Genomic DNA, 54,908 nt, shown 5'->3' with positions numbered 1-54,908 from the left:
GCCGAGCCATGCTCGGCAGAGGCCTTCCCGGGAAAGCCCATGCCGAGCATGGCTCGGCACTACAGAAGACGCTGCGATCCTTCTTGAGCAACGCCCCCTTGAGTCAAGGGGGCGTGCCGAAGATCGGGGGTCTTACTGCAGCAGCGAACGCAGCATCCAGGCGTACTTTTCATGGATCTGCAGGCGCTGGGTCAGCAGGTCCTCGCTGGGGGCGTCGTCGGCGTCATCGGCCTGGTCCAGCACCTTGCGTGCGGTGCGGCAGACCGCTTCGTTGCCGACCACCAGCTGGCGCACCATTTCACGCCAATCGGCGCTGTCGTTCAGGCCCGGCTCTTCCGGGATCGAGGTCAGCGCTGCGAACTCGCGGTACGAACCGGGGGCGTTGAAGCCCAGGGCGCGGATACGCTCGGCAATCTCATCCAGGGCGTTCCACTGCTCGGTGTACTGGTCCATGAACATGTTGTGCAGCGAGTTGAACATCGACCCGGTGACGTTCCAATGGAAGTTATGGGTCTTCAGGTACAGCGTGTAGGCATCGGCCAGGAAGTGTGAAAGCCCATCGGCGACCTTCTTGCGATCCGTGTCCTTGATCCCGATATCAACACCGGGCGCTGAAGGCGCGGCGGCGGCCAGTTTCTTCTTCCCCATTTCCGTCTTGCTGGCGGTTGCTGTGGCTGCCAGCTTCTTCTTTCCGGCTTCTGGTTTGTTGCTGTTCTTGGCTTTGGCCATGACGCTTTCCTCCGTGGCGGGTTGAATGGCTTCACAATAGCGCTATGGGCACCTTACCTGCATTTCAAGTTTTCACGTTGAACGATTGATGAGCACTATCGAAAAAGATCCATCGGCGCGCCTGCGCGCTGCCCGCGCGGCGGTTGACGGGGCGATGAGCCGTGACCGCGGCCGCCTGCTTGGGCTGCTGTCGCGCTGGCAGGGCAAACCGGCCGATGCCGCCGCCGAGCAGGCCTTCCAGCAGCTGCTGGACCGTTCGCGGGCGCAGCGGCAGCAGCGCGCTGCGCGGCCGATAGCGATCAGCATGGACGAAGCGCTGCCCATCGCGCGCGAGGCCGAGCAGATCAGCGCGCTGATCCGGGCCCACCAGGTGGTGGTCATCGCCGGCGAAACCGGCTCCGGCAAGACTACCCAGCTGCCCAAGTTGTGCCTGGCCGCAGGCCGTGGTGAAGCCGGCATGATCGGCTGCACCCAGCCACGTCGTATCGCCGCCCGCGCGGTGGCCACGCGCGTGGCCGAGGAGCTGCAGACCGAGCTGGGAACGGTGGTCGGTTACCAGGTGCGTTTCACCGACAAGGTCGGCGAAGACAGCCGCATCAAGTTCATGACCGACGGCATCCTGCTGGCCGAGATCGCCTCGGATCGCTGGTTGTCGCGCTATGACACCTTGATCATCGACGAGGCGCACGAACGCAGCCTCAACATCGACTTCCTGCTCGGCTACCTGAAGCAACTGCTGCGCAAACGCCCCGATCTGAAACTGATCGTGACCTCGGCCACCATCGATACCGAACGGTTCTCGCGCCACTTCGACAATGCGCCGGTGGTCAATGTCGAAGGCCGCACCTATCCGGTGGAAGTGCGGTACCGGCCGCTGGATGAGATGGGGAAGAGCGCGGAAAGCGCCGCTGCACCGGCACGTGGCAAGCGCGTGGAAGCGGACAGCGAATCGGCGATGGATCCGGTTTCGGCCATTGTTGCCGCCGTTGATGAAATCACCCGCAGCGATGCGCGCGGCGACGTGCTGATCTTCCTGCCCGGTGAACGCGAGATCCGCGATACCCACCAAGCGCTCGAACGCCGCAAATACCGCGAAACCGAGGTGCTGCCGCTGTATGCGCGGCTGTCGGCCAAGGACCAGGACCGGGTATTCAACCCCGGCCCGAAACGCCGCATCGTGCTGACCACCAACGTCGCCGAAACCTCGCTGACCGTGCCGCGTATCCGCTACGTGGTGGATCCCGGTTATGCGCGGGTCAAGCGTTACAGCCCGCGGCAGAAGCTCGACCGCCTGCATATCGAGCCGGTATCGCAGGCCAGCGCCAACCAGCGCAAGGGCCGTTGCGGCCGTATTTCCGAGGGCGTGTGTTATCGGCTGTATTCGGAGGCGGACTTCCTGAGCCGGCCGGAATTCACCGATCCGGAAATCCGCCGTTCTTCGCTGTCTGGCGTGATCCTGCGCATGTTGCAGCTTGGGCTGGGCAGCATCGACGACTTCCCGTTCCTGGAAGCACCGGACGAGCGTGCCGTGGCCGACGGCTGGCAGCAGCTGGTCGAGCTCGGCGCGATTGACGAGCAGCGCAAGCTCACCGCCATCGGCAAGCAGATGGCGCGTTTGCCGGTGGATGTGAAGCTGGCGCGCATGCTGGTGGCCGCGCAGAAGAGCGGTTGCCTGCGCGAAATGCTGGTGATCGCTTCTTTCCTTGGCATCCAGGATCCGCGCGAGCGGCCACCGGAGGCGCGCGAGGCGGCTGACAACGCACACACCTTGTTTGCCGATGCGCGCTCCGAATTCATCGGCATCCTGCGGCTGTGGAATGCCTACCGCGACGCCCACGAAGAACTCACCCAGTCCAAGCTGCGCGACTGGTGCGGGCGGCACTTCCTTGGCTTCCTGCGCATGCGCGAATGGCGCGAGCTGCATCGCCAGCTGCGGCTGCTGTGCGAAGAGCTGGGCTGGGCAATGGGCGAGGACGAGAATTTCGGCAAGGCGCTGTTGTCGGCACCGCCAGCCCTGCCGGCGGGCGGCGACAGCGAAGCCAAGCGCAAGGCCACGCGTGGCGAACAGCACAAGGCGGCGCGGTTGGCCCGCGAGGGCGCAACGCCGGCGGCGGTCGCTGCCGCCGCGCCACCGCCTGCTGGCAAAAACGCGCGCAAACCCGACGCTGCTCCGGCAGCCAATGCCATTCCCGACAAGGTACGCATCGCCGCTTACCAGACATTGCATCGGGCGGTGCTGGCCGGCTTGCCCACCCAGGTTGGCCATCGCACCGAGAAAGGCGATTTCCAGGCCCCGCGCCAGCGTCGCTTCCATCTGTTCCCGGGCTCGGCACTGGCCAAGCGGCCGCCGCCGTGGGTGCTCAGCGCCACCTTGCTGGATACCCAGCGCGTCTGGGGCATGACCAATGCATCGATCGAGCCGGACTGGGTGATTGCCGAGCTGGAGCATCTGCTGGCGCGCAAGCACTTCGACCCGCATTGGTCGCGTGCGCAGGGCCAGGTGCTGGCTTCGGAGCAGATCAGCCTGTTCGGGCTGGTGCTGGCGCCGAAGAAGCCGGTGCATTACGGCCGCATCAATCCGGGCGAGGCCCACGACATCTTCGTGCGGCAGGCCTTGGTGACCGGCGAGATCAATACCCGTGCCGGCTTTGTCGCCGACAACATCAAACTGCTGGAACAGGCGCGCGAAGAGGAAGCCAAGCTGCGCCGCGCCGGTATCGTGGCCGACGAGGATTGGCAGGCGCGCTGGTACCTGGACCGGGTGCCGCCGCATATCCATTCGGCCAATCTGCTTGATGGCTGGTGGAAGGCCTTGCCGCCGGAACAACGGCGCAGCCTGCAGTGGTCGTTGACCGATCTGCTGCCGGGCGAGGGCAGCGAGCAGGATCGTTATCCGAAGTATTTCCCGCTGGGCGATGCACGGCTTGCCATGCACTACCGCTTCGAACCGGGCAGCGAGGAGGACGGCGTCACCCTCGATGTGCCGCTGCATCTGCTCAATGCGCTGGATCCGGCGCGGCTGTCGTGGCTGGCACCGGGTTTTGTCGCCGACAAGGCCTCGGCGCTGATCCGCAGCCTGCCCAAGGCGATGCGCCGCAACTATGTGCCGGCCCCGGATTTCGGGCGCGCGTTTGCCGAAGCCTGGCTGCAGCCTTCGGCCGATGACATCCGCGGCGAGCTGGCGCGGTTCCTGTCCAAGGCCACCGGTGCGGTGGTCGCGGCCACGGATTTCGACGTGGACGCGCTGGAGCCGCACCTGCGCATGAACCTGCGTCTGTTCGAAGTGACACAGGCGGCGCGGCGCGACAAGGAAACTGCCACCAGCGAAAAGGCTGGCATGAAGCTGCTGGCGATGTCGCGCGATCTGGACGCCTTGCGCGCCCGCTTTGGCGAGCGCGCCGGCAGTGCGTTCGCCGCGCGGGCGGGTGCAGCGCTGGCGGCCGAGGGGCTGCGGGAGTTTCCGGCCATTGCCATTCCCGAGCAGGTGCCGGGTGAGGCGGGCGTACCGGCCTATCCGGCGCTGGTGGATACCGGCGATGCCGCCGCGTTGCGCATCTTCGCCGACCGCAACGAAGCCGCGCTTGCACACCCACAGGGCGTGCGCCGGCTGCTGGAAATCGCCCTGGCCGACAAACTCAAACATGCGCGTAAGCAGCTGCCCGTGTCGCCCAAGACCGGCCTGCTGTACGCAGCCATCGAGTCACAGGAGCGGCTGCGTGGCGATCTTGTCGATGCCGCGCTGAACGCGGTGCTGGCCGATGGCCTGGACGCGATCCGCACACCGGAAGCATTCCAGCAACGCTGCGCCGATGCCGGCAAACGCTTGTTTGGCGAGGCGATGGAGCGGCTCAAACTGGCTGAAAGCATCCTCGGTCTGGTTGGCGAACTGAAGCCGCAGCTGGAGTCGCCGCTGATGGGCTGGGCGCGCGGCAATCTGGACGATATGCAGGCGCAGTTGGCCGGTCTGGTGCATGCCGGCTTCCTGCGTGAGACACCGGCCGACGCACTGGCACAGTTCCCGCGCTACCTGAAGGCGATGATCCTGCGTGCCGAACGGGCCAAGCGTGATCCGCCGCGTGACCAGGCGCGCATGCTCGAACTCAAACCCTTCGTCGATGCCTTGCAGGAAGCGCGCGTGCAGGGCCTGGCCGAGCGCCCGCAATGGGCGGCGCTGCGCTGGGATATTGAAGAACTGCGGGTATCGCTGTTCGCCCAGGAGCTGGGCTTCCGTTCCGGCATTTCGGCCAAGAAGCTGTCCCAGCGGGTGGCGGCACTGCGCAGCTGAGGGCTGCGCTCAGCGGGTAATCGCCGCCTCCGGGCGGTGTTGCTGGATGCAGGCGCGGCGGGCGGTGTTCATCTGCGTATGCGCCGAGGCGTGTTCGCGGCTGATGGCCTGGCGGAAGGTTGCCATCCGCTGCCGCAGTGCCTGGCTGCGTTCGGCGTCCGTAGCCTGGGCCAGTTGTTCGCTGAGCGAGCTCATCTGCTGCTGCAGGGTGCCGACGCGGTCATTGGAAGAACCGTAGATGGATGCGGTAGCCGTGCTGATGCAGCTGCGTTCGGCTTCAAGCGCTTCAGCCGGGCTGCCGCTGGCTGCTGGAGCCGCAGCCGTTGCCGGTTGGCCTTCTGCGCTGCTGGCCGCGCTTGCGGGAGTGGCGGCGGCCTGCTCGCGCAGCTTCATCGGTTCGGCGCGGGCATCGCAGGGATGTTCGGAATACATGGTTTCGCCGGACTTGCCCTTGCACTTGTAGACCTGTGCGGCAGCGCTGGCCGGGAGTAACAGCAACAACAGGGGCAGGACGATTACACGCATGGGGCAGCAGGCTCGCAAGTTCGATGGCGGGAGGCAACCGCCCCGGCGCTCATGACCGGGGCAGGGCAGGCGCGGTGGTGCGCGCTTACTTGGTACGGCGAACCTTGGCGCGGGTATTGAGCCCGTCCACCTGCAGGTACCACACGTTCATCAGGCCGGGGGTGATGCGCACGCTGGGGGCCTGCTTGCGCACGCCGCCGACGCTGGTGTCATCGGTCTGTTCCCAGATCTGGCCGTTGCCCAGCGTGTACTGGCGGCCCTTGCTGAAGCCACGGAACTCGCCTTCCAGGGTGGCTTCGATCGGATCCTTGGAGCCGAAGTCGGAGAAGCCGCGGTTCTTGACGATCACTTCCTGGCGGCCTTCTTCGCGCGCCTGTTCCACGGCAACACTGGCGGCCTGCGCCACCTTGCCCTGCAGCCAGTTGTTGAGGGTGACCAGTTCTTCCGGGCTGAGCTTGTTCAGCCCGGCTGCGTTGAACTCGGCGGCGGACATCTGCTGCTGCAGATCGCCCTGCACCACGCGCTGGGCGTGTGCATCGATGAAGGGGTACGACGACAAAGCGGTGACGGCAAGCAGGACAGCAAGGCGAGGCAGCTTCATGAATATTGTTCCCAGAGAGGGTGGGCGCTAGTGTAGGGGCATCTGCCTGTAATTGAATGCTGTGAACAGTTCCCCCACCCCCGGCCTGGATGCGCTGCTGCAGCGCTCCTCAACCCGTGCCCTGTCCGCGCCGCTGCGTCAGGCCCTGCTGGCCTGCTGGCAGCAGCCGGACATGGATGTGTCACCGCGCCTGCCCTGGCCGGTGCTTGCCGATACCCTGGATTCGCTGGCGCTGCTGTCGGCGGACGAAAGCGTGATCGTCGCCGCCCTGCTGTTTGACCTGCCCGGCCTGCGGGCCCACATCGCTGCGTTGCCGCTGGGTGCGGCCGCGGTGGCGGTGAATGGGTTACTGGACGGCCAGGAGGCTGCCGACCAGGTGTGGGCGCTGCATGCCGGGCGTGATGCCGGGCGCAACAGTGAAGGCCTGCGCCGCTTGCTGCTGGCGATCATCCACGACCTGCGGGTGGTGCCGATCCTGCTGTCACGGCAGCTGGCCTGCATGCGGGCGGCCGACAGACTGGTGGACGAAGAGCGTCGCGCGCTGGCCCAGCTGACCCGTGACATCCACGCGCCGCTGGCCAACCGGCTCGGCATCTGGCAGCTGAAGTGGGAGCTGGAAGATCTGGCGTTCCGCTTTCTGGAACCGGAGACCTACCGCCATATCGCCCGCGAGGTGGACGAAACCCGCATTGCCCGCGAACGCTATGTCGAGGCGGTGAAGAAGAAGCTGTCGGCGGCATTGGCCGAACAGGGCATCCGTGGCGAAGTCAGCGGCCGGCCCAAGCACATCTACAGCATCTGGCGGAAAATGCAGAAAAAACAGCTGGCCTTCGAGCAGCTGTATGACCTGCGCGCGGTGCGGGTGATGGTCGACGATGTGGGCGCCTGCTACGCCACGCTGGGCGTGGTGCATGCGCTGTGGACGCCGATTCCCAGCGAGTTCGACGATTACATCGCACGGCCCAAGGCCAATGACTACCGCTCGCTGCATACGGCGGTGATCGGCCCGGAAGGGCGCACCATCGAGGTACAGATCCGTACCCACGAAATGCATGCCCAGGCCGAGTTGGGCGTGGCCGCGCACTGGAAGTACAAGGAAGGCGGCAAGGGCGGTGAGAAGGCCTTCGATCGCAAGATCACCTGGATGCGGCAACTGCTGGAGCAGGCCCAGGACCCGGGTAGCCCGGACGACCTGGCCGGTGCGCTGGATGCCGAGCTGGTCGAAGACCGGGTGTATGCACTGAGCCCAAAAGGCGAGGTGATGGACCTGCCTGCCGGTGCCACGCCGCTGGATTTCGCCTACCACGTGCACACCATGGTCGGACACCGCTGCCGTGGCGCAAAGATCAACGGCCGCATCGTGCCGCTGACCTACCGCCTGCGCAGCGGCGACCGCGTCGAGATCCTCACCGGCAAGGAAGCTGATCCCCGCCGCGACTGGTTGTTGCTGTCCAATGGCTTCCTGGCCAGCGGCCGCTCGCGCGAAAAGGTGCGCAACTGGTTCCACAAGCTGGACCGGGCACGCAATGTGCAGGCGGGCCGCGAGCTGCTGGATCGCGAACTGAAGCGCTTGGGCCTGCAGCAGTCCGATCTGATGGTGGCCGCGCGCAAATTCCACGCCGACAGCGTGGACGATCTGTACATCCAGGTGGCGCTGGGCGATACCGGGCCCAACCAGGTCAGCCGGGCTCTGCTGGAGGCGGAAAAAGCCGCATCGCAGCCGGCAACGCCGGTGTTGCCGCGGCCGACCGCCCGCCGCGGCAGCATCGGCAAATCCGATTTCACCGTGCAGGGCGTGGGCAACCTGCTGGTGCAGCTTGCGCGCTGCTGCCAGCCGGTGGCGGGCGAGCCGATCACCGGCTATCTCACCCGCACCCGTGGCGTCACCGTGCATCGCATGGATTGCGCGGCGCTGGCGCGTTTGTCGGCGGCGCACCCGGAGCGGGTATTGCCGGTGGAGTGGGGCCGTACCGGTTCCGGCTATGAGGTGGATGTGATGGTGCGCGCGGTGGACCGGCGCTGGTTGTTGAAGGACATCACCAACCTGATCGCGCAGGAAGATGCCTATGTGCTGGAGATCAACAGCGACAACCTGCGTGAGAGCGGGCGCGTGCAGTTGCGCCTGCGTTTGAAGGTCAGTGACTACGGCCAGCTGTCCACCCTGCTTGGAAAACTTGATGCATTGCCCGGCGTAGACGATGCGCGAAGGCTGGGATAGGTAAGCTTGGCGCATGGAGAACTGGCGTCAGCGCGGCCAACAGGGATTGGAAACATTCGGCGACAAGCTGCGGCTGTACGGGCGCTGGTGGGTGGCGCGTGGCTGGAACAGCCCGCGCGCCTGGCGTTCGATCGCCATCGGTGTGGCTGCTTTGGCGCTGGTATTGGCCTTGTTCCGGCAGCCGCTGGCCGATTGGTTGTGGCCGGAGACCAAGATCCAACAATTGCTCGATGATGGCCGTTCGGCGCTGCGCGACGGGCGTTTGAGTGCCGCCGATGGTCGCGGCGCACGCGAGTTGTTCGAGGCAGCCGCCGCGCTGGATCCGGATCGCAGTGACATCCGCAACGCCTTGGCGCAAACCGCGCAGGCGGCATTGGCGCAGGCGCGCAGGCAGTTGGCGGCCGGTGATCGTGAGGCTGCCACGCGCAGTCTGGCGCTGGCCCGGCAGCTGCAGGCGCCGTCGGCCGATATCGACCCGCTCGCCGCCAAACTGCAGCAGGCGGTACGCGGACCGGACGGTATCGAACAGCTGCTGCAGCAGGCCGAGGCGGCGCAGGCGCAGGGTCGGCTGGACGATGCGGCGGACGCGGCCTTGCCGTTGTATCAGCGTGTGCTGGCGCTGCAGCCGGACAAGATGCAGGCCCTGGAAGGACGCGACGAGGTGTTGTCGGACCTGCTGACCCAGGCGACGCGGGCAGCGGACCGGGGCGACCTGGCCGCCGCGGCGGCCTTGTTGCAGCGGGTTGAGCGCTATGACGCCGGCCACGCCAACCTGCCGGCGGTCAAGGCGGTGATGAACGCCGCATTGGAGCAGCGCCGGCAACAGGGTGAGCGCGATCTTGCGCGTGGTCGCCTGCAACGCGCAGCCGACGCGTTCGAGCAGGTGCTGGCGGCGGGCGAGGACCCGGCGGCCCGCCAGGGCCTGCAGCGCATCGCCCTTGCGCAGGTGCAGGAAGCGCTGCGGTTGACCGCGGATTTTCAGTTTGAACCGGCCGAACGCGCCCTGCAGCACGCGCGCGAACTTGCCCCGGACAGTGCCGAAGTCAGTGCGGCCGAACAGGTACTGCAACGCACCCGTCAGGCCCGCCAGGCGATGGAAGCACCGGGCACCGGCGTTGAGCGCGAGCGACGCCTCAAGGCCCTGCTCAAACAACTGGACGAGGCCGAAGCGCGGCAGGAATGGCTGTTGCCACCGGGCAGCAGCGCCTATGACCGCTTCAAGGCAGCGCAGGCACTGGCGCCGCAGGACGCGCGGGTCAAGCGTGCGGCCGCACGGATTCTTCCGGCGGCCCGCAGTTGCCTGGACGACAACCTGCGCGGCAACCGGCTGCGCGCGGCACGCACCTGCCTGGATGCCTGGCAGGCACTGGCCTCGACCGATCCGGCGCTGGCCCCGGCGCGGCGCCGGCTGGCCCAGCGTTGGCTCGCCGTTGGCAGCGAACGCCTGGGTGGCGGCGATACCACCTTTGCCCAACAGGCCCTGGCACAGGCACGGCAGATAGATCCGGCCACACCGGAAATCGCCAGTTTCAATGAGCGCGTGCGCAACGCCCTGCGCTGACCGCGCCGCCGGCCAGATCGGCCCCGGCATGATCGACCGGCCTGCACGGCTCCTGTAGTGCCGAGCCATGCTCGGCAGGAGCTTTCCCGGCAAAGCCCAGCGCCCTACGCCGACGCTATGACTTAAGCGCACTGCGGCAACGTATTAGATGCGGCAGACATGGGCCTTCAGGGCGCCAATCCCCGCAGCACCTGGGCGAGCTTTTTCACCGCGACCTCGAGCTCAGCCGGCGCATGCGCTGCGAATCCCATCAGGAAGCCGGCGTTCGCCTGTTTGCTGCGAGCGTGCAGGCCGCTCAGCCCGAGCAGCTCGATGCCAGCCCGGCGCGCGGCTTCGATAGCTGCCTGCTCGGGAATGTCGCGGATGAAAACGCAGGGCATCTGCATGCCGCCGTCGGGCACGCGTGGTTCGACGAAATCCTTCAGATGCCTGCGCACCAGCGTTGCCAATACATCGCGGCGTTCGCAATAGATCGCCCGCATCGCACGCACGTATGCGCCGAAATGCCCGCCCTCCATGAAGCGGGCCAGGGTCAACTGCGGAATGGGAGCGCTATGCCCATCCAGCAACGTGCGCGCGGTGGTCATTGGCGCGAGCAGTTGCGCCGGCAACAGCATGAAGCCGATGCGTAGGCCGGGAAACAGGGATTTGGTGAAAGTGCCGATGTAGATCGTGCGTTGGTGGGGATCCAGTCCCTGCACGCAGGCGGTCGGCCGGCCGGCGTAGTGGAACTCGCTGTCGTAGTCGTCTTCGATGATCCAGGCTTGGTTCTGCCGGGCCCACTCGATGATTTCCAGCCGCCGCTGCAGGGCCAGGGTTGCGCCGCTGGGGAACTGGTGCGAAGGCGTGAGATATACCGCCCGTGCCGATGGAGTAGCGTTGCGTAGCAGGTCCACACGCATGCCTTCGGCGTCTACCGGAACCGGCACGCATTCCAGGCCGGCGGCCTCGAACGCCTTGCGCGCGCCATGGTAGGCAGGGTCTTCCACGAAGATGCGTTCGCCGGCATCAAGCAACACGTGCGCGCACAGGTACAAGGCCTGCTGCGAACTTGTCAGCACCAGCACGCGCTCGGCGCTGGCGTGGGCGCCGCGCTCCAGGTTGACGTAGTCGGCAATCGCGCTGCGCAGCGGCGCCACGCCCTGCGCCGGGCTGTGCAGCAGGGCGGCGCTGCCCCATTCCTTCAATACCTGGCGCTGCAGTCGTTCCCAGGTGGCCAGCGGGAAGTTGCGCGTTTCCGGTACCCCGGGGACAAACGGGCGCGGCGCCGGGAAATCACGTATCCCGCCGTTGCGGTACAGGCTGGCGCCGCGCTGGCTCAGCCGTAGCGGCTGCGGCGCGGCAGGGGAACGGCGTGTGGTGCCGCGCCCGCCCAGCCGTCGGGCGCCCGCTGCAACGAAGCTGCCACTGCCACTCCTGCGGTCGATGAAGCCCTCGGCATGCAGCTGGCCGTAGGCCGCCTCCACTGTGTCGCGGGACACGCCCAGCGACGTCGCCAGTGCTCGCGAAGCCGGCAACGCGCTGCCGGCATCCAGCGCCCCGTCGAGGATCAGCTGGCGCACGGCGCGCTGGATGCGGACGTGCAAGGGCAGCCCGCGCTGCGCCGGGTCCAGGATCCAGGCTTTCACCGACTCAAGTTGGGCGTGCTTGAACAATTGGTCTGCCAGATGTCGAAAAAGTGGATGGGAATGGCAGTCCATTCTAGACCTATAAAAACAGACTCAGCCAGCGCCCCACGCCGCGCCAGGAGTCGTGATTTCCCATGTTCTCTTCCCCTGCTTGCCTGCGCGTCGTCGTGCGGGTCGTTACTGGACCATCTGCAGCCCGGCGGCTGCAGTGTCGGCCGTGGTTGGATGTCAGTGCCGACAGCTGGGAGCAGGCCCATGTCTGAGTCATCACAAACGATGACCTCGCACGCGCGCCACGGGCGCTATCCGCAGGCGCGGACAGTGGACGATTTCCGCCACAACCTCGCTGCGGTGAGGGCACGCATGGATGCTGCCTGCCTGCGTGCGGGTCGTGACCCGGCGCAGGTGCGCCTGCTGCCGGTCAGCAAGACCAAGCCGGAGGCCAGCCTGCGCCTGGCCCATGCCGCAGGCTGTTGCCTGTTTGGCGAGAACAAGGTGCAGGAGGCGGCCGGAAAGTGGCAGGCAATGCAGGACCTGGGCGGTTTGCAATGGTCGATCATCGGCCATCTGCAGACCAACAAGGCCAAGCAGGTGGCGCGCTTGGCCAGTGAGTTCCAGGCACTGGACAGTCTGCGTGTTGCCGAAGCACTGGAGCGCAGGCTGCAGATTGAAGGCCGTTCGCTGGATGTCTATGTGCAGGTAAACACCTCCGGCGAAGCCAGTAAATATGGGTTGGCACCGGACGCTGTCCTGGCGCATCTGCGTGCGCTCGGCGCCTACCCGGCGTTGCGCGTGCGGGGGCTTATGACCTTGGCTGTGTTCTCGGCCGAGGCCGAACGCGTGCGACGCTGTTTCATCGGCTTGCGCGCGCTGCGCGACAGGCTGCGTCAGGACGCGCCAGCGGCGGTGGGTCTGGATGAATTGTCGATGGGCATGTCGGGCGATTTCGAGATCGCAATCGAAGAGGGGGCCACGGTCGTGCGTGTGGGACAGGCAATCTTCGGTGCACGACCGCTGCCGGACAGTCACTACTGGCCTGCCGACGCCACGGCGACGGAGCCGAAACGATGAAGACCGCCGTCGCCATCCGCACGGTGTATTTCGAGGGCCTGGGCAGCCTGCAGCCGCTCCTGCAGCAGCGCGGTTATCGCGTGCGCTATCTGGATGTGGCCAACGATGATCTGCGCGCGGTGGACACGGCGGATCTGCTGGTGGTGCTGGGTGGGCCCATTGCAGCCTTCGATGAGCAGGCCCATCCCCATCTGTTGGATGTGCTGGCGCTGATTGAGCGGCAGCTGCGGCAGCAGTTGCCTTTGCTTGGTATCTGTCTGGGCGCGCAGTTGATTGCCCGCGCGCTGGGCGCGCGCGTGACCAGCATGGGGGTCAAGGAAATAGGCTTCGCACCGCTGACGTTGACTGCGCAGGGCAAGGCATCACCGCTGGCCGCGCTGGGGCAGGTTGCTGTGCTGCACTGGCATGGCGATCGTTTCGACATTCCCGCCGGTGCCCGCCACTTGGCGGGAACGCCGCTATGCGCAAACCAGGCCTTCAGTCTTGGCCTGCATGTATTGGCACTGCAGTGCCATCTGGAAATGCAACCGCAGCAGATCGAACACTGGCTGCTGGGCCATGCCTGTGAGCTTGCTCAGGCCGGTATCGACCCGCGCGCAGTGCGCAGGCAGGCAGAAGCCGCCGCGTCGGTATTGCCACGGGCGGCGCAGGCGGTATTCGGGTTGGCTGGATGCGCTGCCACCGCAGCCAATGCGGCCTGCCGGATCAGCAGCGGATGCCGCCCCGCCAACAGACAATTTCAACCCAGGAGCCACCGCCATGTATGACGCATCGCCCGCACTCGTCGACTTCGATCCCGAGCTCGCCTCTGCCTTGCTGGCCGAACAACAACGCCAGCACGATCACGTTGAGCTGATCGCTTCGGAGAACTATGCCAGTCCGCTGGTGATGGCGATCCAGGATTCGGTGTTCACCAACAAATATGCCGAGAGTTACCCGGGCAAACGTTATTACAGTGGCTGCGAGAACGTTGATGTAGCCGAACGCTTGGCTATCGAGCGGGTGAAGCAGCTGTTCGATTGCGACTACGCCAACGTGCAGCCACATGCCGGTGCGCAGGCCAACGCCGCGGTGTTCCTGGCCTTGGTCGAACCGGGCGATACGGTGATGGGCATGAACCTGGCGCAGGGCGGGCATCTGACCCACGGCAATCCAGCGAATTTTTCCGGTCGCCACTATCGGATCGTGCCCTACGGACTTGATCCGCAGACTGGATTGATCGACTACGAGCAGATGGAACGTATCGCGCTTGAAACCCGGCCGAAACTGCTGATCGGCGGCTTCTCGGCGTATTCACGACACAAGGACTGGGCGCGCATGCGCGCGATCGCCGACAAGGTCGGGGCGGTGTTCTGGGTGGACATGGCACACGTGGCGGGGTTGGTCGCGGCTGGTGAATATCCGGACCCACTGCCGCACGCGCACGTGGTGACCAGTACCACCCACAAGACCCTGCGCGGGCCGCGCGGCGGCATCATCCTGAGCAAGGGGCAGGATGCGGCGTTCAACAAACGGTTGGACTCGGCGGTGTTCCCGGGTATCCAGGGCGGGCCGCTGATGCAGGTGATCGCGGCCAAGGCGATCGCGTTCAAAGAGGCGCTACAGCCGGAATTCAAACGCTACCAGCGGCAGGTGATCGACAATGCACGGGCGATGGCGACGGTGCTGCAGCAGCGTGGTTATCGCATCGTTTCCGGTGGCACCGACAACCACCTGATGCTGATCGACCTGTCCAGCAAGCCGTTCACCGGCAAGGATGCTGACGCTGCGCTTAGTCGCGCGTGGATCACCGCCAACAAGAACTCGGTGCCCAACGACCCGCGCTCGCCGTTCGTGACATCAGGGGTGCGGATCGGCACACCGGCAGTGACGACGCGGGGCTTTGGCATAGCCGAATGCGAACAGCTGGCGGGCTTGCTTGCTGATGTATTGGACGGACTGGAGGCCGGGGCGTTGGAGCAGGTCCTTGGCCAGGTGCGGGCACAGGTGTCCACGCTATGCCGCCGTCACCCGGTGTATCGCTGACAAGGGCGAGGTTTGCGCAGGCTGCCGGATCAGACGATTACGTCTGATCCGGTCATGAGCGGATGCCGTGCTGTGCATGCTTGAAGGCAGCGGCTGCTATTTGGCGAAGAACACCCGCTGCACGGCTTGGCGTGCGGCGTCCATAGAGAAATGCCTGGTGATGTTGGCCAGCCCGTTGTCGGACAAACGCTGCCAGAGTTCGGCATCGTCATACAGGCGCAGCACGGCGTCGGCGAAGGCTTGCGGGCCGTCGGCGACCAGCACGTCCTGGCCGTGCTGCAGGTGCATGCCTTCCACGCCACAGGTGGTGGCTACCACCGGCTGGCCGTGGGCCATGCTCAGGTTGACCTTGCCCTTGACCCCTGCGCCGAAACGAAGCGGGGCCACGGCAACGCGCATGCGGGTCATGAAAGGCACCACATCCGGTACATAGCCATGCACCTGTACGCCGGGCCGGGTGGCAGCCAGGGCGTGGATGCTGGCCGGTACATCGGCCCCGATGCAGTGGAAACAGATATCCGGGCGCTGCGCGTGGATGAGCGGAAACACGTCGCCGATGAACCAGGTCATCGCATCCAGATTCGGTGGGTGGCGGAAGCCGCCGACGAACACAAGATCATGCCGTTGTGCCCAGGGTTCACCTGCGCCGGCGATTTCATGCAGGTTTGAAAGCAGTTCCACCCGTACCTGCGGTGCATCCGTGGCGAGTTGTTCCTTTTCCGCTGCGCTGACCAGCAAGGTCACATCGGTTGCCGCCATCACCGCCAGTTCGCTGGCGCGGGTGCGTTCGGCGCTGCGCAGCAGGCGTTGGTCGCGGGCCAGCTCCGCGCCGCGGCGCTCACGCAGATAGTGCAGGTCGACAGTGTCAAAAACAGTGCGCGCCTGCGGTGCGAACTGCTTGAGCAAGGGCAGACATTCGTTGGCGACGTGGTAACGCACCAGCATGACGACGGCGAAACGCTTGCCGTTGTCACGCAGCCAACTGCCGACGCGGTCGAGGAAGGGCGCGTGCCAGACTTCCACGCCGATCGCCTGCAAGGCCGCAGTGGCAGGGCTGGCCGGTTCGCCGCGGGTAGGCAGAAACACCACATGGGCGCCTTCAGCCAGCAACATGCGGATCAGGTTGAACTGGCGCAGCGAGGCCGAGTCGCGGTCGGGCTGCGGCACGCATTCGTCGATGATCAGGATCTGCCGCTGCCGGCGATGCAGCAAGGCTGGCGACGGCACGCTGCCCGCTGCGGGCTGCGCGGCAAGCGCGTCCTGCCAGGCGCTGGCGAAAACAGCCTGGTTGCGCACCTGGTAGGCCTTGACCCCGCTGCTGGTATCGGTGCCGTTGCTGGTGCCTTCATCGTGCACGACGCGGCTGGCCGGCTGTACCAGCACGCGGCGCCCGGCCTCACGCACCTTGAAGGCCAGGTCGGTATCTTCGTAGTAGGCCGGTGCATAGCGGCTGTCCAACCCGCCCAATTCCTCGAACAACAGCCGCGGTATCGCCAAGGCGGCGCCGGAGCAGTAATCGGCATCGCGCAATGCGCTGTAGCGGGGATCTTCGGCCGATTCAAAGCGGCCATAGCTCCAGCAACTGCCATCGGCGAAAACCACGCCGCCGGACTCCTGCAAACGGCCATCGGGATACAACAGCTGGGCGCCGACCAGGCCGGCGTCGGGAACCTGCGCGAAGGTGGCCAGCAACGCATCCAGCCAGCCGGGCTGCGGGATGGTGTCGTTGTTCAGCAGCACCACGTGGTCGCCGCGGCTGAGCCGCAGGCCATCGTTGCAGGCGGCGATGAAGCCGCCGTTGCTTGCGCGCAGGTGGTAGCGCAGCCCATCGATCTGCTGCATCCACTCGCGGGTGCTGTCGCTGCTGCCATCGTCGATGACCAGGATCTCGCAGCTGCTGGCAGGCGGATGTGCGGCCAGGGCGCGCAGGCAGGCCAGGGTGTGGCCGCAGTGGTTGTATACGGGGATGACGATGCTGGCTGCTGGTTGCTCGCTGCGCGGCACGCTGAACGGAACGAACGGGCCGTTGTCGGGGAAATACAGCGGCTCACGCTGCGCAGGCGGCTGGCGCCGGGTATGCACACCAACCCGGTGCAGGGTGGCGCGCCAGCCGCGGGTGCGCAGGCTAGCCAGGCCACGACGGGCCAGGCCGATGATGCGATTGACGGCGTAGCGCATATCGGCCAGCGAAATCGACATTCCTTTGGAACTCCAGCTTAAGCAGGGAACAAGCAGTCAACGCCCGCCGGGATGCGGCTGCGTTAGACTCGGTGCAACTCACATTCTCGCATCCCTGTGCCACGACGCCACGATTCCGACGAGCTCGACGACGATACCGACGGCAACAGCCCTGTGTGGCGCAGCCGCTTGATCACCTGGGGATTGGCCGCAGCCGCATTGGGGCTGGGCTTCATGATCCCCTATACGCTGTACCTGAACAGTCAGGTCAGCCAGCGCTTCGGTGAGCTGCGCTGGCAGATCCCGACCCGGGTGTACGCGCGGCCGTTGGTGCTCAGCGCAGGCACGGCGATGAACGCCAATACGCTCAAGACCGAGCTGGCGGCCTCCGGCTACCGCGATGACGGTGCCGGCAGCAGCCTAGGCACCTATCGCGTGCAGGGCGGCAGTTTCACCATTTCCAGCCGCGGCTATGTCGATGTTGACGGCAACGTTGCCCCGCGCAAGGTCGATGTGGTGGTGTCTGGTGGGCAGGTGGCCTCGTTGCGCGAGGCGGGCAGCCGCAAGGCGCTGAAAGCGGCGCGGCTGGATCCGGCGCGTATCGCCACCTTGTATGGCCAGAAGCAGGAAGAACGGCGGCTGGTGCGGGTGCGCGAAGTGCCGGAACTGCTGGTCACCGGCCTGCAGGCGGTGGAGGACAAGGATTTCGCGCGCCATCACGGCATCGACCTGAGCGGCATCGCGCGGGCGGTCTGGGTGACCGTGCGCAGCGGCGGTGAAACCCGCCAGGGCGCCAGCACCTTGACCCAGCAGTTGGCCCGCAGCGGCCTGCTCGGCATCGGCAAGGAACAGACCTTCACCCGTAAATTCAACGAGGTGCTGTACGCGCTTATCATGGAGGCGCGCTACGACAAGGCCACGATCCTGGAGGCCTATCTCAACCAGGTCTATCTGGGCCAGCGCGGCAAGCAGGCCATCCATGGGGTGTCGTCCGGCGCCGAGTTCTGGTTTGGCCGTGACCTCAATTCGCTGAGCAGCGAGCAGATCGCCCTGCTGATCGGCCTGGTCAAGGGGCCGTCGTACTACGACCCCCGGCGCAATCCCGAGAACGCGCTGGACCGCCGCAATTTCGTGCTGGGCAAGCTGCTTGAAAACAAGCTGATCGACGAAGCCGAATATCAACGCGCGATCAAGGCACCCCTGGGCGTGTCCAAGACCGCCGGTATCGCCGCCGCCAATCGCTTCCCGGCCTATGTCGACCTGGTGCGTCGTCAGCTTGGCAATGATTACCCGGAAAACGTGCTGCAGGGCGCGGGCTTGAATGTGTTCACCGGCATGTCGCCCTCGGCCCAGGCCTATGCCGAGGGTGCGGTGGCGCACACCATCAAGGCGCTGGAAAACAAGCGCCGCCCGGAGCTGCAGACCGGCCTGGTGGTGACCGACGTACACAATGGTGATGTGCTGGCGGTGGTTGGCAGCCGCGATGTTTCCGAGCCGGGCTTCAACCGTGCCATCGAGGCGCACCGCCAGGTCGGCTCGCTGCTCAAGCCCTTCGTCTATCTGCTGGCGTTGGCGCAGCCGGATCGTTACTCGCTGGCCAGCTGGGTGGATGACTCGCCGGTGACGGTCAAGCTCAGCCGCGGCCGCAACTGGACGCCGGGCAATGCTGACAACCGCAGTCACGGCACGGTGCGGCTGATCGATGCCTTGGCGCGATCCTACAACCAGGCCACGGTGCGGGTTGGCATGCAGGTCGGGCCGGAACGGCTGACCCAGTTGATGAATGTGCTGGCCGGGCTCAAGGCCGAATCCAATCCGGCGGTGATCCTGGGTTCCACCGACCAGAGCCCTTATGGCATGGCCCAGCTGTATCAGTTCCTGGCCTCTGGCGGCGAAATCCAGCCCTTGCATGCGGTGCGTGGCGTGGTGGATGCGCAGGGCAAGCTGCTCAAGCGCTACGACAAGAGCCCGGCGCCGGCGCAGGAAGGCGATTCGATTGCCGCCAACCTGATCAGCGTTGGCCTGCAGCAGGTGGTGTCCAGTGGCACGGCGTCGGGGCTGAACGCCGACGGCTTGTCGCGGCTGCAGGCGGCCGGCAAGACCGGTACCTCCAACGATGGCCGCGACAGCTGGTATGCCGGCTACACCGGCGACCATCTGGCGGTGATCTGGATGGGCAACGACCAGAACGAGCAGACCGGCTTGTTTGGTGCTTCCGGTGCGATGCGGGTGTGGTCGGGCATCTTCCGCAACCTGCCCAGCAAGGCCTTGCACGTGAACAACAAGGGCCTGGACTGGCAGTACGTGGAAGCGGCAGGCAGCAATGCCACCGATGAATCCTGCCCGGGCGCGCGCCGTTTCCCGTTCGTGGTGGGCTATGCACCGCCGTACGTGCCGTGCGCACTGCCGCCGGAAGTGCCGCTACAGGATGGTGCCGAGGGTACGCAGGAGCAATCAGGCGGTGGCTGGCGTGGTTGGTTGGGCCTGGACCGCAAGGAACCTGAACCGGCTGCTGCCCCCGCTGCGCAGACGCCTGCGCGATAATCAGGGCCATGAACACCACGTCCTTGATCCGCTCCGCGCTGGTTGCTGCTGCAGCCGTTCTGTCACTTGCAGGCTGTGTCAGCTCACCACCGGCGGCGCCGCGCGCGGCCGTTGACACCACCACGCCGGCGCAGCGATTGGCGGCTGTGGATGCCATCGCCGGTGCCGATGACACCGAGCTGTCGGTGCAGCCGCTGCGCGATGCGCAGGTGGACGATCTGCGCCAGACCGCCATTGCCCAGCGCAAGGCCGGTGACCTGGCTGCCGCTGCCGAAGCCTTGAACCAGGCCCTGCTGCTGGTGAACGATGACCCGGGCATCCTGCAGGAGCGTGCCGATATCGCCTTGCTGCAGTCCGATTGGGTACGCGCCGAAACGCTGTCCAAAAAGGCTCTGGAGCTGGGCTCGCGCACCGGCCCGCTGTGCCGCCGCCATTGGGCGACCATCGAGCAATCGCGCCTGGCGCGTGCCGAAACTCAGAACGCCGTCTCCGCCCATGCACAGATCGAGGGCTGCACGGTGCCGGGGATCAAGCGTTTTTGATGTGAGCAGGGAATCGGGCGCAGGGAATCGGCAACGCGAACGCGACAACAGCGCGTGGCGTGAAGCAGGGTGGGTTGCTACCGGGCGAGCATCAGTTACGGTGATTGCCTGCCCATGCGCTTGTCCACTGTCCGTTCCCGGCCGCTGAAACATGTCCTCCCTCGTCACCGCCAGCTGCGAAGCATTGAGTGAAGGCGGCGCGCTTGCGCGCCAGCTCGATGCCTTCGTGCCGCGCCCGGCGCAGCTGCGCTTGACCGGAGCCATTGCCGAGACCTTCCAGCAGCGCGATGTGCTGCTGGCCGAGGCCGGTACCGGCACCGGCAAGACCTACGCCTATCTGGTGCCGGCGCTGCTGTCCGGCTTGAAGACGATAGTCTCCACCGGCACCCGCGCGCTGCAGGATCAGCTCTATCACCGCGATCTGCCGCGGGTGCGCGCCGCACTCGGTGTTGGCCATCGCGCCGCCTTGTTGAAGGGGCGGGCGAACTATCTGTGTCGCTATCGGCTGGACCAGGCGCGCGGCGAACCCCGCTTCACTTCGACCGAACAGGTGGCGCAGTTCCAGCGCATCCTCGCCTGGTCCGGGCGCACCCAGTACGGCGACATGGCCGAACTCGATGGCCTGGCTGATGACTCGCCGTTGCTGCCGATGGTGACCTCGACGGTAGACAACTGCCTGGGCACCGATTGCCCGTTCTGGGGCGATTGCTTCGTGGTGCAGGCGCGGCAGCGGGCGCAGGAAGCGGACCTGGTGGTGGTCAATCATCATCTGCTGCTCGCCGACCTGGCGCTGAAACAGGAAGGCTTCGGCGAGATCCTGCCGGGCGCGCAGGCCTTCGTCATCGACGAGGCCCACCAGCTGCCCGAACTTGCCGCCAATTTCTTCGGTGAAGGCTTTGGCATGCGTCCGTGGCAGGAACTGGCGCGCGATTGCTTGGCCGAATGCCGCAGCGTTGCCGGTGCGCAGGCAAGCCTGCAGCAGCCGGTGGCGACGCTTGAGATTGCCCTGCGGGAACTGCGTGAGGCGATGGAAAAACTGCCGCAGCGCGGCACCCGTTGGCGCGCGCTGGCGGTGCCGGCGGTTGCCGAAGGCTTTGATGCGGTCGCGGCGGCGATGGCGCAGCTGCGCGATGCACTCAGCCTTGTGCGCGAAACCTCGCCCGGCCTTGATGCCTGCCACGCCCGCGCGCTGGAAGGCGTGTCGCGCTTGTCGCGCTGGCTCGACGATGGCGAGGCTGGCGCCGTCGATACATGGGATATCGATGATGCGCCGGTGGCAGCGGACGATGCCGCCGCCGAGCCAGCATCAACGGCTGGCGATTCGCTGTTCCCTGCCGACGACGGCAATGATGTGCTGTGGTACGAACTGACCCCGCGCGGCTTCCGTTGCCAGCGCACGCCGATGGATGTGTCCGGCCCGCTGCGCGAGCACCGCCTGCGTTCGATGGCAGCCTGGGTGTTCACCTCGGCCACCTTGACCGTCGATGGTGGCTTCGAGCATCTGGCCAAGCGCTTGGGCCTGGATGATCCGGATACCTTGGTCCAGCCCAGTCCTTTCGACTGGCAGCAGCAGGCCTTGTGCTATCTGCCGCAGCAGTTGCCCGACCCGGCGGCGCGCGGCTACGGCGCAGCCTTGATCGCGACCCTGCGGCCGGTACTGGAGGCCTCGCAGGGCAGGGCATTCCTGTTGTTCGCCTCGCACCGTGCATTGCGCGAGGCCGCCGATGCGCTGCGTGATGGGCCGTGGCCGCTGTTCGTGCAGGGCGAGGCGCCGCGCGCCAGTCTGCTGCAGCGTTTCCGTGAGTCCGGCAATGGCGTGCTGCTGGGTGCGGCCAGCTTCCGCGAAGGTGTGGACGTGGTCGGCGATGCGCTGAGCGTGGTGGTGATCGACAAGCTGCCGTTCGCCGCCCCCGATGACCCGGTATTCGAAGCGCGGCTGGATGCGATCCGTCGCCAGGGTGGCAATCCGTTCCGCGACGAACAGCTGCCGCAGGCGGTGATCGCGCTCAAGCAGGGCGTGGGCCGGCTGATCCGCAGCGAGACCGACCGTGGCGTGCTGGTGCTGTGTGATCCGCGCCTGCTGTCGCGCAGCTATGGGCGGGTCTTCCTTGATTCACTGCCGCCATTCCGGCGTACCCGTGCGCTGGCCGATGTGCAGGCGTTCTTTGCGCGACAATGGGCACCGGAGCACGGACCGCCGCCAGCGGCTGAAGAGCCGTCCGCTGATGCGGATACCGCTGCGCCCCCCTTTTCCCTGTCGTGATTGTCGCCATGAAGCTGCTTGCCTTTGAAACCGCCACCGAAGCCTGTTCCGTTGCCCTGTATGTGGATGGGCAGGTATTGGAGCGGTTTGAAGTAGCGCCGCGCCGGCATGCCGAGTTGAGCCTGCCCTGGGCCGAGCAGTTGCTGGCCGAAGCCGGTATCGCGCGCAGCCAGCTGGACGCCATCGCGCTCAGCCGTGGGCCGGGTGCGTTCACTGGCGTGCGCCTGGCCATCGCCATCGCGCAGGGCATCGCCCTGGCGCTGGATCGGCCCTTGCTGCCGGTATCCACCCTGCAGACCTTGGCGCTGCGCGCACCGGCAGATGCAGCGCGGGTGCTGGCCTGTATCGATGCGCGGATGGGTGAGCTGTACGCAGCGCGCTACCTGCGTGACGCCAACGGCGAGCTGCAGTTGCAGGAGCGCGAGTTGCTGGTGGCACCCGATGCGGTGCAGCTGCCGGCCGATGACAGCGTCTGGGCCGGTGTTGGTACCGGCTTTGCGGCGGGCGAGGGCGTGTTGAGCACACGCCTGCAATCGCGCCTGGGCAGCGTGGATGCACAGGCATTGCCGCGCGCCGCCGACGTGCTGAAGATCGCCGTGCCGGCGATGCTGCGTGGCGAGGCCATCGCTCCGGAGCTGGTGCAGCCGGCCTACCTGCGCGACAACGTCGCCCTGACCCTGGTCGAACAACAGGCGCTGCGCGATTCCAAGCGCTGAAGCAGCGATAAGGTTCGAAGCTTTTGTGGGAGCGGTGTAAACCGCGAAGCTCGTACATTCCCAGATTGCTATCAGGCTGGTTGCTCAGACAGCACCAGATTCGCGGTTTACACCGCTCCCACAACAACACAGCAGCAACGCCACCCCCTTGTAGGAGCGGCGTCAGCCGCGAAGCTCGTACATTCCCCGATTGCGATCAGGCTGGTTGCTCAGGCAACGCCAGCTTCGCGGCCTACGCCGCTCCTACAAATGCGCAAATGTCCGGCTCAACGATCATCGTGCAGCTGCCCGCCGGGCAGGAACATCCAGGTGCGGGTGACCTGCAGGATGTCGATGTCGTCGCTGGTCTCGGGCAGGGCCGGGAATGGCTGGGCCTGTTCGATTACCCGCAGTGCGGTGGCATCCAGCAGGGGCACGCCGCTGCTGCGCAGGATGCGGCTGCTTTCCACGCTGCCGTCGCGGCGCACGCCAACGGTGATCACTACCTGGCCGCCGAGCCGGCGCTGGCGCGCTTCATCGGGGTAGTTGAGGTTGCCCACCCGCTCGGCGCGGTCAACCCAGGCGCGCAGGTAGTTGGCATAGGCGTATTCGCGGGTGCTGGCCGAGACGAACTTGCGGTTCGGGCGTTTGGCGTACTGCTCCGAGCGCAGATGCACCTCGGCCGCCAGTCGCGCCATTGCCGCATCGCGCTGCTCGCGGGCGTTCATCGGCGCATTGGTGTCGGGACGATCCGGCAAGGGCTGGGTCTGCGCGCTGGCCACCGTGTCCTTGCCCTGGCTGCTGGTGATGATGCGTGCCTGCGGTGGTGGCGGTGCTGCCGCACTCTGCGCCTGCAGCGGCACGGGGGCCAGCCCGTTCTGCAACTGCGGCACGATGCCGGCCTGCGCATCGCGCGGGCGCTGGGCGGTGTCGTGGTCGCCGCCGCCCTGCTGGTTGGCCTGGGCCAGGAAATCGGCCTGCTTGGGCGTAAGCGGCGTGCTGGTCTGGCTGAAGATCACATCCAGCGTGGGTACCAGCGGCGCGTTGTCGCTCACCGCAAAACCCACCCCGAGTATCAACAGGCCATGCACCAGCGTGGACAGCACCAGCGTGGCGGTCAGGCGTTGCTGTTCGGTAACCCGCGGGGCGGCGGGCAGGACCTCAGGCTGGGAATACATCAGGCCAGGCCAGCCTCGATGGCATCGAAAAGCTGGCCGGCGATGTTCAGGCCGAACTGCGCATCCAGCTCGCGCACGCAGGTGGGGCTGGTGACGTTGACCTCGGTGAGGTAGTCGCCAATCACGTCCAGGCCGACGAAACGCATGCCGCGGCGCTTCATCTCCGGGCCGACCTGGGCGGCGATCCAGCGATCACGCTCGCTCAGCGGGCGGCCTTCGCCACGGCCACCGGCGGCCAGGTTGCCGCGGAACTCATCGCCCTGCGGAATCCGCGCCAGGCAATAGTCCACCGGCACACCGTCGATTAGCAGGATGCGCTTGTCGCCGGCAGTGATGTCGGGGATGAAACGCTGTGCCAGCGCCAGGTGCTGGCCGCCGTCGGTCAGGGTTTCCAGGATCACGTTGAGGTTGGGGTCGCCGGTACCGCTGCGGAAGATCGAGCGCCCGCCCATGCCGTCCAGCGGCTTGAGTACGGCCTGCCCATGTTCGAGCACGAAGGCCTTCAGCTCGCGCGCGTTGCGGCTGACCAGGGTCGGCGGGCAGCATTGCGGGAACAGCAGGGCGGCCAGCTTCTCGTTGAAATCGCGCAGCCCCTGCGGATCGTTGACCACGGTGGTCCCGGCCTGCTGGGCGACGCTGAGGATGTGGGTGTCGTACAGGTACTCGCCATCGAAGGGCGGGTCCTTGCGCATCAGCACGATCTGGCCAGGGCCAAATGCCAGTGGCGCGAACTCGCCCAAGCTGAACCAGCCGGCCTTGTCGTCACGGACCTGCAGCGGGGCTACTTCGGCCTGGGCCTGGCCGCCGTGCAGCGACAGCCCGCCGGGGCGCACGTAGTGCAGCCGGTGACCACGGCGCTGGGCTTCCAGCAGCATGGCAAAGGTGGTGTCCTTGGCGATCTTGATGTTGGCGATGGGGTCCATCACCACGATGACGTCTAAAGGCATGACTTGAATCCGGCAGATCTGGAGGAGGATGTTAGCGGTTCGCGGCGGGGTCGCACAGCGCGGAAATCGGAACGCTGAGGCTGAACGGCGTGCCGCTTTTAATGTGAAGTGGCTCACATTATCTTGATGATCAGCCTAGTCCTGCAGGCATCACTTGACAGTTTGCGGCAGGACTGGGATATAGATGCGCTTTCGCGGCAGCATCGCGTTCGATGCCGGTCGCGCGTTCGGGGAACAACAAATGGTTGAAAACATGGCTGCGGGTGGGGAACTCGCAGGGCTGAAGGTGATGGTCATCGATGACTCGAAGACCATCCGACGTACAGCTGAAACACTGCTCAAGCGTGAAGGTTGTGAGGTCGTGACCGCCACTGACGGTTTCGAGGCATTGGCCAAGATTGCCGACCAGCAACCGCAGATCATCTTTGTCGACATCATGATGCCTCGTCTGGATGGCTATCAGACCTGTGCATTGATCAAGGGCAACCAGCTCTTCAAGTCGACGCCGGTGATCATGCTGTCATCCAAGGATGGCCTGTTCGATAAGGCCCGTGGCCGCATCGTCGGTTCCGAGCAATACCTCACCAAGCCATTTACCCGCGACGAACTACTAGGTGCCATCCGCACATACGTCAACGCCTGACCAGGGGGGAAAGGCAAAAATGGCTCGAATTCTTTTGATCGAGGACTCACCGACCGACAGGGCGGTGTTTACACAATGGTTGCTCAAGGCTGGGCACGAGGTGCTGTCGGCAGACAACGCCGAGGACGGCCTGCAGATTGCCCGTGAGCAAGGCCCGCAGCTGGTGCTGATGGACGTGGTGTTGCCGGGGATGAGTGGTTTCCAGGCAACCCGCGCGCTGTCGCGTGACGAGGCTACGCGTGACATCCCGGTGTTGATCGTCAGCACCAAGGGCATGGAAACCGACAAGGCTTGGGGCATGCGGCAAGGTGCCAGCGACTACATCGTCAAGCCGCCGCGCGAGGATGATCTGATCGCGCGGATCAACAAACTGGTGGGTTGATGCGTTCTCCATTCGACATCCTTGAAGCCTACGAACGTCGCAGTCTGGCGCACGCGGTACAGCTGCCGGAGCGGAGCTTTTCGCAGGATGTCTGGCGTGGCGTGGGTTACCGCGTTGGCAGCCGGCATCTGGTCTCGGATTTCCGCGAAGTGGTGGAAATCGTGCCCATGCCGCCGGTTACCCCGGTACCGGGCGCACAGCCCTGGTTGCTGGGCGTGGGCAACCTGCGCGGCAACCTGTTCCCGGTGGTGGACCTGAAGAACTTCCTGGAAGGCGAGCGCACCGCGCCGCAGGAAGGCCAGCGCGTGTTGATCATGCGCCAGAGCGGCGGCGACGTTGCGCTGGTGATTGACGAGTTGTACGGCCAGCGCAGCTTCGAGGCACCGATGCAGGTGCCTGCCGGTGACATCGCACAAGGGCGCTACGCGCATTTCGTCGAACGCGCCTTCCATGATGAAGGCCGTGACTGGGGCGTGTTCTCGCTGTCGCTGCTTTCCCGCACTCCTGAATTCCGGCAAGCGGCCGCCTGATTGGCGCGCTTGCCTCTTCGTATTGAGACCGAGGTCGAACGATGAGTACTGCTCCTGAAGCCGCCAAGGCTGGCAAGCTTGGCAACGTAAGCACCAACTTCTGGTTGGGCTTGTTGGTGCTCTCGATGGTCGTGTTCGGTGCCAACACCGGCGTGGCCACCTGGCAGGGCAGCCGTCTGGCCGGCGCCAGTACCGGCGCCGCCGACTTGCAGGTGCTGTCACAGCAGCTGGCCAACCAGGGCCGTGAAGCCGTGGCCGGTAGCCGCGAAAGCTACGCAGCGTTCAAGGACACGCGCAGCAAGGTGGAAAGTACCGTCAGCGAGTTGCAGGGCCGTTACGGCAACGAGAGCGGCGTGTCCGGTCCGTTGGGCGCACTGGTTGATACCTGGAAGCCGCTGTCCAAGAACGCCGAGCAGATCGTCGCCTCCGAGCCGGCGGTACTGGCCTTGGCCGGTAACGCTGACAGCTTCGTCGGCGCGGTGCCGCAGTTGCAGGCACAGTTGAATGAAGTGGTGCGGGCGATGACCGCCGGTGGCGCCCAGTCCTCGCAGGTCTACAACGGCCTGCAGCAGGTGGTGGTGGTTGGCACCATGGCCCGTCGCGTAACCGAAATCCGCGCCGGTGGTGCTGGCGCGAGCGGCGCCGGTGACGCGCTGGCGCGCGACATGGTGGTGTTCACCCAGGTGCTGGAAGGCCTGCGCAACGGCAACGAAGAAATGGGCATCGCCGCGGTGCGCAATGCCAATGCACAGGTTGCGCTGGAACAGTCGGCCAACCAGTGGGCAAAGATGAAGAAGGATGCCGACGCCATTCTGGCCAGCTCGCGCAACCTGTTTGCTGCACAGTCCTCGGCGGCCGCACTGGCCACCGGCTCGGACAAGATGCTGGAGCGCAGCCGCAAGCTGTTTGACGCGTTCTCGGCATTCGGCTCGGCCCGCGATACCCGCATCTTCCCGAACTTCTGGTGGAGCGTGATCTTCGGCGGCCTGTCGGTGTTTTCGATCATCGGCTTCGTCTGGAGCACGGTGCGTACCCGTTCGCGCGAGCAGGACGTGCGTTACCAGACCCAGGTGGAATTCAACAGCCGCAACCAGCAGGCAATTATGCGTCTGCTGGACGAAATCAGCTCGCTCGGTGAAGGTGACCTGACGGTAAAGGCCTCGGTGACCGAGGACATGACCGGCGCCATCGCCGACGCTATCAACTACGCCGTGGACGAACTGCGCCACCTGGTGACCACCATCAACGACATCTCCTCGAAGGTGGCGGTGTCGGCACAGGAAACCCAGGCAACGGCAATGCAGCTGGCCGAAGCCGCCGGCCACCAGGCCGACGAGATCACCAGCGCCTCGGACCGTATCGGCGAAATCGCAACCTCCATTGAACAGGTCTCGCGCAACTCCACCGAGTCGGCCGAAGTGGCACAGCGCTCGGTGGTGATCGCCACCGAAGGTGCCGGCGTGGTGCGCCAGACCATTCAGGGCATGGACCAGATCCGCGACCAGATCCAGGAAACCTCCAAGCGCATCAAGCGTCTGGGTGAGTCTTCGCAGGAAATCGGCTCGATCGTGGAACTGATCAACGACATTTCCGAGCAGACCAACATCCTGGCATTGAACGCGGCCGTGCAGGCAGCCTCGGCCGGTGAGGCCGGCCGCGGTTTCGCTGTGGTGGCCGACGAAGTGCAGCGGCTTGCAGAACGTACCTCCGGCGCGACGCGTCGAATCGAAGGTCTGGTGCAGGCCATTCAGGCCGATACCAACGAAGCGGTTACCTCGATGGAACAGACCACCGCCGAAGTGGTATCCGGTGCACGTCTGGCCGAAGACGCCGGTACCGCACTGACCGAAATCGAACGCGTGTCCAACGCGCTTAACAATTTGATTAAAAGCATCTCCATCGCCGCCAACCAGCAGGCCTCGGCAGCTACCGACATCACCCAGACGATGGGCGTGATCCGGCAGATTACCGGCCAGACCTCGCAGGGCGCCGGGCAGACCGCCGATTCGCTGGGTCAGTTGAACCAGTTGGCGGCAGAGCTGCGCCGTTCGGTGGCCGACTTCAAGTTGCCGGCCTGAACGGACTGATCGGGCGGGGATGCAAAGGAATCAGCAGATGAAGTTTCGTCACAAACCAACGCAGGGCCGCCCGGACGGCATGCAATTGATGCTGCACGGGGGAGTGCGATGAGTACCTTGCGCGATGCGATGAGCCACGCAGCTCTGGGGTGGGTAAAACCCGAGCTGGACGAGACCCTGCGCCAGGTGCGCAATGAGGTCGAGGCTTACGTCGAAGAACCCAACGACAGCAGCCGCATGCGCTTCTGTGCCGGCTACCTGCACCAGGTGCAGGGCACGCTGCGCATGGTCGAGCTGTATGCCCCGGCGATGGTGGCCGAGGAGCTGGAGCTGCTCGCCAATGCAGTGCGCGACGGTGCCATCCCGGACCGCGACGAAGCCTGCGCTACGCTGATGCGTGGCACCGTGCTGCTGCCCGATTACCTGGAGCGCCTGCAGAACGGCCACCGCGATATTCCCATCGTGCTGCTGCCGCTGCTCAATGACATCCGCGCTGCACGCGGCGCTGAAGGCATCAACGAAAGCGTCTTGTTCGCCTTCAACCCCGATGCCAGCAACGCCAGTGCCGATGAGCTGGAGCACGCCCGCGGCAGCTTGAGCGGGCGCAACCGCGAACTGCTCGACACGGTCGGCAGTGCGGTCAAGGAAGAACTGATGCGCATCAAGGATGCGCTCGATCTGCACATGCGCATGGATGGCAATCCGGCCGACCTGCAGGTACAGGTCAACGAGCTGGGCGCCGTTTCCGACACGCTGGGTGTGATGGGCCTGGGCGTTGCCCGTGGCATCGTCGCGCAGCAGCGCGATTCGCTGCGCGAAGTGGTCAACGGCACGCGTCAGATCGACGACAACCTGTTGCTGGACATCGCCGGTGCGCTGCTCTATGTGGACGCGTCGCTGGATGACCAGGTGGCGCACCTCGGCGCCAATGTCACCGGTGAAGACGATCCGGGCTCGGTGGAAACCCGCCGCACGGTGGAAGTACTGGCGCATGAAGCCATTGCCAACTTCACCGCCGCACGCGAATCCTTCGTGGCCTTCATCGAGACCAATTGGGACCACGCACGCCTGGCCGAAGTGCCGCGTCTGCTGAGCGAAGTTTCCGGTGCCCTGCGCATGCTGGAACTGCCGGCGCCGGCAGACTATCTGCAGGCCGTGCGTCAGTACATCGACGTCGAACTGATTGCGCGCCAACGCGTTCCCAGCGGGCGTCAGCTCGACACCCTGGCCGATGCGATGGCCAGCCTGGAATACTTCCTGGAAGCCCTGCGCGATCGCCGTCCCGGCCGCGAGGAAATCCTCGACATCACCCGCACCAGCCTGGAAACCCTGCGCTATTGGCCGATCCCGGCATTGCAGGCGAATACCGACGGCCGCGCGGCAACGGTCATGGGTGAAGCAGCCCCGGCAGCGCACGCCACCACTGCGGCAACACCATGGGCGGCTGCGGCAAACGAATCGCTGGCCGCCGATCCGGCGCCGGTGGCGGTCACCGCCATTGTTGAGGAAGCCGAGCATGCAGAAGACGCAGTAGCTGCCGAGGCCGCTCCGGTCGCCGAGCAGGCACCGGTCAGCGCCACGCCGGTAATGCCGCCGCCGCTGCCGCCGATTGAGCTGGAGGACAAGCCGCAGGCAGCCGCCGAATACCCGTTGGTGTTTGGTGCGGCCATCAATGCCGTGGCCACGCCGGTGCAGACGCTGCAGGTGCCGAACGTGGCCGGGCCGTTGGTCCCGACCGAGGTAGCCGCGGCGGAGATTTCCGCGTTTGATCCGGTTGCCGCCGAGGGAGCGTTGTCGAACGACAGCAGCTTCGCGCTGGCGCCGCTGGCGCTTGAAGGGCAGGAAACCAGCACTGCGTCCGAAGCTGCGCCGGCATCGTTTGCCGCAGCGTTCGATCCGGTCGCCGCCGAGGACTTCGCGGTCGCTGACGCTGGCGACACCTACCGTTTTGATGATTCCCTGCTGACCCTGGACGGTACTGACGCAGCGCCGCTGCAGTCCGCCGATCTGGCCAAGGTCGCGCTTGCCGATGGCGATGTGTTCTTCAGCGCCGAGTTGGAAGCGGTTGCGCCGGCATTTGATGCTGCTGCACCGATGGATGCGCAGGTAGCCAACAACTGGGAGCTGGACGCTGCGCCGGCAGCACTCGCAGACGCCGGCATTGCCGGCGATGCGCTGACGCTGGAAGCAACGCCGGCCGACAGCCTGGAGGCCGCCTCGATCGAGCCGGTTTCCATGTTGGTTGAACCCGTGTCCAAGCTGGATACGGAAACCGCCGCGTTCATGGCGCAGCTCGATGCCGCCGCCGAAGCGTTCGATCCGTTCGCATTGCCGGAATCCCTGCAGGCCGAGCTGGTCACCGCCGATGTGGCCGACGCTGCGATCCACGGTGCAACGCCTGCGAAGGCCGCAGCGCCGGTACACCAGCTCGAAGGTGGCTTCATCGATGGCGGCGACGTCATCGATCAGGACATCCGCGAAGTCTTCATCGAGGAGTTCGACGAAGAACTGGAAAACCTGGGCAATCTGTTGCCGGCATGGCGCGCGGCGCCGGCCAATATGGAGCGCCTGCGCCCGGTGCGTCGCGTATTCCATACGCTCAAGGGCAGCGGCCGTCTGGTTGGCGCACGCACCCTGGGTGAGTTCAGCTGGAAGATCGAGAGCCTGCTCAACCGCGTGCTTGATGGCAGCCGTCCCGCCAGCCCTGCGGTACTTGCCGCAGTGACCCAGGCCTATGACGTGTTGCCGGAACTGAATGCCGCCCTGCGTGGTGCAGGCAGCATCCATTCCGATCTGCTGGGCATACAGGACGTGGCGGACCGCGTCGCCGCAGGCGAAGAAGCGTTCTACGTTGCCGGTGTCAGCGCAGTTGCCGATGCCGCCGCAGCGCAGGATATCGCCCCGGCTGCCGAGGTCGCTGAAGCGGTTGTGCCGGTCGAAACCGAACTAGCCGCAGCAGACCAGGACAACGATGCAGGCGGCACCCCGGCCTCGGTCGATGAGGTGCTGCGCGAGATCCTGGAAGCCGAGATCGGCGCCCATCTGGACACGGTCAACACCTGGCTGGCCGGATCCGTGGCGCAGCCGCAGCCGGTTTCCGAAGACCTGTTGCGTGCCGTACACACCATGAGTGGCGCTTTCGCCATGACCGACGTGCCGGTGATCACCCAGATCACCAGCCCGGCTGAAACCTTCGTCAAGCGTTCGTTGGCCGCGGCGGTCACGCCGACCACGGCAGGCGTGGATGCGCTGGCGCAGATGGCCTCGGCCGTGCACACCACAATCACCGCGCTGCGCGCACCTTCGCCCCGCATTCCGGCATTCCCGGGTGTGGCCGAGCGCCTGCAGTCGCTGGTCGACGCCTTGCCCGATGCCAAGTGGCCGCCGATGGCCGCCGAGGATGAGCTGGCCATCGTTGATTCCATTGACGCCGATGCAGTGCAGGGTCCGCTGTCGGCAGGCAACGACGTAAGCGCTGAGCTGGTCGGTGTCGAAGACCTGTCGGCTTACTTCGACTCCAGCTTGTTGGATGAAACCCCGGGTGACGCCGTACCGGTGGCCGCCGCTGAACTGCCGGTTGCCGCGTTTGAGCCGGAAATCGTTCTGCCGACCGGCGTTGACGTGCGTGCGGATGCGGACATGCTGGCGGAAGCGCCGGAACCCGCAGAAGCTGTCGAAATTGACGCGCCGTCGATCGCGTTCGCAGCCGATGCCGCTGTTGACGCCGAGCCGGCAACGGCTGCCGTCACTGACGACGTGCACGCACAGGAAGATGTCGCAGCGCCACTGGATGGCGGCGCGGCAGACGACGCGCAGCTGGCCGTGGATGCGGTAGATGGCTACGACGCAGTCCGCGCTTCGACCTGGGGCCATGCCTCCGATGCCGCTGAGCCGACGCAGGCCATGGAAAGCACCGACGCGCCGCTGGCCGACGACGCTTCCGGGGCTGCTGCCGAGTCCTTCATTGCTGCAGATGCCGATAACGCACTTGAGGATGCAGTGGCCGCGCAGACTGAAAACACCCAGGATGACGCACAGGCAGCTGCCGAAGGTTCCGCGCACGCGGATGATCACGACAGCGTCATTGCGCGCGCCCTGGCCATCGCAACCGGTGCGGGCGCACTGGCTGCAGGCGTGGTCTACGCAGGCACGACGGCTGAAGCCGATGCCGAGGCTGACACTGAGGCAGCAGAGCTGGCTGCGCAGAGCGAACAGGACGCACAGCCGCTGACGCAGGCCGATGAGGCCGCGCAGATGGTCGAGCCTGCACAGGGCGCTGAACAGTACGAGCAAGTGCTTGCTGGCGATGCCGAGCAGGCAGCGGCAGATGCCTTGCCGGTGGATGAAGATGCAGTTGTTGCGACTGCGGATGATTCCGTGTCCGAGCTGGAATCCGTTGATCCGCTGGACGCGTCCGCAACTGTCGCAACGCAGATCGAACAGGACGAGACGGCAGACGAAGCCGCCGCAGCCGAAGAATCGGCATCGCTCGAAGACGTCGCCGGAAATGACCCGGTGGACGCTATTGAAGTCGTCGAAGTTGTCGAAGCCGTCGAAACGGTCGAGATTGCCGAGCCGGTTGAGCTCGAGTCTGTCGTCGTCGCCAAGGCCACGCTTGCCCCGTTGACCGCAGCACTGCCGGAACAGGTAGAAGCGCCGGCCGTCGCCGTGGCAGTCCACGAACTGGATGCTGGCCCGCTGGACTTCGCCGACCTGGATCGTGAGCTGGTCGATATCTTTGTCGAGGAAGGCAAGGATCTGCTCGACCATTGCGATGGTCTGGTCAATGACATGCGCGCCGCGCCGGAAGATCGCGAAGCGCTGGCGGGCCTGCAGCGTGATCTGCACACCCTCAAGGGTGGCGCGCGCATGGCCGGTATCAACGCCATCGGCGACCTCGGCCATGGCATCGAGTCGCTGCTGGAAGCCGTTGCGGCCAACCGTACCGAGATCACCCGTGCCGACGTGCAGCTGCTGGAGCGCGGTTTCGACCGTCTGCATCAGCTGTTGATCCGTACCGGCGAGCACCGTGCGGTGCAGATGCCGAGCGACCTGATCGAAGCGTTCGAAGCCCGTACCGATGGCCGTGCCGAAGCCGCACAGGCGCTGGTCGAAGCGGCGGTCACTGCAACCGACACCGTTGTGGTCGAGGTCGCGGAAGACGCGGTGCAGCCGCAGCCGCTGGCACATATCGAGCCCTTGTCTGCGCCGTTGCGCGAAGAACCGGCCGGTGCCGAAGAAGAAGGTGCACCGCGCGGACAGGAACAGGTGCGCGTGCGCGCCGACCTGCTCGACAGCCTGGTCAACCACGCCGGCGAAGTGGCGATCTACCGTTCGCGCCTGGAGCAGCAGCTCGGTGCCTTCCGTGGCGCCATGGCCGAGCTGGATCGCACCAACGCCCGTCTGCGCGACCAGCTGCGTCGTCTGGATCTGGAAACCGAAGCGCAGATCGTGGCGCGTTACCGCCGCGAACACGAACAGGCCGACCAGACCTTCGATCCGCTGGAACTGGACCGTTTCTCCACCCTGCAGCAGCTCAGCCGTGCGCTGAACGAATCGGCGGCCGACTTGGGCGGTCTGCAAGGTGTGCTGGACGATCTGTCGCGCAACTACGACACGCTGCTGCAACAGCAGTCGCGTGTCAGCTCGGAACTGCAGGACGGGCTGATGCGTGCGCGCATGGTGCCGTTCGATGGCCTGGTGCCGCGCCTGCGTCGCGTGGTGCGCCAAGCCGCGCAGGAAACCGAAAAGCAGGTGCACCTGAAGCTGGAAGGCACCCACGGCGAACTCGATCGCAACGTGCTTGATCGCATGGTCGCGCCGCTGGAGCACATGCTGCGCAACTCGGTTGCCCATGGTCTGGAGCAGCCGGCTGCACGTACTGCTGCAGGCAAGCCGGAAGAAGGCGAAATCGCACTGCGTCTGCGCCGCGAAGGTTCGGAAATCGTGCTGGAAGTCGGCGATGACGGTGCCGGCCTGGACCGCGAGGCAATCCGTCGCCGTGCCGAGCAGCGTGGTCTGCTGGGCAGCGATGAGCAGATCGACGACAACCAGCTGGACCAGATGATCTTTGCATCGGGCTTCAGCACCAGCGAGCAGGTCAGCCAGCTGTCCGGCCGTGGTGTCGGCATGGACGTGGTGCGCAATGAAGTGCGTCAGCTCGGCGGCTCGGTGGACATCCACTCGGTGCGTGGCCAGGGCGCAACCTTCACTTTGCGCCTGCCGCAGACGTTGGCGGTTACCCAGGCGGTGTTCGTGCGTATCGGCGAAACCACCTATGCGGTACCGGTGGCATCGGTCAGTGGTATCGGCCGGATCTCCCGCCAGCGTTTCGAATCAGGGCAGGGCGGTTACCACTACAACGGCGAAGACTTCAGCCTGTACAACCTGGGCAACCTGGTGGGTCAGGTGGCGGCCAAGGCCGAAGGCCAGACCGAGATTCCGTTGCTGCTGGTGCGCTCCGGCGACCTGCGTGCGGCGGTGGCGATCGACCAGGTGCTGGGCAACCGCGAAGTCGTGGTCAAGCCGGTCGGCCTGCAGATCGCGTCGGTGCCGGGTATCTACGGCGCCACCATCACCGGCGAAGGCAATGTGGTGGTGATCCTGGACGTGGCACCGCTGGTGCGTCGTCATCTGACCCAGCCGCAGCAGACGGTGGAAGTGATCGAGGCCAGCAGCCAGCGCCATGTGCCGCTGGTGATGGTGGTCGACGATTCGCTGACCATGCGCAAGGTCACCAGCCGCGTGCTGGAACGTCACAACCTGGAGGTGGTCGCCGCGCGCGACGGCGTGGAAGCGCTGGAGCAGCTGGAAGAACGCATCCCGGACCTGATGCTGCTGGATATCGAAATGCCGCGCATGGACGGCTACGAGCTGGCCACCGCGATGCGTGCCGATCCGCGTTACAAGGACATCCCGATCGTGATGATCACCTCGCGCAGTGGCGACAAGCATCGCCAGCGCGCATTCGAGATCGGCGTGCAACGCTATCTCGGCAAGCCGTACCAGGAGTTGGATTTGATGCGCAATGTCTATGACCTGCTGGGGATCGCCCGTGCACGCGACTGACGACACTGCCAAGCCCGTTGCCCTGCTGGCCCGTGCTGGCGCCGCCCGCGATCGCCTGCGCGAAGCACTGATCGCTGCCGGTGGCCGCATCGTGCTGGAGGAAGACCCCAACCAGCTGGAGCCGGCTTCGCTGGTCTCGGCTGCGCCGCAGGTGGTGCTGGTCGCGCTGGAGCCGGCGGTCGAGGACGCGCTGGAACGGCTGGAATCGGTACTGGAAACCCCGGAACTGTCCTTGTTGTTCGAGGAAGCCGAACTGGCCGCGCGTCGCGAAGGCTGGGAGGCGCAGCGTTGGATCCGTCACCTGGCCGCCAAGCTGCAGGGCCATGGCAACGTGCTGCCGCCGGGCCTTGAGCATGAAGACGCCGAGCCGGCAAACACTCTGCAACCCGGCCTGCCGCCGCGTCCGGCCGATGGCCATGTGGATGCGCCGCTGCAGTTCCATCTGGATGAGGCGCAGGTGCAGGCCTATGACCTGCCCGCCGATGAAATCTACGAGGCACCGGCAAGTGCGCGTGAACCGCATGCCGAAGTGCTGTCGTTCGAGGAACTGATTGCCGGTGCCGCACAGCCGTCGTCCGTCGAAACCCTGCCTCCGCCGCTGCCGCCGGAACCGGTTACGGCTTCGGTCGAGCCTGCGGGCAAGGCGGCCGCAGCGCCGATCGGTGATTTCAGCAGCTGGTCCTTGCTGGACGAGGATGGCTACGAGACCGCGCCCGCCGCGCCGGTAGCCGCTGAGCCGCCGCCGGCATTGGCCAGTCTGCTCAACAGCGAGCTGTCGCTGGTAGACCTCGATGAGGGCGCTGCCGAGGGCAATGGCGCGGTGTTGTTGATTGCCGGTATTGGCGGCCCGGATGCGGTGCGCCGCGTGCTGGCCGGCCTGCCGGAAGATTTTTCGCGCCCGGTGCTGGTGCAGCTGCGACTGGACGGTGGCCGTTACGCCAACCTGGTCAAGCAGATGGCACGGGCAACGCCGCTGCCGGTCAGCCTGGCCGATCCCGGCCAGAGCCTGAACCCGGGCGAGGTCTATATTCTTCCCGATGTCATTGGCGTCGAATCAGCTGCTGGCGGCCTGCGTTTCTGCGCCGACGCCAACGATCTGCTGCAGGCGCTGCAAGCGGACCGCAGCGCGGTGCTGATGCTCAGTGGTGCCGATGTGGCGATGGTCGCGCCGGTGCTGGACTTCGCCGGCAAGGGTGGCTGGGTGGCGGGGCAGATCGGTGAGGGTTGCTATGACCCGGCCGCTGCCAGCCAGCTGGCTGTTGCTGGCATGAGCGCCGGTGATCCGGAATATCTCGCCGCCGAATTGGCTGTGCATTGCGCGGCGTGACCGCAGCGCGACCCAGGAACTGACGATGAGCTACGCAAACAACGATGAAGTCCGTGGGGTACTGATACAGGCCGGTACCGAGCGCGTGCTGTTGCCCAACGCGACGGTGGCGGAAATGATGTCCCGCGTGGCGGTCGAGCCGATTGCCAATGCGCCGGCCTGGCTGGTCGGGCAGATCGCATGGCACGGCTGGAGCGTGCCGTTGCTGTCCTATGCCGGGCTCAGTGGCCACGGCCACGAAATGGTCGGCAGCAACAACAAGGTGGTGGTGCTCAAGGCCCTGGGTGGCAACCCGGACCTGCCTTATTTCGCCTTGCTGACCCAGTCCTTCCCGCAGTTGATCGCGGTACCGCGTGACGGCCTGCTGGCCGACGCCTCGGAAGAGAGCCTGCCGGTAGGCGTGCATATGCGCGTGCTGCTGGGCGAGCAGAGCGCCCTGCTGCCGGATCTGGACGCCGTTGAAAGCGCAGTGATCCTGGCCCTGGCCGAAGCCGCAGGCTGATCCACCCTGCACGGTAGAGCCGAGCCATGCCCGGCGCTACAGGCCCGCGCAGTGGCAGATGCACCGGTAGTGCCGAGCCATGCTCGGCAGAGGCCTTCCCGGCAGTCCTGAAACCGGCGGCGCTGCATGTTGTGGGAGCGGCGTCAGCCGCGAAGCCCGTAGTCCATCAGATTGCAGGCATCTTGGTGGTGCAACCATCCCCAGCCTCGCGGCTGACGCCGCTCCCCCACGGGGGGTTCTGTGGGTTCTGTGGGTTGCCGTGGTAACGCCCCAGCCAAGCATGGCTGGGCGCTATAGGTCGCCCAGGCGCGCCTGCAGGGCGGCTATGGCGGCCAGGCCTGCGGTCTCGGTGCGCAGGATGCGTGGGCCCAGCTGCAGGCCCTGGAAGCCCGCCTCGGCCAGTTGCTGGCGGTCGCGTGGTGACCAGCCGCCTTCCGGGCCAATCGCGATGACCACGCCGTTGGCAGGTGCGTCCGGCAACGAGGCCAGGCGATGTTCGCCCAATGGATCCAGGGTCAGCCGCAGGGTCTGCTCCGGCAGCGCGGCGACAGCGGCGGCCAGCGCCTGCGGGCTGCCAATCGACGGAATGCGGGCACGCCCGGATTGCCCGCAGGCCGAGCCGACGACATTGCGCCAATGGGCGATGCGCTTCTCCGCACGGGCCGCGTCCAGCTTTACTTCGGTGCGCTCGGCATTGACCGGGATGATGCGACTGACCCCCAGTTCGGTGGCTTTCTGCAGGATCAGGTCCATTTTCTCGCCGCGGGCGATGCCCTGCAGCAAGGTGATGGCCAGCGGTGATTCATTGTCGATGGCCTGCGCGCTGTCGATATGTACCTGCACCTCGCGCTTGCTGATGGCGCTGAGCGTGGCCGCATAGTCATGGCCATCGCCATTGAAAAGAACGCAGCCGTCACCCTCGCGCAGGCGCATTACCCGCACCAGGTGATTGGCCACCTCTTCGGGGAGGGACAGGGTCTGGCCGGCGGCAAGTGGCAGTTCAATCGGGCAACGGGTAAGACGCATCGGTGATCTCGCAAAGGCGGTGCCGCATGGGGGGCGGCTGGGTCTGCTAGCATTTCAACGTCATGAAAACGTATCTGCCAATGCGCATTCTATCGGTCTACCGTCCTTTTGCCCGGAGCGGCGCATGAGTCGCCGGCTTCCACAGATCCACAACGTGGTCGAAGAACATATCGGTCCGTTCCGCCAACAACAGCTGGATCTGGAGTTTTCCAACGGCGAGCGCCGGCACTTCCAGCGCCTGGTCAGCGGTGGTCACGGCGCGGTGGTGGTGGTGCCGATGCTCGACGATGAGACCGTTCTGCTGGTGCGTGAATACGCAGCCGGCCTGCATCGCTACGAGCTGGGCCTGGTCAAGGGCCGTATCGATGAGGGCGAAACGCCGATCGAAGCGGCCGACCGCGAGCTCAAGGAAGAAGCCGGTTATGGCGCGCGCAGACTGGATGCGCTGCGCAGCCTGACCTTGGCACCTACTTATATGAGTCACCAGTCGACCTTGGTGGTGGCGCGCGATCTGTATCCTCAGCGCCTGCCCGGCGATGAGCCCGAGGAGCTGGAAGTGGTGCCATGGAAGCTGGCCGCGCTGGACCAGCTGATGCTGCGCGAGGATTTCTCCGAAGGACGCTCGTTGGCGGCCCTGTTCATTGCCCGTGAGTGGCTGCGAGGTGGCGCATGAATGCTTCAATCGATGAGGCGCTGCGCGAAGGCGTGCTGCAGATCGCCCGGCAGGCTGGCGCGGCGATCATGCAGGTTTACGCCAGCGGCTTCGATATCGAACACAAGGCCGACGACAGCCCGGTGACCACCGCCGATCTGGCCGCGCATCGTTTGATCGTGCACGGCCTGACCGGGCTGACCCCGGATATCCCGGTGCTGTCCGAAGAGTCGGCGCAGTTGCCCTGGGAGACGCGGCGCAAGTGGCAGCGTTACTGGTTGGTGGATCCGCTGGATGGCACCCGCGAGTTCATCAAGCGCAATGGCGAATTCAGCGTCAACATCGCGCTGATCGAGCACGGCGTGTCGGTGTTTGGCGTAGTGCAGGCGCCGGTGACCGAGGTCATCTGGCACGCCGAGCGCGGTGGCAAGGCATGGCGTCGCACGGGCCAGCAGCAGGAAGCGATCAGCACCCGGGTGCCGCCGGCGTCGCCGTTGCGGGTGGCGGCCAGCCGCTCGCATGCCAGTGCGCGTACCGCGGCCTTGCTGGCACGCATGGGCGAGATCGAGCTGGTTGCGCAGGGCTCGTCGCTCAAGTTCTGCCGCATCGCCGAGGGCACGCTGGACGTGTACCCGCGTCTTGGGCCAACCAGTGAATGGGATACGGCTGCCGGCCAGTGTGTGCTGGAAGCGGCAGGCGGGGTGGTGCTGGCTGCCGATGACGGTGTGCCGTTTGCCTACAACCAGCGGCCGCGTCTGCTCAATGGCGACTTTGTCGCACTGGGCGATGCCTCGCTGCCGTGGCAGGACTGGGTGGCCGGGCTGTAATGGCTGCGCTCAGCCGCTGATCAACAAACCCCCAACGCCGGCGTCTGCCGGCGTCGTCATGAAGAAGGTGTGCGCATGTCCGAGTTGAACGATATCCAGACGCTGTTGCAGATCATGGCGCGGCTGCGCGATCCCCAGGGCGGTTGCCCATGGGACCTGGAGCAGGATTTCGCCAGCATTGCGCCGTATACGGTGGAGGAGGCCTACGAGGTCGCCGACGCGATCGATCGCAACGACCTGCCGGAGTTGAAGGACGAACTCGGCGACCTGCTGCTGCAGGTGGTGTTCCATGCGCAGATGGCCAGCGAGCAGGGCGCCTTCGATTTCGGCGATGTGGTGGCGTCGATCAGCAACAAGATGATCCGCCGCCATCCGCATATCTTCGGCGACACCGAGGTCAGCGATTCGGACGAAGTGCTGGCCAACTGGGATGCGATCAAGCGCAGCGAACGTGCGGCCAAGGGTGAGCAGGACGGCTCGGCATTGGCGGGTATCTCACGCGGTCTGCCGGAGTGGCTGCGTGCCACCAAGCTGCAGTCGCGCGCCGCGCGCACCGGCTTTGACTGGCCCAGCCCTGCGCCGGTACTGGCCAAGCTGCGTGAGGAAATCGACGAGCTGCAGGCCGAGTTCGAGATCGCCGCCAATGGCCAGGACAACCAGGCGCGGCTGCAGGAAGAATTGGGCGATGTGCTGTTTGTCTGCGCCAACCTGGCGCGTCACGCCAAGGTGGATGTCGGCACCGCCTTGCGCCACGCCAACCACAAGTTCGAGCGTCGCTTCCGTGCGATGGAAGCCTTGGCAGCGGCCCAGGCAACGCCGATGCCGGCGCTGGATCTGGCCGCGCAGGAAGCACTTTGGCAGGCGGTGAAGCAGCAGGAAAAGGACGCGGCGCGGTGAAAACCTTCGCCTTGTTCCTGCTTACCGCGTTGGCGGAAATCGTCGGCTGCTACCTGCCCTGGTTATGGCTGCGGCAGCAGGGCAGCCCGTGGCTGCTGCTGCCGGCCGCCGCCAGCCTGGCCTTGTTCGCATGGTTGCTGACCCTGCATCCCGCCGCCAGCGGCCGCGTCTATGCCGCTTACGGCGGCGTGTACGTGTGCATGGCGCTGTTGTGGTTGTGGCTGGTGGATTCGGTCAAACCCACCCGTTGGGACCTGCTAGGCGGCGGCCTGTGCCTGCTCGGCATGGCGGTGATCATGTTCGCCCCACGCAGCAACTGAAACACCTATGCTGTCCGCATCCGCACCAGGTTGCCGGCCATGTCGCGTTTCAGCAGCTTCCGCCAGTTCTATCCGTACTACCTGAGCGAACACAGCAACCACATCAGCCGCCGCCTGCATTTCATCGGTAGCTGGGGCGTGCTGGCCTGCGTGGCAATGGCGCTGTGGAGTGGCCACGGCCGCTGGTTGTGGCTGGCGCTGGTATGCGGTTATGGCTTTGCCTGGGTCGGGCACTTTTTCTTCGAGAAGAACCGGCCGGCCACCTTCCGACATCCCTTCTATTCATTTGCCGGCGACTGGGTGATGTTCGTCGACATTCTGCGTGGGCGGGTGCGCCTGTAGGCGCACACCTGGCCGTCTCGGGGCTGTGGCTATACTCGGCCCATCCATCATCACGAGGAGTGGGCAATGGGCAGCGGAACCGGGGTGTTGGCGCTGGTGGTGGTCATCGCTGGTGTCATCGTGTTGTTCAAGACGGTGCGGATGGTGCCGCAGGGCTACGAATGGACGGTGGAACGCTTCGGCAAGTACACGCATACGATGAGCCCGGGCCTGCATTTCCTGTTTCCGATTGTGTATGGCGTCGGCCGCAAGGTGAACATGATGGAGCAGGTGCTGGAGGTGCCCAGCCAGGATGTGATCACCAAGGACAACGCGGTCGTGCGCGTGGATGGCGTGGTGTTCTTCCAGGTACTGGACGCGGCCAAGGCGGCCTATGAAGTGGCCAACCTGGAAGTGGCGATGATCGCGCTGGTGCAGACCAATATCCGCACCGTGATCGGCTCGATGGACCTGGACGAATCACTGAGCCAGCGCGAAACCATCAACGCCAAGCTGCTCAACGTGGTCGACCACGCGACCAATCCGTGGGGGGTGAAGGTCACCCGCATCGAGATCAAGGACATCCAGCCGCCGGCCAACCTGGTGCAGTCGATGCAGCAGCAGAAAATGGCCGAGCAGAACAAGCGCGCCGCAGTGCTGGAATCCGAAGGCATCCGCCAATCGGAGATCCTGCGTGCCGAGGGCCAGAAGCAGGCGGCGGTGCTGGAAGCGGAGGGCCGCAAGGAAGCTGCGTTCCGCGATGCCGAAGCCCGTGAGCGGCTGGCCGAAGCCGAGGCCAGGGCGACCACCATGGTCTCCGATGCCATCGCCAATGGCAGCGTGCAGGCGATCAACTACTTCATCGCACAGAAGTACGTGGAAGCCTTCAGTGAGCTGGCCAACTCGCCCAACCAGAAGCTGGTGCTGATGCCGATGGAAACCAGTGCCGTGATCGGCTCCATTGCCGGCATTGCTGAATTGGCCAAGGAAGCATTTGCCAAACAAGGCGAGACCAGGCAGCCCGCACGCGGCAACCCGCCGCCACTTGGGCGCTGAGCCATGCGCTGGGAAGTAATCATCTGGGCCGCGCTGGCGGTGCTGCTGTTCGCTGCCGAGGCGCTGGTGCCGGGCGCCTTCATGTTGTGGATGGGCATCGCCGCCGCGGCGGTGTTCCTCACCGTCTGGGCCATCGATGGCATGACCCTGCTGCTGCAGGTGGTTCTGTTCGTGGTGCTGAGTTTCGTCTCAATTCAGGTCTACCGCACCTGGTTCCGTCAGCGGGCGCGGCCCAGCGATCAACCCCTGCTCAACCGCCGTGCCGAACAACTGGTGGGGCGCGTGGTGACGCTGGACCAGGCCATCAACGCCGGCATTGGCCGGGCCAAGGTGGATGATGCGTTCTGGGTGGTGGCCGGCCCGGATCTGCCGCAGGGCAGTGCGGTGCGGGTGGTCGCCGTGGACGGCATGACGCTCAAGGTGCAGCCGGTCTGAAGGCCGGCGCGGCACTGCCGTTGTGGCAGTGCCGCAGGTTTTAAAAGTGACCATCTGGGATAATGGCGGACCCCTTTGTGTGGAACGGCCATGACCCTGAAAACCCTGCTCAACGAAACCCACCGCTCACTCGGCGCCAAGATGGTCGACTTTGGCGGCTGGGACATGCCGATCCACTACGGCTCGCAGATCGATGAGCATCATCTGGTCCGCAATGCCGCCGGCATGTTCGACGTCAGCCATATGACTGTGGTCGATCTGAAGGGCGCGCGTACCCGCGAGTTCCTGCGCCAGCTGCTGGCCAACTCCATCGACAAGCTCAAGGTGAAGGGCAAGGCCCTGTACTCGTGCATGCTCAATGCGCAGGGCGGGGTGATCGACGACCTGATCGTCTACTTCCTGGCCGATGACATGTTCCGCATGGTGGTCAATGCCTCCACCCGCGAAAAAGACCTGGCCTGGATCCGTCAGCATGCCGAAGCCTTCGGCGTGGAAGTGATCGAGCGCGAAGACCTGGCCATCATCGCCGTGCAGGGTCCGCAGGCGCGTGCGCTGGTCGCCGGCCTGGTGGCGGCCGATGATCGTGCCGCGCTGGACAAGCTGGCGCGCTTTGCCGGCCTGGATGTGACCTCCACCGATGGCGTGCCACTGTTTGTTGCGCGCACCGGTTACACCGGCGAAGACGGCTACGAAGTATTGCTGCCGCAGACGGCCGTGGTCGCGTTCTGGAATGCATTGCTGGCTGCCGGTGTAAAGCCGGCGGGTCTGGGCGCGCGCGATACGCTGCGCCTGGAAGCCGGCATGAATCTTTACGGCCAGGACATGGACGAAACCATCACCCCGTACGAAGCGGCATTGGCGTGGACGGTTGCCCTGGATGATCAGGCCGATGGCACCGCGCGCGACTTCACTGGTCGCCCGGTACTGGAGGCACAGAAGGCTGCCGGCAATGCGCGGCAGATGATCGGCCTGGTGATGGACGAGAAGGGCGTGCTGCGCCACGGCCAGAAGGTGCTCACCGCCAATGGCGAGGGCGAGATCCTGTCCGGCACTTTTTCGCCGACGCTGGGCAAGGCAATCGCCTTCGCACGCGTTCCCGCCGGTGCACCGGGCGAGGTGCGCGTGGATATCCGCGGCAAGGAAGTGCCGGTGCGTATCGTGAAGTTTCCGTTTGTGCGTGACGGCCAGGCACAGGCCGGTATCAATCTTTGACCTGCTCGACCGGGCCGGAAGCGACCTCGCTTCCGGTTCGTTAAACTAGCGCTTCTTCCCGACCACCGTTTTTTTCGGAGTAGTTCCATGAGCGAGATCCCTGGCGACCTCAAGTTCCTCAAGTCCCACGAATGGGCCCGTGTCGAAGGCAATGGCCGCGTCACCGTTGGTATTTCCGACCATGCCCAAGGTTTGCTGGGTGACCTGGTCTACGTCGAACTGCCGGCTGTCGGTGACAGCGTGCAGGCTGGCGTTGGCGCAGCGGTGGTCGAGTCGGTGAAGGCTGCCTCCGACGTCTACAGCCCGGTGTCCGGCACCGTTGTCGAAGTCAACGAAGCGGTGACCGACAAGCCGGAAACCATCAACGAAGATGCCTACGGCGACGGCTGGCTGTACGTGGTGGAGCTGTCCGAACCGGAACAGTTGAACGAGCTGCTCGGCCCGGACGACTACGCCGAGATGCTGGAGAACGAGGACCACTGAGTCCTGTCGTCTTCGGAAAAACGGCCGCCATCAGCGGCCGTTTTTTTTTGTGTCGATGTCAGCATCAGGTGATGATCGGCGGTGATGAGGGACGGCATGAGAGCGGCGCGACAGTTGCTCGGCGGGTGCGAAGTGGTGTCGGTGGACATCGTTGCGAACTGCGAAACGGTTCAAAAAGTTTGCGCAAATTGATCCAACGCCGATGCAAAGCGCAGCCTTTGGCAAACTTTTTTTCGGGTGTCGGAACCGGCCGTTGGTGGTCGTCGGTCGCATGCTTTGAGATGCGCCTGGTGTAGTGCCAACACGGTGGCATGTGGCAGGCGTTGAAAAGAATAGTGCGCTTTTACCGATGTTTTTTTACTTTGTGTTTTTTTGGACGGGCGTTGCAGCTGTGTTGCCGGCGAGCAAAGACCGGCGCCGGCGGCGAGCACGCGGGTGCAGAAGCCTGAAGGCTTCCGAAAAATATTTTGGAAAGATAGTTGACAGTAAAAAAAACCGTGATTAGGTTTCGCCCAGCAGACCTTTCCTGCGGAAGCGAGTGAGCCGGATCAACATTCAGACGCGAAGCACAACTTGGACGTCCGCCAGGATTCTCTTGATGGTGGAGCAGGAGCCGCTTCCTTCCGCGAAACACCCCCCTGATTTCAATAAGGCACCCGCAGCGGGAACCGTCGCGGGTGTTTCTGTATCCGTCACGATGCGCTAGACGCGTCGTCGGTCCTCCGCCGAACACCGCGGATTTGCTTCAACTGGGCATTTCAATTCCATAGATCACTGACGAGGAACAAACCATGGCTACGAAGAAAGCTGCTAAAAAGCCGGCCGCCAAGAAGGCGGTAAAGAAAGTCGCCAAGAAGGCTGCCGTGAAGAAGGTTGCCAAGAAGGCAACCGCCAAGAAGGCAGTGAAGAAGGTCGCCAAGAAGGCCGTTGCCAAGAAGGCAACCGCCAAGAAGGCAGTGAAGAAGGTTGCAAAGAAGGCAACTGCCAAGAAGGCCGTGAAGAAGGTTGCCAAGAAGGCAACTGCCAAGAAGGCCGTGAAGAAGGTTGCCAAGAAGGCAACTGCCAAGAAGACCGTAAAGAAGGTTGCCAAGAAGGCAACTGCCAAGAAGGCCGTAAAGAAGGTTGCCAAAAAGGCAACTGCCAAGAAAGCCGCCAAGAAGGTAGTCAAGAAGGCCGTAAAGAAGGTTGCCAAGAAGGCAACTGCCAAGAAGGTCGTTAAGAAGACTGCCAAGAAGGTTGCCGCCAAGAAGCCGGCTGCCAAGAAGGTTGCTGCGAAGAAGAAGCCGGCCGCTCGTAAGAAGAAGGCCGCTCCGGTTGCGCTGCCGGCCACCCCGGCGCCGCTGATCTGATCCAGCTCCACTAGCTGTACCTGAAACTCCTTCCCCGACTGCCCAGCGGGGAGGGAGTTTTTTTATGCGCGCCCGCCGGGCGGGAAGGGCACCAATCGGGGGGGCAACCAACATGGGAGCGGCGCAAGCCGCGAAGCCGCCCACGCATCAGACCAGGCAAGCCAGCCTTTTGTGGGAGCGGCGTAAGCCGCGAAGCCAGTGGCGCATCCGACCAAACAACGCCGCCTCTTTTGTAGGAGCGGCGTAAGCCGCGAAACCAGCGGCGCATCCGACCAGGCACCGCCGCTTCTTTTGTGGGAGCGGCGTAAGCCGCGAAGCCAGTGGCGAATCAGACCAGGCGATATCTGTTCGTAGAAGGCCCTGCCTGTTCGACCCGATTCCTGCGACCAGATCATCAGGGCCGCTCAAGCATCGCGAGCTTCGCGGCTGACGCCGCTCCCACAAGGTCGGTGCTGGCGTCATGGTGGTACGGGTACTGCCCTTGCCGAGCATGGCTCGGCACTACACGGCTGCGAGACCGCCTTGTTAGGAGCGGTGCAAGCCGCGAAGCCAGTGGCGCATCCGACCAGGCACCACCGCCTTTTGTGGGAGCGGCGTAAGCCGCGAAGCCGACCAAGCATCCGACCAAACAGCGGCGCCTCTTTTGTGGGAGCGGTGTAAGCCGCGAAGCCGCCCAAGCATCCGACCAGGCAACGCCGCCTTTTGTAGGAGCGGCGTAAGCCGCGAAGCCGACCAAGCATCCGACCAGGCAACGCCGCCGCTTTTGTGGGAGCGGCGTAAGCCGCGAAGCCAATTGCTTATCCGACCAGTCGATATCTGTTTGTGGAAGGGTCCGGCCTGTTCGCCCCGATTCCCTGCGACCAGATCATCAGGGCCGCTCAAGCATCGCCAGCTTCGCGGCTGATGCCGCTCCCACAAGGTTGGTGCTGGTGGTTTGGGGTGGCGGGGACTGCCCTTGCCGAGCATGGCTCGGCACTACAGAGCTGCACGCATTACACAGCGGCCAATGCAAAAAGAAAGGCGGCCATCGGCCGCCTTTCGGGTGCTAGCGCAGAACCGCGCTGCGACTCAGTGCGGTGAGGCCACCGCGCGGTCGGAGGACGCGCCCTTCTTGCCGCCGCGCGCCGGCGCGGCATCTTCGGCCATCAGGTTGTCGCTGCCAAAATCGGTATCCACATCCAGCCAGCGCTGCGTCGGCAAACCAATCGCACGATCCAGGATGGTCGGCATCATGCCGCTGGGCAGGCTGCTCTCGCCGTTCCACATGATGGCGATGCCCAGGTCGCGTTCCGGCAGCAGCGCCACCAGGCCGCGATAGCCCTGTACCGCACCGGCGTGGAAGACCACCTGGTGGCCGGAGTAATCGAACACCCGCCAACCCAGCGCGTAGCCTGCCGAATCAAGGCGCTGGTGGCGCCAGCCCGAACGCATTTCGCCGGGGGTGTTGATCAAGGGCGCGTGCAGCGTTGCCAGCAACGGAGCAGGCAACACATCCGGACGATGGCCGGTGTGGGCCAGCAGCCATTGCGCCATGTCGCTGGCGCTGGCGTTGACGCCGGCGGCAGGCGCGACGCGGTAGTAGGTGGGCTTGGGCGTCAGCGACACCCAGCCGTTGCGGCTGCGCACATGCGGGCGCGCCCAGCGCGAGCTGGCCTGGATGCCGGCCAGGCCGAGGCTGGCGTCATTCATGCCCAGTGGTTTGAGGATGCGCTTCTCGACAGCCTGCTCATAGAAGCTGCCCGAGGCCGCGAACACCACATCGCCGACCAGGCTGAAGGCGACGTTCTGATAGGAATAGCATTCGCCCGGCGCACACTTGAGCGGCGCGCTGGCCAGCTTCTGGGTCAGCGAGTAATAGTCGGCATTGGCCTCGACATCGCGGTCATAGGCATTGCTGGTCAGGCCGACACGCTGGCTGAGTACGTCGGCGACGGTGAGTTTGTCGGTCGCTTCAGGGGTGGACAGGCGGAAGCCGGGCACGTAATCGGTGACCTTGCTGTCCCAGCGCAGCGTGCCATCGTTGACCAGCAGCCCGGCCATGGTGCCGGCAAAGGCCTTGGACAGCGAAGCAAGCCGGAACACGGTATGCGCGTCCACTTCCTGCGGGTTGCTGATGTCGGTAACGCCATAGCCACGTGCCGACAGCACCCGCCCGTTCTGGACGATGGCCATCGCCATGCCGGGCACGCGGTTGCCGTAGGTCAGCTGTTCGGCCAGTGATTCGATGGCGGCGACATTGAAGTCGGCCGGCAACGCTTGCACCTGGTCCGGGCGCAGCGCGGTGCGATAAGGCATCGGTTGCGTCGGCGACTGGCTGGGCGCGTTCTCCAGGTTCACCGGCAACGCTGCGGCGGCCGGTGCGGCAGCTGGCAGGGTGGTGTGGGTTGGAGTCTGCGCGGTAGACGACAATGCGAAGGGCATCAACACCCCCAGCAATCCCGATGCCACCGGACGAATGTACCGGCGCGTGCTCTTGTCTTTCATCGTGATCGGTGCCTGTAAGCTACTGCTGTCGGCGATTCTAGCGCCGCTTTTCATCAATGCACAAACGGGGAGAGAATGAATGGGCATCGCGTTGATATTGCTGATCTTTCTTGTGGTGGTTGTCGCAGTTGTCGCGGCGGGCGTGGGGATCTACAACGGGCTGGTACGGGCGCGCAACGGCTACAAGAACGCATTTGCGCAGATCGACGTGCAGTTGCAGCGGCGTTTTGACCTGATTCCGAACCTGGTGGAGACCGCCAAGGCCTATATGGGCCATGAGCGGCAGACGCTTGAGGCGGTGATCGCCGCGCGCAGTGCCGCGCAGTCAGGTTTGGCCGCAGCCAAGGCCGATCCGGGCGATGCGGCGGCAATGGCGCAGCTGGCTGCCTCGCAGGGGCAGTTGAATGGCGTGTTGGGCCGCTTGATGGCGGTGGCCGAGGCCTACCCGGAGCTGAAAGCCAACCAGAACATGATGCAGCTCAGCGAAGAGCTCGCCAGCACCGAGAACAAGGTGGCGTTCGCGCGGCAGGCCTACAACGATGCGGTGATGGGCTACAACAATCGCCGCGAGACCTTCCCGGCCAATGTATTTGCCGACATGTTCAACTTCTCGACCGCAGCCTTGCTGGACATCCCGGTGGAGAAGCGCGAGCAGGTGCGTGAGGCGCCCAAGGTGCAGTTCTGACTCTGACGCGGGCGTAACCGGGGGCGCGGGATGAACTTCTTCGAACACCAGGCACAGGCGCGGCGTAATTCCGCGCGGCTGGTGCTGTTGTTCGCGTTGGCGGTGACCGCCATCGTGGTGATGGTGGATGTGCTGGTGTGGTTCAGCACCGGCAGCCCGCGCATGGTGCTGTGGAGCAGCCTGCTGACGCTGGCGGTGATCGGCTTGGCGTCGCTTTACCGCATCCGTTCGCTGCGCGCTGGCGGCGAGGTGGTAGCCGTGCAGCTGGGCGGAACCGAAGTTGCCGCCGATACCCGCGACCCTGCCTTGCGACGCCTGCGCAACGTGGTGGAGGAGATCGCCATCGCCTCCGGCGTGCCTATGCCGCGCCTGTATGTATTGGAACAGGACGCCGGCATCAACGCCTTCGCTGCCGGCTATTCGCCGGCCGACGCGACCATCGCGGTGACCCGCGGCGCCTTGCAGCGGCTCAACCGCGACGAGCTGCAGGGGGTGATCGCACATGAATTCAGCCACATCCTCAATGGCGACATGCGCTTGAACATCCGCCTGATGGGCGTGCTGTTCGGCATCCTCATGCTCAGCGTGATCGGCAAGCGGATGCTGATGCATATGGGCGGCGGCAGCCGGGTGCGGCTTGGGCGCGTCGGCGCGCCGGTGTTGGTGGTGCTGGCGATGGCGCTGGCAGGCATTGCCATCGGCAGCATCGGGGTGTTCTTCGGGCGCCTGATCAAGGCGGCGGTGTCGCGTCAGCGCGAAATCCTGGCCGATGCCTCGGCGGTACAGTTCACCCGCCAGACCGAAGGCTTGGCCGGTGCGTTGAAAAAGATCGGCGGGCTGGACGAGGGCTCGCACCTGGCCGACCGTGCCGGTGCCGAGGAGGTCAGCCATATGCTGTTTGGCGAAGGGCTGCGTCTGTCCAGCTGGTTCGCCACGCATCCGCCCTTGCTGGAACGCATCCAGCGCCTGCAGCCCGGGTTCCGCGCCGAGCAGCTGCAGACACTGCGCGGTAGCTGGTTCAGTGCACCGCCGGATGGCCTGTCCGAAGATCGCGTCATGGGCCTGGCCGGGCATGACGCGGTCAGCGTGGATGCGCTGTTGCCGTCCATGCCGGGGACGCCGCGGCAGCTGCGCGTGGACCCGGCGCAGGTGGCCGCGCAGGTGGCCACGCCGGCCGACGATGACTACCAGCAGGCGGTACGCCTTGCCGGCAGTCTGCCTGCGCCGCTGCGCGCGCTGGCCGGCGACCGTGCTGCGGCACAGCCCTTGTTGCTGGCGATGCTGCTGGATGCCGATGCAACGGTTGCCGCGCAGCAGCGCGAGGCCGTGCGTATGCAGTTGGGTGAGGCGATGGCCGACAGCGTGATGCAGCTGGCGGCGGGGCCGTTGCGCGATCTGCAGGCGGCGCTGCGGCTGCCATTGGCGGCGCTGGCGTTCCCGACCCTGCGCAGCCTGCCGCGGCCGCAACTGGATGCGTTCATGCGCTGCATTGAAGCACTGACGCATGCGGACGGCCGCATCTCACTGTTCGAATATTGTCTGTCGCGGCTGTTGCTGGTGCAGGTGCAGGCGGCGTTGGATCCTTCGCGCCATCTGCACTTCGGACGCCGCAAGACCACCAGCGTGCAGAAGGAGTTCGCCACGCTGCTGGCCGTGGTTGCGCGCGCCGGCAACCCCGGCGATGAAGCCTCCGCACGCCGTGCCTACCTCGCCGGCCTGCAGCGGATCCTGCCGCAGGGCCACCTGCCTTACGCGCCGCCCGTCAACGGCGTGCTGGCTCTGGACGCGGTGTGGGGGCCACTGGATTCGATGGATCCCTTGGCCAAGCAGCTGCTGGTGGAAGCGGTGACCGCAACGGTCAGCCACAATCAACGCGTCAATGTCGCCGAGGCCGAGTTGCTGCGCACCATCTGCGCCACCTTGCATTGCCCGTTGCCAGCGATGCTGCAGGTGGCCTGAGGCCGGGGTGTTCCCGCTTTCGCCTGTTTCTCTGCGGGCAGCCCATAGCAGCGCTGCGTGTGGGGATTGATTGCTTTTCCGCCTCAGCAAGCCGGTTGTCTAGCCCAGGATCAAGCTCGCCGCACGCTCGGCGATCATGATGGTCGGTGCATTGGTGTTGCCACTGACCAAGGTGGGCATCACCGAGGCGTCGACCACCCGCAGGCCATCGATGCCGCGCAGCCGCAGCTGCGGGTCGACCACCGCAGCATCGTCACTGCCCATCCGGCAGCTGCCGATCGGGTGGTAGATGGTCTCGGCCTTGGCGCGGATGAAGGCTTCCAGACCGGCGTCGTCCAGGTGCTCATCGGCCGGGAACAGCGGTGCCTTGCGCCAGTGGGTAAATGCCGATTGCTGCAGGATGTCGCGGCTCAACCGCGCGGCCTCGACCATCATCTTCATATCGAAGCCTTCGGCATCGCTCAGGTAATTGGCGTGGATGCGCGCCGGCGCGGCCGGGTCGGCGCTGTGCAGGCCGATATGGCCGCGGCTGCGCGGATGCAGGTAGCAGGCGTGCAAGGTGTAGCCGTCGCCGGGCAGGCGGTTGCGGCCATGGTTGTCCAGCATCGCCGGGACGAAGTGGAACTGGATGTCGGCACGTTCGTCCGGCGCAAAGCGCGAGCGCGCGAAGCCACCGGCCTCGGCCACGTTGCTGCTGCCGGCGCCCTGATGGCCGCGCAGGAAGTAGTTCAGGCCGATCATCACTTCGCTGGCGCGGTCATAGCTGACGCCGGGCACGCTGCGGTACAGCGTGCAGATATCCAGATGGTCCTGCAGGTTGGCGCCGACACCGGGTTGGTCCAGCTGGACGTCGATGCCATGCGCGCGCAGCGCATCGGCCGGACCAATGCCGGACAGCATCAGCAACTGCGGTGAGTTGATCGCGCCGGCACTGAGCAGTACTTCGGCGGCGGCGCGGAACTGCTCGCGTTTGCCGCCCACGCGCAGGTGCACGCCGTTAACGCGCCCTGCGTCGATCTGCAGCCGTTCCACCAAGGCTCCGGTGAGTACCTGCAGATTGGCACGCGCGCGCACTGGGGCGAGATACGCGGCCGCTGAGGAGCAACGTGCACCATTCTTCTGCGTGACCTGGTACAGGCCGACACCTTGGTGCTGGACGCCGTTGAAGTCGCTGTTGTGGGCATGGCCGGCCTGCTGCCCGGCCTCGATGAAGGCATGGCTGAGCGGATTGACGTAACGCAGGTCGGACACCTGCAAGGGACCGGCGGCGCCGTGCAGCGCATCGGCACCGCGCGCGTTGCCTTCGCTGTGACGGAACCACGGCAGCACGCTGTCCCAGTTCCAGCCGCTGGCGCCGGCCTGCGCCCAACGGTCGTAGTCGCCGGGCACGCCACGCACGTAGCACATCGCGTTGATCGAGCTCGAACCGCCAAGCACCTTGCCGCGCGGCCACCACAGGCGCCGATTTCCCAGCGCCGGCTCGGGCTCGGTGTCGTAGCTCCAGTTGACGCGGCGGTTGTTGACCAGCCGGGCGATGCCGGCCGGCATATGGATGAAGGGGTGCCAGTCGCGTGGCCCGGCTTCGATCAGCAGCACTCGCAGTTGCGGGTCGGCACTGAGCCGGTTGGCCAGCACGCAGCCGGCCGAGCCCGCGCCGACGATGATGTAGTCAAATTCCTTCACGGCTTTCCCCTTTCCCATACTTGAGGATAGAACGGCTCGTTGTGTGGGAGTAAGCCCTGGCGCACTGGCGATGTTGCAGTGCATTAGATAACGTACGCGCTCCGCCGAACCCCCGGAGTTTCCGATGCCGCCGTCCTCTCGCCACCCGCAGTGCCGGGGTGCCGCATGACCGCTACGCGCGGATCCGGTGCACGGTCCCTGCTGCACACGCTGCGCGGCTCACCGCCGCTGTGGTGGTCGTTCCTGTACTTCTTCTGCCTGCTCAGCGGTTACTACGTGCTGCGCCCGGTGCGCGAGGCGATGGCGGCTTCGTCCAACATGGACACCTTGTTCCCGCCCGGGTTGATTGCCTGGTTCGCAGCGCACGGCATGCCGCTGAAGGACTTCACCCTGCAGTTCCTGTTTTCCTGTGTGTTCCTGATCATGCTGGTGCTGCAGCCGCTGTATGGCTGGCTGGTCAGCCGCTACCCGCGACGGGTGTTCCTGCCGCTGGTATATGGCTTCTTCATTTTCACCCTGTTGGTCTTCTACGCGATGTTCAATGCCGGCGTGCCGGGGCGGGGCATGGCGTTCTTCTTCTGGATCACCGTTTTCAACCTGTTCGCGGTAGCGGTGTTCTGGAGCTTCATGGCTGACGTGTTCTCCAATGCGCAGGCACGGGCGTACTACGGCTACATCGGTGCGGCCGGAACGGTAGGTGCATTCCTCGGGCCGATCATCACCAGCTCGCTGGTGCAACGGGTGGGCATCGCCAATCTGATGCTGGTGTCGGCCGGTTTCCTGTCGATCTGCCTGTTCTGCATCTGGCGGCTGCGGCCGTGGGCGGTGCAGCGTGAACGCGAGCAGCAACTGGTCGACGGCGAACAGCCGATGGGCGGCAGTGTGTTCGATGGGCTGAGGCTGATCGCGCGCGAACCGCTGCTGCGTTGGCTGGCGCTGATGGTGGTGTTCGGCGTGGGCATAGGCACCATGCTGTACAACGAACAGGCTGCTATCGCGCGCCGCCTGATCACCGACCCGGCCGCAAGCACCGCGTTCTATTCGCGCATCGACCTGGCAGTGAACGCGCTGACCCTGGTTATCCAGCTGGGGCTGACCCGCTGGTTGCTGTCACGCTATGGCGTGGCCCCAGCGTTGCTGATCCCGGGGTTGGCAATCATTGTCGGGTTCTCGGTATTGGCGGCGTCGCCGTTTCCGCTGATGGTGGCGGTGGTGCAGGTGCTGACGCGCGCCAGCGAGTTCTCACTAGGCAAGCCGGCACGCGAGACCATCTATACACGCGTGGACCGGCAATGGCGCTACAAGGCGGGTGCGGCCATCGATACAGTGCTTTACCGCGGCGCTGACCTGACCTTTGCATGGGTGCACAAGGGCTTGTCGCTGTTTGGGTCCAAAGCGGTGTTCGTTGGCGGTGCGGCCGTGGCGGTGCTGATGACGTTGTCGGCGCTGGGCGTATTGCGCGAAGAGAAGAAGCTGCCGCACGATCGCTGAGTTGTTCCCTGCGGCGGGTTTGCCGCTGTGCTTTCAGGAAGAGATGCCGATGAGCGTATTGGCTTTGTCTGGAGTGCTGGTGACGCTGCTGGTGGCAGCGTTGCATATGTATTTCCTGGTATTGGAAATGTTCCTGTGGACCAAGCCGCTGGGTTTGAAGACCTTCCGCAACACGCCGGAGAAGGCACAGGCCACGCGGGTGTTGGCGGCAAATCAGGGGCTTTACAACGGCTTCCTTGCCGCCGGCATCGTCGCCGGGCTGGTGCTGGGGCAGCCGGTGCTGGTGACGTTCTCGCTGGTCTGCGTGGTACTGGCCGGCGCCTATGGCGCATACAGCGTCAGCCCGCGCATTTTCTACGTCCAGGCCGTACCGGCGATGGTGGCGCTGCTGCTACGCGCGCTGTAGTGCCGAGCCATGCTCGGCAAGGGTCTTACCGGTAGATCACCCGTAGTGCCGAGCCACGCTCGGCAGAGGCATTACCGATAGATCACCTGTAGTGCCGAGCAT

At 65.3% G+C, this 54,908-nt stretch carries 41 protein-coding genes; 31 read left to right on the top strand and 10 right to left on the bottom strand.

The genetic code is table 11. The annotated features are described in order from the left end of the window. Positions 1 to 132: 132 nt before the first annotated feature. Positions 133 to 648, bottom strand: coding sequence for a Dps family protein (locus ABE493_RS13170; RefSeq protein ID WP_346499368.1), 516 nt, complete (start codon positions 646 to 648; stop codon positions 133 to 135). A gap of 169 nt (positions 649 to 817) precedes the next feature. Between ABE493_RS13170 and hrpA the strand changes: the two genes are divergently transcribed. Further along, positions 818 to 5,014, top strand: a complete 4,197-nt coding sequence (gene hrpA, locus ABE493_RS13165; RefSeq protein ID WP_346499364.1) for an ATP-dependent RNA helicase HrpA — start codon at positions 818 to 820, stop codon at positions 5,012 to 5,014. 9 nt (positions 5,015 to 5,023) lie between these two features. Here the strand turns inward: hrpA and ABE493_RS13160 are convergent, their stop codons facing one another. Together ABE493_RS13160 and ABE493_RS13155 are read right to left on the bottom strand one after the other, a co-directional pair. Continuing rightward, positions 5,024 to 5,539: a DUF4124 domain-containing protein gene (locus ABE493_RS13160; RefSeq protein WP_346499363.1), complete on the bottom strand. Its 516-nt coding sequence runs from the start codon at positions 5,537 to 5,539 to the stop codon at positions 5,024 to 5,026. 85 nt (positions 5,540 to 5,624) lie between these two features. Beyond that, positions 5,625 to 6,140 carry a hypothetical protein gene (locus ABE493_RS13155; RefSeq protein WP_346499362.1) on the bottom strand — a complete coding sequence of 172 codons (516 nt, stop codon included), beginning with the start codon at positions 6,138 to 6,140 and terminating at the stop codon, positions 5,625 to 5,627. A 61-nt stretch (positions 6,141 to 6,201) separates the two neighbouring features. Here ABE493_RS13155 and ABE493_RS13150 point away from each other — a divergent pair, with 61 nt between their 5' ends. Together ABE493_RS13150 and ABE493_RS13145 are read left to right on the top strand one after the other, a co-directional pair. Continuing rightward, complete coding sequence (locus ABE493_RS13150) at positions 6,202 to 8,358, top strand: RelA/SpoT family protein (RefSeq protein ID WP_346499361.1); 2,157 nt, start codon at positions 6,202 to 6,204, stop codon at positions 8,356 to 8,358. 13 nt (positions 8,359 to 8,371) lie between these two features. Further along, a complete protein-coding gene (locus ABE493_RS13145) occupies positions 8,372 to 9,919 on the top strand; it encodes a hypothetical protein (RefSeq protein WP_346499360.1) in 1,548 nt (515 codons plus the stop codon). A 167-nt stretch (positions 9,920 to 10,086) separates the two neighbouring features. Here the strand turns inward: ABE493_RS13145 and ABE493_RS13140 are convergent, their stop codons facing one another. Next, entirely contained in the window at positions 10,087 to 11,547 is a 1,461-nt protein-coding gene (locus tag ABE493_RS13140; protein ID WP_346499359.1) for a PLP-dependent aminotransferase family protein, read from the bottom strand. Positions 11,548 to 11,802: 255 nt separating this feature from the next. Between ABE493_RS13140 and ABE493_RS13135 the strand changes: the two genes are divergently transcribed. From ABE493_RS13135 to glyA, 3 genes are read left to right on the top strand one after another with little or no spacing between them, the layout of a single operon-like run. Next, a complete protein-coding gene (locus ABE493_RS13135; RefSeq protein WP_430980780.1) occupies positions 11,803 to 12,618 on the top strand; it encodes a YggS family pyridoxal phosphate-dependent enzyme in 816 nt (271 codons plus the stop codon). Further along, positions 12,615 to 13,385, top strand: coding sequence for a glutamine amidotransferase (locus ABE493_RS13130; protein ID WP_430980779.1), 771 nt, complete (start codon positions 12,615 to 12,617; stop codon positions 13,383 to 13,385). Before ABE493_RS13135 ends, ABE493_RS13130 begins: the two co-directional genes overlap by 4 nt. Next, positions 13,378 to 14,643: a serine hydroxymethyltransferase gene (gene glyA, locus ABE493_RS13125; protein ID WP_346499366.1), complete on the top strand. Its 1,266-nt coding sequence runs from the start codon at positions 13,378 to 13,380 to the stop codon at positions 14,641 to 14,643. Before ABE493_RS13130 ends, glyA begins: the two co-directional genes overlap by 8 nt. A gap of 96 nt (positions 14,644 to 14,739) precedes the next feature. On the opposite strand, the gene ABE493_RS13120 is transcribed toward glyA, so the two are convergent. After that, positions 14,740 to 16,842, bottom strand: coding sequence for a glycosyltransferase (locus ABE493_RS13120; RefSeq protein WP_346499358.1), 2,103 nt, complete (start codon positions 16,840 to 16,842; stop codon positions 14,740 to 14,742). A 96-nt stretch (positions 16,843 to 16,938) separates the two neighbouring features. Here ABE493_RS13120 and mrcB point away from each other — a divergent pair, with 96 nt between their 5' ends. The 4 genes from mrcB to tsaB all read left to right on the top strand — a co-directional run bounded on the left by mrcB (position 16,939) and on the right by tsaB (position 22,886). After that, a complete protein-coding gene (gene mrcB, locus ABE493_RS13115) occupies positions 16,939 to 19,365 on the top strand; it encodes a penicillin-binding protein 1B (protein WP_346499357.1) in 2,427 nt (808 codons plus the stop codon). An 8-nt stretch (positions 19,366 to 19,373) separates the two neighbouring features. Then, entirely contained in the window at positions 19,374 to 19,907 is a 534-nt protein-coding gene (locus ABE493_RS13110) for a hypothetical protein (RefSeq protein ID WP_346499356.1), read from the top strand. Between the two features lie 151 nt (positions 19,908 to 20,058). Next, positions 20,059 to 22,170, top strand: a complete 2,112-nt coding sequence (locus ABE493_RS13105) for an ATP-dependent DNA helicase (protein ID WP_346499355.1) — start codon at positions 20,059 to 20,061, stop codon at positions 22,168 to 22,170. 8 nt (positions 22,171 to 22,178) lie between these two features. Further along, complete coding sequence (tsaB, locus tag ABE493_RS13100; RefSeq protein ID WP_346499354.1) at positions 22,179 to 22,886, top strand: tRNA (adenosine(37)-N6)-threonylcarbamoyltransferase complex dimerization subunit type 1 TsaB; 708 nt, start codon at positions 22,179 to 22,181, stop codon at positions 22,884 to 22,886. 266 nt (positions 22,887 to 23,152) lie between these two features. Here the strand turns inward: tsaB and ABE493_RS13095 are convergent, their stop codons facing one another. Beyond that, on the bottom strand, positions 23,153 to 24,043 hold the full coding sequence (locus ABE493_RS13095; RefSeq protein WP_346499353.1) for an energy transducer TonB family protein: 891 nt from the start codon (positions 24,041 to 24,043) through the stop codon (positions 23,153 to 23,155). After that, entirely contained in the window at positions 24,043 to 24,990 is a 948-nt protein-coding gene (gene gshB, locus ABE493_RS13090) for a glutathione synthase (RefSeq protein WP_346499352.1), read from the bottom strand. Before gshB ends, ABE493_RS13095 begins: the two co-directional genes overlap by 1 nt. Before the next feature lie 241 nt (positions 24,991 to 25,231). On the opposite strand from gshB, the gene pilG reads away from it, so the two are divergent. The 7 genes from pilG (at position 25,232) to ABE493_RS13055 (ending at position 37,520) form a co-directional block, all read left to right on the top strand. Next, entirely contained in the window at positions 25,232 to 25,633 is a 402-nt protein-coding gene (gene pilG / locus ABE493_RS13085) for a twitching motility response regulator PilG (RefSeq protein WP_057628851.1), read from the top strand. Between the two features lie 19 nt (positions 25,634 to 25,652). Beyond that, positions 25,653 to 26,015, top strand: a complete 363-nt coding sequence (locus ABE493_RS13080) for a response regulator (RefSeq protein ID WP_057628819.1) — start codon at positions 25,653 to 25,655, stop codon at positions 26,013 to 26,015. Then, entirely contained in the window at positions 26,015 to 26,545 is a 531-nt protein-coding gene (locus tag ABE493_RS13075) for a chemotaxis protein CheW (RefSeq protein ID WP_062166655.1), read from the top strand. Before ABE493_RS13080 ends, ABE493_RS13075 begins: the two co-directional genes overlap by 1 nt. 41 nt (positions 26,546 to 26,586) lie before the next feature. Further along, a complete protein-coding gene (locus ABE493_RS13070; protein WP_346499351.1) occupies positions 26,587 to 28,623 on the top strand; it encodes a methyl-accepting chemotaxis protein in 2,037 nt (678 codons plus the stop codon). Positions 28,624 to 28,731: 108 nt separating this feature from the next. Continuing rightward, positions 28,732 to 35,691: a hybrid sensor histidine kinase/response regulator gene (locus tag ABE493_RS13065; RefSeq protein ID WP_346499350.1), complete on the top strand. Its 6,960-nt coding sequence runs from the start codon at positions 28,732 to 28,734 to the stop codon at positions 35,689 to 35,691. Then, positions 35,678 to 37,018, top strand: coding sequence for a chemotaxis protein CheB (locus ABE493_RS13060; protein ID WP_346499349.1), 1,341 nt, complete (start codon positions 35,678 to 35,680; stop codon positions 37,016 to 37,018). The genes ABE493_RS13065 and ABE493_RS13060 overlap by 14 nt, the downstream gene beginning before the upstream one ends. Before the next feature lie 25 nt (positions 37,019 to 37,043). Then, positions 37,044 to 37,520, top strand: coding sequence for a chemotaxis protein CheW (locus tag ABE493_RS13055; RefSeq protein WP_057628824.1), 477 nt, complete (start codon positions 37,044 to 37,046; stop codon positions 37,518 to 37,520). Between the two features lie 291 nt (positions 37,521 to 37,811). Here ABE493_RS13055 and ABE493_RS13050 read toward each other — a convergent pair whose 3' ends face one another. Further along, positions 37,812 to 38,546: a 16S rRNA (uracil(1498)-N(3))-methyltransferase gene (locus ABE493_RS13050; RefSeq protein WP_346499348.1), complete on the bottom strand. Its 735-nt coding sequence runs from the start codon at positions 38,544 to 38,546 to the stop codon at positions 37,812 to 37,814. A gap of 124 nt (positions 38,547 to 38,670) precedes the next feature. Between ABE493_RS13050 and nudE the strand changes: the two genes are divergently transcribed. The 10 genes from nudE to ABE493_RS13000 all read left to right on the top strand — a co-directional run bounded on the left by nudE (position 38,671) and on the right by ABE493_RS13000 (position 46,098). Further along, positions 38,671 to 39,219: an ADP compounds hydrolase NudE gene (gene nudE / locus ABE493_RS13045; protein ID WP_346499347.1), complete on the top strand. Its 549-nt coding sequence runs from the start codon at positions 38,671 to 38,673 to the stop codon at positions 39,217 to 39,219. After that, entirely contained in the window at positions 39,216 to 40,025 is an 810-nt protein-coding gene (cysQ, locus tag ABE493_RS13040; RefSeq protein WP_346499346.1) for a 3'(2'),5'-bisphosphate nucleotidase CysQ, read from the top strand. The genes nudE and cysQ overlap by 4 nt, the downstream gene beginning before the upstream one ends. 75 nt (positions 40,026 to 40,100) lie before the next feature. After that, positions 40,101 to 40,922, top strand: coding sequence for a nucleoside triphosphate pyrophosphohydrolase (gene mazG, locus ABE493_RS13035; protein ID WP_346499345.1), 822 nt, complete (start codon positions 40,101 to 40,103; stop codon positions 40,920 to 40,922). Then, on the top strand, positions 40,919 to 41,242 hold the full coding sequence (locus ABE493_RS13030; RefSeq protein ID WP_282270615.1) for a YnfA family protein: 324 nt from the start codon (positions 40,919 to 40,921) through the stop codon (positions 41,240 to 41,242). Before mazG ends, ABE493_RS13030 begins: the two co-directional genes overlap by 4 nt. 39 nt (positions 41,243 to 41,281) lie before the next feature. Further along, positions 41,282 to 41,584, top strand: coding sequence for a DUF962 domain-containing protein (locus ABE493_RS13025; RefSeq protein ID WP_346499344.1), 303 nt, complete (start codon positions 41,282 to 41,284; stop codon positions 41,582 to 41,584). A gap of 66 nt (positions 41,585 to 41,650) precedes the next feature. Continuing rightward, on the top strand, positions 41,651 to 42,619 hold the full coding sequence (locus tag ABE493_RS13020; protein WP_346499343.1) for an SPFH domain-containing protein: 969 nt from the start codon (positions 41,651 to 41,653) through the stop codon (positions 42,617 to 42,619). Between the two features lie 3 nt (positions 42,620 to 42,622). Next, the gene (locus ABE493_RS13015) at positions 42,623 to 43,054 is read left to right on the top strand and encodes an NfeD family protein (RefSeq protein WP_346499342.1); all 432 of its coding nucleotides are present in this window, start codon (positions 42,623 to 42,625) and stop codon (positions 43,052 to 43,054) included. A gap of 90 nt (positions 43,055 to 43,144) precedes the next feature. Further along, complete coding sequence (gcvT, locus tag ABE493_RS13010; protein WP_346499341.1) at positions 43,145 to 44,266, top strand: glycine cleavage system aminomethyltransferase GcvT; 1,122 nt, start codon at positions 43,145 to 43,147, stop codon at positions 44,264 to 44,266. An 87-nt stretch (positions 44,267 to 44,353) separates the two neighbouring features. Next, positions 44,354 to 44,749 carry a glycine cleavage system protein GcvH gene (gene gcvH / locus ABE493_RS13005; protein ID WP_057628834.1) on the top strand — a complete coding sequence of 132 codons (396 nt, stop codon included), beginning with the start codon at positions 44,354 to 44,356 and terminating at the stop codon, positions 44,747 to 44,749. A 902-nt stretch (positions 44,750 to 45,651) separates the two neighbouring features. Then, positions 45,652 to 46,098: a hypothetical protein gene (locus ABE493_RS13000; RefSeq protein ID WP_346499340.1), complete on the top strand. Its 447-nt coding sequence runs from the start codon at positions 45,652 to 45,654 to the stop codon at positions 46,096 to 46,098. 1,068 nt (positions 46,099 to 47,166) lie between these two features. Here ABE493_RS13000 and ABE493_RS12995 read toward each other — a convergent pair. Next, positions 47,167 to 48,582 carry a serine hydrolase domain-containing protein gene (locus tag ABE493_RS12995; RefSeq protein WP_346499339.1) on the bottom strand — a complete coding sequence of 472 codons (1,416 nt, stop codon included), beginning with the start codon at positions 48,580 to 48,582 and terminating at the stop codon, positions 47,167 to 47,169. 79 nt (positions 48,583 to 48,661) lie between these two features. Here ABE493_RS12995 and ABE493_RS12990 point away from each other — a divergent pair, with 79 nt between their 5' ends. Both ABE493_RS12990 and ABE493_RS12985 read left to right on the top strand, forming a co-directional pair. After that, the gene (locus ABE493_RS12990) at positions 48,662 to 49,267 is read left to right on the top strand and encodes a LemA family protein (RefSeq protein ID WP_430980778.1); all 606 of its coding nucleotides are present in this window, start codon (positions 48,662 to 48,664) and stop codon (positions 49,265 to 49,267) included. A 30-nt stretch (positions 49,268 to 49,297) separates the two neighbouring features. Then, positions 49,298 to 51,226, top strand: a complete 1,929-nt coding sequence (locus ABE493_RS12985) for a M48 family metallopeptidase (RefSeq protein WP_346499338.1) — start codon at positions 49,298 to 49,300, stop codon at positions 51,224 to 51,226. Between the two features lie 99 nt (positions 51,227 to 51,325). Here ABE493_RS12985 and ABE493_RS12980 read toward each other — a convergent pair whose 3' ends face one another. Further along, the gene (locus tag ABE493_RS12980; protein ID WP_430980777.1) at positions 51,326 to 52,927 is read right to left on the bottom strand and encodes a GMC family oxidoreductase; all 1,602 of its coding nucleotides are present in this window, start codon (positions 52,925 to 52,927) and stop codon (positions 51,326 to 51,328) included. Between the two features lie 147 nt (positions 52,928 to 53,074). Between ABE493_RS12980 and ABE493_RS12975 the strand changes: the two genes are divergently transcribed. After that, positions 53,075 to 54,400 (top strand): NTP/NDP exchange transporter, encoded by a 1,326-nt coding sequence (locus tag ABE493_RS12975; RefSeq protein WP_346499336.1) that lies wholly within the window; start codon positions 53,075 to 53,077, stop codon positions 54,398 to 54,400. A gap of 49 nt (positions 54,401 to 54,449) precedes the next feature. Continuing rightward, the gene (locus ABE493_RS12970; protein ID WP_346499335.1) at positions 54,450 to 54,806 is read left to right on the top strand and encodes a DUF1304 domain-containing protein; all 357 of its coding nucleotides are present in this window, start codon (positions 54,450 to 54,452) and stop codon (positions 54,804 to 54,806) included. Positions 54,807 to 54,908: the final 102 nt, after the last annotated feature.

It is taken from the genome of Stenotrophomonas terrae (assembly GCF_039674165.1).
Taxonomy (GTDB): Bacteria; Pseudomonadota; Gammaproteobacteria; order Xanthomonadales; family Xanthomonadaceae; genus Stenotrophomonas; species Stenotrophomonas terrae_A.
The sequence above is the reverse complement of the archived record's forward strand: the minus strand, read 5'-3'. Positions and strand labels throughout refer to the sequence as shown.

What these genes read in the sequence shown, in the direction of transcription:
- hrpA (WP_346499364.1), top strand. Translation starts at nt 818, where the DNA reads ATGAGCACTATCGAAAAAGATCCATCGGCGCGCCTGCGCGCTGCCCGC.
- ABE493_RS13110 (WP_346499356.1), top strand. Translation starts at nt 19,374, where the DNA reads ATGAACACCACGTCCTTGATCCGCTCCGCGCTGGTTGCTGCTGCAGCC.
- tsaB (WP_346499354.1), top strand. Translation starts at nt 22,179, where the DNA reads ATGAAGCTGCTTGCCTTTGAAACCGCCACCGAAGCCTGTTCCGTTGCC.
- ABE493_RS13170 (WP_346499368.1), bottom strand. Translation starts at nt 648, where the DNA reads ATGGGGAAGAAGAAACTGGCCGCCGCCGCGCCTTCAGCGCCCGGTGTT.
- ABE493_RS13130 (WP_430980779.1), top strand. Translation starts at nt 12,615, where the DNA reads ATGAAGACCGCCGTCGCCATCCGCACGGTGTATTTCGAGGGCCTGGGC.
- ABE493_RS13095 (WP_346499353.1), bottom strand. Translation starts at nt 24,043, where the DNA reads ATGTATTCCCAGCCTGAGGTCCTGCCCGCCGCCCCGCGGGTTACCGAA.
- ABE493_RS13135 (WP_430980780.1), top strand. Translation starts at nt 11,803, where the DNA reads ATGTCTGAGTCATCACAAACGATGACCTCGCACGCGCGCCACGGGCGC.
- ABE493_RS12980 (WP_430980777.1), bottom strand. Translation starts at nt 52,927, where the DNA reads ATGGGAAAGGGGAAAGCCGTGAAGGAATTTGACTACATCATCGTCGGC.
- ABE493_RS13160 (WP_346499363.1), bottom strand. Translation starts at nt 5,539, where the DNA reads ATGCGTGTAATCGTCCTGCCCCTGTTGTTGCTGTTACTCCCGGCCAGC.
- ABE493_RS13065 (WP_346499350.1), top strand. Translation starts at nt 28,732, where the DNA reads ATGAGTACCTTGCGCGATGCGATGAGCCACGCAGCTCTGGGGTGGGTA.
- ABE493_RS13105 (WP_346499355.1), top strand. Translation starts at nt 20,059, where the DNA reads ATGTCCTCCCTCGTCACCGCCAGCTGCGAAGCATTGAGTGAAGGCGGC.
- ABE493_RS12990 (WP_430980778.1), top strand. Translation starts at nt 48,662, where the DNA reads ATGGGCATCGCGTTGATATTGCTGATCTTTCTTGTGGTGGTTGTCGCA.
- ABE493_RS13055 (WP_057628824.1), top strand. Translation starts at nt 37,044, where the DNA reads ATGAGCTACGCAAACAACGATGAAGTCCGTGGGGTACTGATACAGGCC.
- ABE493_RS13015 (WP_346499342.1), top strand. Translation starts at nt 42,623, where the DNA reads ATGCGCTGGGAAGTAATCATCTGGGCCGCGCTGGCGGTGCTGCTGTTC.
- mazG (WP_346499345.1), top strand. Translation starts at nt 40,101, where the DNA reads ATGTCCGAGTTGAACGATATCCAGACGCTGTTGCAGATCATGGCGCGG.
- ABE493_RS13020 (WP_346499343.1), top strand. Translation starts at nt 41,651, where the DNA reads ATGGGCAGCGGAACCGGGGTGTTGGCGCTGGTGGTGGTCATCGCTGGT.
- gcvH (WP_057628834.1), top strand. Translation starts at nt 44,354, where the DNA reads ATGAGCGAGATCCCTGGCGACCTCAAGTTCCTCAAGTCCCACGAATGG.
- ABE493_RS13025 (WP_346499344.1), top strand. Translation starts at nt 41,282, where the DNA reads ATGTCGCGTTTCAGCAGCTTCCGCCAGTTCTATCCGTACTACCTGAGC.
- ABE493_RS12995 (WP_346499339.1), bottom strand. Translation starts at nt 48,582, where the DNA reads ATGAAAGACAAGAGCACGCGCCGGTACATTCGTCCGGTGGCATCGGGA.
- nudE (WP_346499347.1), top strand. Translation starts at nt 38,671, where the DNA reads ATGAGTCGCCGGCTTCCACAGATCCACAACGTGGTCGAAGAACATATC.
- gcvT (WP_346499341.1), top strand. Translation starts at nt 43,145, where the DNA reads ATGACCCTGAAAACCCTGCTCAACGAAACCCACCGCTCACTCGGCGCC.
- ABE493_RS13075 (WP_062166655.1), top strand. Translation starts at nt 26,015, where the DNA reads ATGCGTTCTCCATTCGACATCCTTGAAGCCTACGAACGTCGCAGTCTG.
- ABE493_RS12975 (WP_346499336.1), top strand. Translation starts at nt 53,075, where the DNA reads ATGACCGCTACGCGCGGATCCGGTGCACGGTCCCTGCTGCACACGCTG.
- ABE493_RS12985 (WP_346499338.1), top strand. Translation starts at nt 49,298, where the DNA reads ATGAACTTCTTCGAACACCAGGCACAGGCGCGGCGTAATTCCGCGCGG.
- gshB (WP_346499352.1), bottom strand. Translation starts at nt 24,990, where the DNA reads ATGCCTTTAGACGTCATCGTGGTGATGGACCCCATCGCCAACATCAAG.
- ABE493_RS13155 (WP_346499362.1), bottom strand. Translation starts at nt 6,140, where the DNA reads ATGAAGCTGCCTCGCCTTGCTGTCCTGCTTGCCGTCACCGCTTTGTCG.
- ABE493_RS13145 (WP_346499360.1), top strand. Translation starts at nt 8,372, where the DNA reads ATGGAGAACTGGCGTCAGCGCGGCCAACAGGGATTGGAAACATTCGGC.
- ABE493_RS12970 (WP_346499335.1), top strand. Translation starts at nt 54,450, where the DNA reads ATGAGCGTATTGGCTTTGTCTGGAGTGCTGGTGACGCTGCTGGTGGCA.
- ABE493_RS13070 (WP_346499351.1), top strand. Translation starts at nt 26,587, where the DNA reads ATGAGTACTGCTCCTGAAGCCGCCAAGGCTGGCAAGCTTGGCAACGTA.
- cysQ (WP_346499346.1), top strand. Translation starts at nt 39,216, where the DNA reads ATGAATGCTTCAATCGATGAGGCGCTGCGCGAAGGCGTGCTGCAGATC.
- ABE493_RS13080 (WP_057628819.1), top strand. Translation starts at nt 25,653, where the DNA reads ATGGCTCGAATTCTTTTGATCGAGGACTCACCGACCGACAGGGCGGTG.
- ABE493_RS13050 (WP_346499348.1), bottom strand. Translation starts at nt 38,546, where the DNA reads ATGCGTCTTACCCGTTGCCCGATTGAACTGCCACTTGCCGCCGGCCAG.
- pilG (WP_057628851.1), top strand. Translation starts at nt 25,232, where the DNA reads ATGGTTGAAAACATGGCTGCGGGTGGGGAACTCGCAGGGCTGAAGGTG.
- glyA (WP_346499366.1), top strand. Translation starts at nt 13,378, where the DNA reads ATGTATGACGCATCGCCCGCACTCGTCGACTTCGATCCCGAGCTCGCC.
- ABE493_RS13120 (WP_346499358.1), bottom strand. Translation starts at nt 16,842, where the DNA reads ATGTCGATTTCGCTGGCCGATATGCGCTACGCCGTCAATCGCATCATC.